The 54,796-nt window shown below is 59.4% G+C and carries 59 protein-coding genes and 1 pseudogene (2 of these 60 cut by a window edge); 35 read left to right on the forward strand and 25 right to left on the reverse strand.

Annotated features, from left to right (window positions below; translation table 11 throughout):
- Positions 1-347 carry the 3' portion of an ABC-type transport auxiliary lipoprotein family protein gene (locus AC1D1M_RS13215; protein ID WP_477775957.1) on the forward strand. It extends 277 nt beyond the left edge of the window, so only the last 347 of its 624 coding nucleotides appear in the window; its start codon lies beyond the left edge, outside the window; it ends in the stop codon at positions 345-347.
- A gap of 66 nt (positions 348-413) precedes the next feature.
- Here AC1D1M_RS13215 and AC1D1M_RS13220 read toward each other — a convergent pair whose 3' ends face one another.
- Together AC1D1M_RS13220 and AC1D1M_RS13225 are read right to left on the reverse strand one after the other, a co-directional pair.
- Positions 414-1,064: an HAD family hydrolase gene (locus AC1D1M_RS13220; RefSeq protein ID WP_477775958.1), complete on the reverse strand. Its 651-nt coding sequence runs from the start codon at positions 1,062-1,064 to the stop codon at positions 414-416.
- 25 nt (positions 1,065-1,089) lie between these two features.
- Complete coding sequence (locus tag AC1D1M_RS13225) at positions 1,090-1,635, reverse strand: gamma carbonic anhydrase family protein (protein ID WP_477775959.1); 546 nt, start codon at positions 1,633-1,635, stop codon at positions 1,090-1,092.
- 88 nt (positions 1,636-1,723) lie between these two features.
- Here AC1D1M_RS13225 and prlC point away from each other — a divergent pair, with 88 nt between their 5' ends.
- Together prlC and AC1D1M_RS13235 are read left to right on the forward strand one after the other, a co-directional pair.
- Positions 1,724-3,775, forward strand: a complete 2,052-nt coding sequence (gene prlC / locus AC1D1M_RS13230; protein ID WP_477775960.1) for an oligopeptidase A — start codon at positions 1,724-1,726, stop codon at positions 3,773-3,775.
- On the forward strand, positions 3,772-4,059 hold the full coding sequence (locus AC1D1M_RS13235; protein WP_477775961.1) for a YheV family putative zinc ribbon protein: 288 nt from the start codon (positions 3,772-3,774) through the stop codon (positions 4,057-4,059). The genes prlC and AC1D1M_RS13235 overlap by 4 nt, the downstream gene beginning before the upstream one ends.
- 41 nt (positions 4,060-4,100) lie before the next feature.
- Here AC1D1M_RS13235 and AC1D1M_RS13240 read toward each other — a convergent pair whose 3' ends face one another.
- The 3 genes from AC1D1M_RS13240 to AC1D1M_RS13250 all read right to left on the reverse strand — a co-directional run bounded on the left by AC1D1M_RS13240 (position 4,101) and on the right by AC1D1M_RS13250 (position 5,803).
- Positions 4,101-4,745, reverse strand: coding sequence for a dual specificity protein phosphatase family protein (locus tag AC1D1M_RS13240; RefSeq protein ID WP_477775962.1), 645 nt, complete (start codon positions 4,743-4,745; stop codon positions 4,101-4,103).
- Positions 4,746-4,855: 110 nt separating this feature from the next.
- The gene (locus AC1D1M_RS13245) at positions 4,856-5,404 is read right to left on the reverse strand and encodes a hypothetical protein (protein ID WP_477775963.1); all 549 of its coding nucleotides are present in this window, start codon (positions 5,402-5,404) and stop codon (positions 4,856-4,858) included.
- 96 nt (positions 5,405-5,500) lie between these two features.
- Positions 5,501-5,803 carry a hypothetical protein gene (locus AC1D1M_RS13250; RefSeq protein ID WP_477775964.1) on the reverse strand — a complete coding sequence of 101 codons (303 nt, stop codon included), beginning with the start codon at positions 5,801-5,803 and terminating at the stop codon, positions 5,501-5,503.
- A 218-nt stretch (positions 5,804-6,021) separates the two neighbouring features.
- On the opposite strand from AC1D1M_RS13250, the gene AC1D1M_RS13255 reads away from it, so the two are divergent.
- From AC1D1M_RS13255 to AC1D1M_RS13265, 3 genes are all read left to right on the forward strand, one after another.
- Positions 6,022-7,080, forward strand: coding sequence for a PA0069 family radical SAM protein (locus AC1D1M_RS13255; protein WP_477775965.1), 1,059 nt, complete (start codon positions 6,022-6,024; stop codon positions 7,078-7,080).
- A gap of 242 nt (positions 7,081-7,322) precedes the next feature.
- Positions 7,323-8,054, forward strand: a complete 732-nt coding sequence (locus AC1D1M_RS13260; RefSeq protein WP_108218755.1) for a carbonic anhydrase — start codon at positions 7,323-7,325, stop codon at positions 8,052-8,054.
- A gap of 90 nt (positions 8,055-8,144) precedes the next feature.
- Positions 8,145-9,671, forward strand: coding sequence for a SulP family inorganic anion transporter (locus AC1D1M_RS13265; RefSeq protein WP_477775966.1), 1,527 nt, complete (start codon positions 8,145-8,147; stop codon positions 9,669-9,671).
- Between the two features lie 26 nt (positions 9,672-9,697).
- Here AC1D1M_RS13265 and AC1D1M_RS13270 read toward each other — a convergent pair.
- Positions 9,698-10,288, reverse strand: a pseudogene (locus AC1D1M_RS13270) (hypothetical protein); the annotation flags it as partial.
- Positions 10,289-10,658: 370 nt separating this feature from the next.
- Between AC1D1M_RS13270 and coxB the strand changes: the two are divergent.
- The 4 genes from coxB (at position 10,659) to AC1D1M_RS13290 (ending at position 15,043) form a co-directional block, all read left to right on the forward strand.
- Positions 10,659-11,786, forward strand: a complete 1,128-nt coding sequence (coxB, locus tag AC1D1M_RS13275; RefSeq protein WP_477775967.1) for a cytochrome c oxidase subunit II — start codon at positions 10,659-10,661, stop codon at positions 11,784-11,786.
- Positions 11,787-11,868: 82 nt separating this feature from the next.
- On the forward strand, positions 11,869-13,461 hold the full coding sequence (gene ctaD / locus AC1D1M_RS13280; RefSeq protein ID WP_103397925.1) for a cytochrome c oxidase subunit I: 1,593 nt from the start codon (positions 11,869-11,871) through the stop codon (positions 13,459-13,461).
- A gap of 117 nt (positions 13,462-13,578) precedes the next feature.
- Positions 13,579-14,130 carry a cytochrome c oxidase assembly protein gene (locus tag AC1D1M_RS13285; protein WP_477775968.1) on the forward strand — a complete coding sequence of 184 codons (552 nt, stop codon included), beginning with the start codon at positions 13,579-13,581 and terminating at the stop codon, positions 14,128-14,130.
- 25 nt (positions 14,131-14,155) lie between these two features.
- Positions 14,156-15,043: a cytochrome c oxidase subunit 3 gene (locus AC1D1M_RS13290; RefSeq protein ID WP_477775969.1), complete on the forward strand. Its 888-nt coding sequence runs from the start codon at positions 14,156-14,158 to the stop codon at positions 15,041-15,043.
- A 19-nt stretch (positions 15,044-15,062) separates the two neighbouring features.
- Here AC1D1M_RS13290 and AC1D1M_RS13295 read toward each other — a convergent pair whose 3' ends face one another.
- Entirely contained in the window at positions 15,063-15,266 is a 204-nt protein-coding gene (locus AC1D1M_RS13295) for a twin transmembrane helix small protein (RefSeq protein ID WP_057712609.1), read from the reverse strand.
- A 71-nt stretch (positions 15,267-15,337) separates the two neighbouring features.
- Between AC1D1M_RS13295 and AC1D1M_RS13300 the strand changes: the two genes are divergently transcribed.
- From AC1D1M_RS13300 to AC1D1M_RS13320, 5 genes are read left to right on the forward strand one after another with little or no spacing between them, the layout of a single operon-like run.
- Positions 15,338-16,078 carry an SURF1 family protein gene (locus AC1D1M_RS13300; protein ID WP_477775970.1) on the forward strand — a complete coding sequence of 247 codons (741 nt, stop codon included), beginning with the start codon at positions 15,338-15,340 and terminating at the stop codon, positions 16,076-16,078.
- Positions 16,044-16,637 (forward strand): hypothetical protein, encoded by a 594-nt coding sequence (locus AC1D1M_RS13305; protein ID WP_477775971.1) that lies wholly within the window; start codon positions 16,044-16,046, stop codon positions 16,635-16,637. The genes AC1D1M_RS13300 and AC1D1M_RS13305 overlap by 35 nt, the downstream gene beginning before the upstream one ends.
- 10 nt (positions 16,638-16,647) lie before the next feature.
- Positions 16,648-17,721 (forward strand): COX15/CtaA family protein, encoded by a 1,074-nt coding sequence (locus AC1D1M_RS13310; RefSeq protein ID WP_477775972.1) that lies wholly within the window; start codon positions 16,648-16,650, stop codon positions 17,719-17,721.
- The gene (gene cyoE, locus AC1D1M_RS13315) at positions 17,709-18,608 is read left to right on the forward strand and encodes a heme o synthase (protein ID WP_477775973.1); all 900 of its coding nucleotides are present in this window, start codon (positions 17,709-17,711) and stop codon (positions 18,606-18,608) included. The genes AC1D1M_RS13310 and cyoE overlap by 13 nt, the downstream gene beginning before the upstream one ends.
- Entirely contained in the window at positions 18,605-19,240 is a 636-nt protein-coding gene (locus tag AC1D1M_RS13320) for an SCO family protein (RefSeq protein WP_477775974.1), read from the forward strand. Before cyoE ends, AC1D1M_RS13320 begins: the two co-directional genes overlap by 4 nt.
- Before the next feature lie 172 nt (positions 19,241-19,412).
- Here AC1D1M_RS13320 and AC1D1M_RS13325 read toward each other — a convergent pair whose 3' ends face one another.
- From AC1D1M_RS13325 to zur, 7 genes are all read right to left on the reverse strand, one after another.
- On the reverse strand, positions 19,413-20,183 hold the full coding sequence (locus AC1D1M_RS13325; RefSeq protein ID WP_477775975.1) for a MetQ/NlpA family ABC transporter substrate-binding protein: 771 nt from the start codon (positions 20,181-20,183) through the stop codon (positions 19,413-19,415).
- Positions 20,184-20,256: 73 nt separating this feature from the next.
- Positions 20,257-20,931 (reverse strand): methionine ABC transporter permease, encoded by a 675-nt coding sequence (locus tag AC1D1M_RS13330; RefSeq protein ID WP_477775976.1) that lies wholly within the window; start codon positions 20,929-20,931, stop codon positions 20,257-20,259.
- A complete protein-coding gene (locus AC1D1M_RS13335; protein ID WP_477775977.1) occupies positions 20,931-21,938 on the reverse strand; it encodes a methionine ABC transporter ATP-binding protein in 1,008 nt (335 codons plus the stop codon). Before AC1D1M_RS13335 ends, AC1D1M_RS13330 begins: the two co-directional genes overlap by 1 nt.
- Positions 21,939-22,221: 283 nt before the next feature.
- Positions 22,222-22,938, reverse strand: coding sequence for a PA5502 family lipoprotein (locus AC1D1M_RS13340; protein ID WP_477775978.1), 717 nt, complete (start codon positions 22,936-22,938; stop codon positions 22,222-22,224).
- A 37-nt stretch (positions 22,939-22,975) separates the two neighbouring features.
- Complete coding sequence (gene znuB / locus AC1D1M_RS13345) at positions 22,976-23,764, reverse strand: zinc ABC transporter permease subunit ZnuB (protein WP_223544875.1); 789 nt, start codon at positions 23,762-23,764, stop codon at positions 22,976-22,978.
- Positions 23,757-24,542, reverse strand: coding sequence for a zinc ABC transporter ATP-binding protein ZnuC (znuC, locus tag AC1D1M_RS13350; RefSeq protein WP_477775979.1), 786 nt, complete (start codon positions 24,540-24,542; stop codon positions 23,757-23,759). The genes znuB and znuC overlap by 8 nt, the downstream gene beginning before the upstream one ends.
- The gene (zur, locus tag AC1D1M_RS13355) at positions 24,542-25,024 is read right to left on the reverse strand and encodes a zinc uptake transcriptional repressor Zur (RefSeq protein ID WP_477775980.1); all 483 of its coding nucleotides are present in this window, start codon (positions 25,022-25,024) and stop codon (positions 24,542-24,544) included. The genes znuC and zur overlap by 1 nt, the downstream gene beginning before the upstream one ends.
- A 57-nt stretch (positions 25,025-25,081) precedes the next feature.
- Here zur and znuA point away from each other — a divergent pair, with 57 nt between their 5' ends.
- Complete coding sequence (znuA, locus tag AC1D1M_RS13360; RefSeq protein ID WP_477775981.1) at positions 25,082-26,011, forward strand: zinc ABC transporter substrate-binding protein ZnuA; 930 nt, start codon at positions 25,082-25,084, stop codon at positions 26,009-26,011.
- A gap of 115 nt (positions 26,012-26,126) precedes the next feature.
- On the opposite strand, the gene AC1D1M_RS13365 is transcribed toward znuA, so the two are convergent.
- The gene (locus tag AC1D1M_RS13365; protein WP_477775982.1) at positions 26,127-27,077 is read right to left on the reverse strand and encodes a homoserine kinase; all 951 of its coding nucleotides are present in this window, start codon (positions 27,075-27,077) and stop codon (positions 26,127-26,129) included.
- Positions 27,078-27,137: 60 nt separating this feature from the next.
- Complete coding sequence (locus AC1D1M_RS13370) at positions 27,138-27,425, reverse strand: DUF2782 domain-containing protein (protein WP_046042673.1); 288 nt, start codon at positions 27,423-27,425, stop codon at positions 27,138-27,140.
- Positions 27,426-27,499: 74 nt separating this feature from the next.
- On the opposite strand from AC1D1M_RS13370, the gene polA reads away from it, so the two are divergent.
- The gene (gene polA / locus AC1D1M_RS13375) at positions 27,500-30,304 is read left to right on the forward strand and encodes a DNA polymerase I (protein WP_477775983.1); all 2,805 of its coding nucleotides are present in this window, start codon (positions 27,500-27,502) and stop codon (positions 30,302-30,304) included.
- Between the two features lie 511 nt (positions 30,305-30,815).
- Here polA and yihA read toward each other — a convergent pair.
- Positions 30,816-31,460, reverse strand: coding sequence for a ribosome biogenesis GTP-binding protein YihA/YsxC (gene yihA, locus AC1D1M_RS13380; protein ID WP_477775984.1), 645 nt, complete (start codon positions 31,458-31,460; stop codon positions 30,816-30,818).
- Positions 31,461-31,651: 191 nt separating this feature from the next.
- On the opposite strand from yihA, the gene AC1D1M_RS13385 reads away from it, so the two are divergent.
- The 7 genes from AC1D1M_RS13385 to AC1D1M_RS13415 all read left to right on the forward strand — a co-directional run bounded on the left by AC1D1M_RS13385 (position 31,652) and on the right by AC1D1M_RS13415 (position 38,950).
- On the forward strand, positions 31,652-31,942 hold the full coding sequence (locus AC1D1M_RS13385; protein ID WP_477775985.1) for a c-type cytochrome: 291 nt from the start codon (positions 31,652-31,654) through the stop codon (positions 31,940-31,942).
- 45 nt (positions 31,943-31,987) lie between these two features.
- Positions 31,988-32,617 carry a c-type cytochrome gene (locus AC1D1M_RS13390; RefSeq protein ID WP_477775986.1) on the forward strand — a complete coding sequence of 210 codons (630 nt, stop codon included), beginning with the start codon at positions 31,988-31,990 and terminating at the stop codon, positions 32,615-32,617.
- A 204-nt stretch (positions 32,618-32,821) separates the two neighbouring features.
- Positions 32,822-33,463: a thiol:disulfide interchange protein DsbA/DsbL gene (locus AC1D1M_RS13395; protein ID WP_218431437.1), complete on the forward strand. Its 642-nt coding sequence runs from the start codon at positions 32,822-32,824 to the stop codon at positions 33,461-33,463.
- A gap of 14 nt (positions 33,464-33,477) precedes the next feature.
- A complete protein-coding gene (locus tag AC1D1M_RS13400) occupies positions 33,478-34,356 on the forward strand; it encodes an endonuclease/exonuclease/phosphatase family protein (protein ID WP_477775987.1) in 879 nt (292 codons plus the stop codon).
- A complete protein-coding gene (locus AC1D1M_RS13405; protein ID WP_477775988.1) occupies positions 34,353-36,371 on the forward strand; it encodes a GGDEF domain-containing protein in 2,019 nt (672 codons plus the stop codon). The genes AC1D1M_RS13400 and AC1D1M_RS13405 overlap by 4 nt, the downstream gene beginning before the upstream one ends.
- Positions 36,372-36,474: 103 nt before the next feature.
- Positions 36,475-37,254, forward strand: a complete 780-nt coding sequence (locus AC1D1M_RS13410; RefSeq protein WP_477775989.1) for an N-acetylmuramoyl-L-alanine amidase — start codon at positions 36,475-36,477, stop codon at positions 37,252-37,254.
- A 76-nt stretch (positions 37,255-37,330) separates the two neighbouring features.
- The gene (locus AC1D1M_RS13415; protein ID WP_477775990.1) at positions 37,331-38,950 is read left to right on the forward strand and encodes an EAL domain-containing protein; all 1,620 of its coding nucleotides are present in this window, start codon (positions 37,331-37,333) and stop codon (positions 38,948-38,950) included.
- 7 nt (positions 38,951-38,957) lie between these two features.
- On the opposite strand, the gene AC1D1M_RS13420 is transcribed toward AC1D1M_RS13415, so the two are convergent.
- Together AC1D1M_RS13420 and algB are read right to left on the reverse strand one after the other, a co-directional pair.
- A complete protein-coding gene (locus tag AC1D1M_RS13420; protein ID WP_477775991.1) occupies positions 38,958-40,748 on the reverse strand; it encodes a KinB sensor domain-containing domain in 1,791 nt (596 codons plus the stop codon).
- Positions 40,749-40,758: 10 nt separating this feature from the next.
- Positions 40,759-42,105, reverse strand: coding sequence for a sigma-54-dependent response regulator transcription factor AlgB (algB, locus tag AC1D1M_RS13425; protein ID WP_477775992.1), 1,347 nt, complete (start codon positions 42,103-42,105; stop codon positions 40,759-40,761).
- Positions 42,106-42,543: 438 nt separating this feature from the next.
- Here algB and AC1D1M_RS13430 point away from each other — a divergent pair, with 438 nt between their 5' ends.
- The 5 genes from AC1D1M_RS13430 (at position 42,544) to AC1D1M_RS13450 (ending at position 46,584) form a co-directional block, all read left to right on the forward strand.
- A complete protein-coding gene (locus AC1D1M_RS13430; protein WP_477775993.1) occupies positions 42,544-42,804 on the forward strand; it encodes a hypothetical protein in 261 nt (86 codons plus the stop codon).
- Between the two features lie 70 nt (positions 42,805-42,874).
- Complete coding sequence (locus AC1D1M_RS13435) at positions 42,875-43,039, forward strand: DUF1328 domain-containing protein (protein WP_223459238.1); 165 nt, start codon at positions 42,875-42,877, stop codon at positions 43,037-43,039.
- 234 nt (positions 43,040-43,273) lie between these two features.
- Positions 43,274-43,498 carry a hypothetical protein gene (locus tag AC1D1M_RS13440; protein WP_477775994.1) on the forward strand — a complete coding sequence of 75 codons (225 nt, stop codon included), beginning with the start codon at positions 43,274-43,276 and terminating at the stop codon, positions 43,496-43,498.
- A 335-nt stretch (positions 43,499-43,833) separates the two neighbouring features.
- Positions 43,834-45,165 carry a glutamate/aspartate:proton symporter GltP gene (gene gltP / locus AC1D1M_RS13445; protein WP_477775995.1) on the forward strand — a complete coding sequence of 444 codons (1,332 nt, stop codon included), beginning with the start codon at positions 43,834-43,836 and terminating at the stop codon, positions 45,163-45,165.
- A gap of 189 nt (positions 45,166-45,354) precedes the next feature.
- The gene (locus AC1D1M_RS13450; RefSeq protein WP_223443495.1) at positions 45,355-46,584 is read left to right on the forward strand and encodes a nucleoside recognition domain-containing protein; all 1,230 of its coding nucleotides are present in this window, start codon (positions 45,355-45,357) and stop codon (positions 46,582-46,584) included.
- Here AC1D1M_RS13450 and AC1D1M_RS13455 read toward each other — a convergent pair.
- On the reverse strand, positions 46,566-47,663 hold the full coding sequence (locus AC1D1M_RS13455; protein WP_477775996.1) for an aminopeptidase: 1,098 nt from the start codon (positions 47,661-47,663) through the stop codon (positions 46,566-46,568). The two genes, AC1D1M_RS13450 and AC1D1M_RS13455, sit on opposite strands and share 19 nt — an antisense overlap.
- A gap of 58 nt (positions 47,664-47,721) precedes the next feature.
- Between AC1D1M_RS13455 and AC1D1M_RS13460 the strand changes: the two genes are divergently transcribed.
- Together AC1D1M_RS13460 and AC1D1M_RS13465 are read left to right on the forward strand one after the other, a co-directional pair.
- Positions 47,722-48,144: a PA0061/PA0062 family lipoprotein gene (locus AC1D1M_RS13460; protein WP_477775997.1), complete on the forward strand. Its 423-nt coding sequence runs from the start codon at positions 47,722-47,724 to the stop codon at positions 48,142-48,144.
- A 41-nt stretch (positions 48,145-48,185) separates the two neighbouring features.
- Positions 48,186-48,608, forward strand: a complete 423-nt coding sequence (locus tag AC1D1M_RS13465; protein ID WP_477775998.1) for a PA0061/PA0062 family lipoprotein — start codon at positions 48,186-48,188, stop codon at positions 48,606-48,608.
- 4 nt (positions 48,609-48,612) lie between these two features.
- Here AC1D1M_RS13465 and AC1D1M_RS13470 read toward each other — a convergent pair whose 3' ends face one another.
- Positions 48,613-48,846, reverse strand: a complete 234-nt coding sequence (locus AC1D1M_RS13470) for a DUF1161 domain-containing protein (RefSeq protein WP_477775999.1) — start codon at positions 48,844-48,846, stop codon at positions 48,613-48,615.
- 389 nt (positions 48,847-49,235) lie between these two features.
- Between AC1D1M_RS13470 and AC1D1M_RS13475 the strand changes: the two genes are divergently transcribed.
- Positions 49,236-50,237, forward strand: a complete 1,002-nt coding sequence (locus AC1D1M_RS13475; RefSeq protein ID WP_007989465.1) for an LLM class flavin-dependent oxidoreductase — start codon at positions 49,236-49,238, stop codon at positions 50,235-50,237.
- A 68-nt stretch (positions 50,238-50,305) separates the two neighbouring features.
- Here the strand turns inward: AC1D1M_RS13475 and AC1D1M_RS13480 are convergent, their stop codons facing one another.
- Positions 50,306-50,527 (reverse strand): DUF1161 domain-containing protein, encoded by a 222-nt coding sequence (locus AC1D1M_RS13480; protein ID WP_056726693.1) that lies wholly within the window; start codon positions 50,525-50,527, stop codon positions 50,306-50,308.
- Between the two features lie 121 nt (positions 50,528-50,648).
- Positions 50,649-50,864 (reverse strand): dodecin, encoded by a 216-nt coding sequence (locus tag AC1D1M_RS13485; protein WP_008045871.1) that lies wholly within the window; start codon positions 50,862-50,864, stop codon positions 50,649-50,651.
- Between the two features lie 157 nt (positions 50,865-51,021).
- Here AC1D1M_RS13485 and AC1D1M_RS13490 point away from each other — a divergent pair, with 157 nt between their 5' ends.
- Positions 51,022-51,345, forward strand: a complete 324-nt coding sequence (locus AC1D1M_RS13490; RefSeq protein ID WP_477776000.1) for an ElaB/YgaM/YqjD family protein — start codon at positions 51,022-51,024, stop codon at positions 51,343-51,345.
- Here the strand turns inward: AC1D1M_RS13490 and AC1D1M_RS13495 are convergent.
- Entirely contained in the window at positions 51,342-52,235 is an 894-nt protein-coding gene (locus AC1D1M_RS13495; RefSeq protein ID WP_477776001.1) for a LysR family transcriptional regulator, read from the reverse strand. The genes AC1D1M_RS13490 and AC1D1M_RS13495 overlap by 4 nt on opposite strands.
- A 124-nt stretch (positions 52,236-52,359) precedes the next feature.
- Between AC1D1M_RS13495 and trpB the strand changes: the two genes are divergently transcribed.
- Both trpB and trpA read left to right on the forward strand, forming a co-directional pair.
- A complete protein-coding gene (gene trpB, locus AC1D1M_RS13500) occupies positions 52,360-53,595 on the forward strand; it encodes a tryptophan synthase subunit beta (protein ID WP_103397960.1) in 1,236 nt (411 codons plus the stop codon).
- On the forward strand, positions 53,595-54,407 hold the full coding sequence (trpA, locus tag AC1D1M_RS13505; RefSeq protein WP_015092933.1) for a tryptophan synthase subunit alpha: 813 nt from the start codon (positions 53,595-53,597) through the stop codon (positions 54,405-54,407). The genes trpB and trpA overlap by 1 nt, the downstream gene beginning before the upstream one ends.
- A 208-nt stretch (positions 54,408-54,615) precedes the next feature.
- Here trpA and AC1D1M_RS13510 read toward each other — a convergent pair whose 3' ends face one another.
- Positions 54,616-54,796, reverse strand: partial view of a DUF7844 domain-containing protein gene (locus AC1D1M_RS13510; protein ID WP_477776002.1) — the end only. 1,781 nt of this gene lie beyond the right edge of the window; the window shows 181 of its 1,962 coding nt (coding positions 1,782-1,962); its start codon lies off the right edge, out of view; the stop codon is at positions 54,616-54,618.

The raw sequence follows: 54,796 nt of genomic DNA on the forward strand, positions 1-54,796 counted from the left end.
ATCGCCTGCTGGAAGGTTTCCAGCATGACGGGCGGGTGCCGTTGTTGAGCACCGATGACAGCATTTTCCAGACCGATCTTGAATTGGGCGGCAGTCTGCTGGCGTTCCAGACCGAGTACCAGGGCACGACGGCCAGCGTGATGGTGCGTCTGGATGCATTGCTGGTGCGCAGTTACGACCAGCGCATCCTCGCCAGCCGCCGTTTTGAAGTGCGCCAGCCACTCAGTGATGCGCAGGTCCCGGCGGTGGTGGTCGGGTTTGGTCAGGCGAACGATCAATTGACCGCGCAGGTGGTGAACTGGGCAGTCGAGCAAGGGCAGAGGCTGGCCCCGCCGCCAATGCCTTGAAAACCTGCGTAGCTCCCCTGTGGGAGCGAGCAAGCTCGCTCCCACAGTTGATTTGTGTCGGTCTTATCAGCGCTGCAAAAATGCCTGATGCAGCTCTTCCAGCGTTTCAAAGTGATACACCGGCGCTTCGGCGCTCAGTTCTTCGTGGCTGCCGAACCCGTAACCCACCGCCGCCGCGTCCAGGCCATTGCTGCGCGCGCCGATCAGGTCGTGCTTGCGGTCGCCGATCATCAAGGTGTTGGTCGGGTCCAGGTTTTCTTCGGCCATCAGGTGAGCGATCAGTTCGATCTTGTTGGTCCGGGTGCCGTCCAGTTCGCTGCCGTAAATCACCTTGAAGTGTTTGGCAAAGTCGAAATGCCGGGCGATTTCCCGGGCGAACACCCACGGCTTCGAAGTGGCGATGTACAGTTGCCGGCCTTGTCCGCTCAGGGTTTCCAGCAGCGGCGTGACGCCATCGAACATGCGGTTTTCGTAGAGGCCGGTGACCTTGAAGCGTTCGCGGTAGAAATTCACTGCTTCCCAGGCCCTGGCTTCATCGAAGTCGTAGAACTGCATGAATGCCTGCAACAGCGGCGGGCCGATGAAGTGTTCGAGTTTCGCCAGGTCCGGCTCATCGATACCCAGTTTGCCCAGGGCGAACTGGATCGAGCGGGTGATGCCCTCGCGCGGGTCGGTCAGGGTGCCATCAAGGTCGAACAAAACGGTTTGGTAATGCATGTCGAATCCTGAAAAAGGGGGCGGGTCAAAGCTGGTCGTAGCCTTCGGCCAGATGCAGGTCCTTGAGCTTCACGTAGTTCGCCGCGCTGTAGGTGAAAAAGGCGCGTTCCTTGTCAGTCAGCGGGCGGATCTGCTTTACCGGGCTGCCGACATACAGGAAGCCGCTTTGCAGATGCTTGCCCGGCGGCACCAGGCTGCCGGCACCGATGATCACATCATCGTCGACCACCGCGCCGTCCATGACGATGCTGCCCATACCGATCAACACCCGGCTGCCCACCGAACAGCCATGCAGCATGACCTTGTGGGCGATGGTCACGTCATCGCCGATCAGCAACGGGAAGCCATCCGGGTTGAACGGCCCGGCGTGGGTGATGTGCAACACACAGCCATCCTGCACGCTGGTGCGCGCGCCGATACGGATGCGGTGCACGTCTCCACGGATCACCGTCAGCGGCCAGACTGAGCTGTCTTCGCCGATTTCAACATCGCCGATCACCACCGCCGAGCCGTCGACAAAAGCGCCTTTGCCGAGCAGCGGCGTGTGGTTCTGATACTTGCGAAGGTTCACGATAGGGTTTCTCTCTGTTGCTGATAGCTGCGGTGAACGTCGATTGTAATTAAGATGGCTGCATGTTTCTCCAGCCAAGGTATCAACCGTGAGCGTGAACAACCCTCTTTTGCAGTCCTATGACCTGCCGCCGTTCTCCGCCATCCGCGCCGAACATGTACAACCGGCCATTGAACAGATCCTGGCTGACAACCGCGCTGCCATCGTCGAAATCCTCAAGTCTCAGGCCAAACAGCCAACTTGGGCCGGCCTGGTGCTGGCGATGGACGAACTCAATGACCGCCTGGGCGCCGCCTGGAGCCCGGTCAGCCACCTCAATGCCGTGTGCAACAGCGCCGAACTGCGTGAAGCCTACGAGTCGTGCCTGCCGGCCTTGAGCGCTTATTCCACTGAGTTGGGTCAGAACCGCGAACTGTTCCAGGCCTTCGAAGCCCTGGCCAACAGCCCGGAGTCTGCCGGTTTCGACGTGGCGCAGAAAACTATCCTGGAACACTCCCTGCGTGATTTCCGTCTGTCGGGTATCGACCTGCCGGAAGCCGAACAGAAGCGTTACGCCGAAGTGCAGAGCAAGCTGTCCGAGCTGGGCAGCCGTTTCTCCAACCAGTTGCTCGACGCCACTCAGGCCTGGACCAAACACATCACCGATGAAGCAGCCCTCGCCGGCCTGACCGATTCGGCCAGGGCGCAAATGGCCGCCGCGGCTCAGGCCAAGGACCTGGATGGCTGGCTGATCACCCTGGAATTCCCGAGCTATTACGCGGTGATGACCTACGCCCAGGACCGCGCATTGCGTGAAGAAGTCTACGCCGCGTACTGCACCCGTGCGTCGGATCAGGGGCCGAATGCCGGTCAGAACGACAACAGCCCGGTCATGGAAGAAATCCTCGACCTGCGTCAGGAGCTGGCAAAACTCTTGGGGTTCAGCAGTTTCTCCGAGCTGAGCCTGGCGACCAAAATGGCCGAGTCCAGCGATCAGGTGCTGAGTTTCCTGCGCGATCTGGCCAAGCGCAGCAAGCCGTTCGCCGCCCTAGATCTGGAACAGCTCAAGGCCTATGCGGCCGAGCAAGGTTGCCCGGATCTGCAAAGCTGGGACAGCGGTTTCTACGGCGAAAAACTCCGTGAACAGCGTTACAGCGTCGCCCAGGAAGCCCTGCGCGCCTACTTCCCGATCGACAAGGTGCTCAGCGGCCTGTTCGCCATCGTCCAGCGTCTGTACGGCATCGAGATTGCCGAGCTCAAAGGCTTCGACACCTGGCACCCGGATGTCCGCCTGTTCGAGATCAAGGAAAACGGCCAGCACGTCGGCCGCTTTTTCTTCGACCTCTACGCCCGCGCCAACAAGCGCGGCGGTGCCTGGATGGACGGCGCCCGCGACCGTCGCCGCACGGCTGGCGGCGTGCTGCAAAGCCCGGTGGCGAATCTGGTGTGCAACTTCACCCCGGCCGACAGCGGCAAGCCTGCGTTGCTGACCCACGACGAAGTCACCACCCTGTTCCACGAATTCGGTCACGGCCTGCATCACTTGCTGACCCGCGTCGAGCATGCTGGCGTGTCTGGCATCAACGGCGTGGCCTGGGATGCCGTCGAACTGCCAAGTCAGTTCATGGAAAACTGGTGCTGGGAGCCGGAAGGTCTGGCGCTGATTTCCGGTCACTATGAATCCGGCGAACCGCTGCCTCAGGACCTGCTCGGGAAAATGCTCGCGGCGAAAAACTTCCAGTCCGGCCTGATGATGGTCCGCCAACTGGAGTTCTCGCTGTTCGACTTCGAACTGCACGCCACCCACGGCGACGGCCGCAGCGTGCTGCAAGTGCTCGAAGGCGTGCGTGACGAGGTTTCGGTCATGCGTCCACCAGCCTACAACCGCTTCCCCAACAGTTTTGCGCACATCTTTGCCGGCGGTTATGCCGCGGGCTACTACAGCTACAAATGGGCTGAAGTGCTGTCGGCTGATGCGTTCTCGAAGTTCGAAGAGGAAGGCGTGCTCAATGCCGACACCGGTCGCGCCTTCCGCGAAGCGATCCTGGCACGCGGCGGTTCCCAGGAGCCGATGGTGTTGTTCGTCGACTTCCGTGGCCGTGAGCCTTCGATTGACGCACTCTTGCGCCACAGCGGCCTGAGTGAGGACGCGGCAGCATGAGTGAGGGACCTGTGATTACGAAAAAACGCTTTATCGCCGGGGCGGTCTGCCCGGCATGCAGCGAGCCGGACAAGTTGATGATGTGGAACGAAGATCAGGTCCCGCACCGAGAGTGCGTGGCTTGCGGTTACTCCGACACTCTCAATGAACAAGGGCTGTCGGTGCCCAAGGAGTTGGGTACGCGGGTTAATACCAGCGCACTCAAACCAGCCGACACCAAGGTTCAGACGGTTCAGTTCTTTCCGAATCCGAAGCTGAAGAAAAAGCCGGACGAACAACACTGAGTGAAAAAAGCCCTCTTTGCGCAATGCAGCGGGGGCTCTTCCTATTCGATATGAGCGGACTTGAACCAACTCTTCATCGAGCACGCGGCGAATGGGCTGGTGCTGCAATCGCCATTGGCCAGCGCCGTGCGCAGTTTGTCCACGTCGGCCTGCATCATGTAGCGGATGCCGTCCTTGAAGTGGGTGCTGTCGCCAAAGCCGCCCTGGGTCATTTCGTTCAGGGCCTCTTCCTTGGTCCAGCCCTGGATGACAACCCGGTACATGGCCGCCATCAGGCCGGTGCGGTCGGAACCATGCTTGCAGTGCATCAGCACCGGGCCTTTGGCTTCGGCGGTTTGAATGGCTCGCAAAGCCTTGAGTACATCGGCGTCATCGACATGATTGGTGCGATAGGGCAATTGCACCTGGGCGATATCGGGTGTGGTCAACCAGTGTGAATCCGATTCGGGCAGAAAATTGATGACCGTCCCGACCTTGAGTTTTTCCAGCAACGGCACTGCCCCTTGGTCGGGCAGCGCGCTGCGGTAAAGCGTCGGAGACATCTGAAAGAGGTTGTATTGCACCTCTACCGATTGCGCCCACTCTGCCGGGCGAGGCGAAGTGCTGTCGTCAGCAAAAGCAGGCGCAAGGTTAAAAAGTGTGAACAGCGACAGGCACATCGCTGGGATAAAGCGCAGTAAGGGCATGCTCGGGTGACCGTTCAGGAAGGGATGGGGAAGATACCGGCGAGCATCCTCCTTGAGCGGTTAAAGGCCTGTGAGCTGACCGTCAAAGAATCGTGAAGCCGCGGCTCAGGTCACAGTTTCAGTTTGATGAATGCTTTGAGCAACTCGTTCAGTGCGGCCCCATAGTCAAACACCTGTCCAGTGAGAGGGTTTCGCTCACTACCTTCAAAATACAAGCCGGCATCCGCTGACTTGGTCTTGAACACAACGCGGCTATACAGTTGATGATCATCTTCATCAATGTCAAATACCTCAACATCTACTCGAAAGTCGGGTGGTTCAGCGGGAAGACGATAAAGGTACGCAATGCCCTCAGGAGCAATTATTTGTTGTTGATAAAAGGCGAGTGCTACGTTCGTGAGAAGTGCATTGTCCTTTTCGTCGATGCAATTGTCTGGAGTGACATTAATATCGCACCAAGGATCTAAGTCGAGCTTTAAAATTTTGCCACCGTCTTTTATATGAAGCGTAACGGTGGGAGCACTCGCGAGGACATCAGCGAATTGCTCCATAGTTTTATCCGGGTGTTTGTCTGCTCTTATTAGTTTGACAATTACCTGCACATCTTGCGGTGTTTCTATTTGTTGTAGATAAGCACCGGTTTTTATGGGAGCGGACATTTTTGTCCTCGCGGCTGTCTTGAATGCATTGGGTAGCTCACATGCAATCAGCTATGAGCTTTGATATTCATATTCCGAAGACTCGAAAGTCAGGGCTCAGGGATTGGTGATACTGGCGTAGGCTTTAGCCAAGGCAAGAAGCTTTGCTTTGTCATCCGCATCAATATCGCCGTCCCCGTCAACATCCTTGCCAACGGTCCGGATACTGAAAGACTCACCACGGTCGGTGGAGACAGCTGTAAAAAAAACCGAATCCACCAAAGCTTCGATTTCTTGTTCATTCTCTGCATCCCAACTTGACTCCTTGCGAGCAAGTTGCAACGAAACAAGTGTATTAGGCTCCGAAGCGTTCGGCCGCATAAGTTGAAGAAAAATACCGCGCTGATTAATGTTAGACATAAATAAATCCTTTTATTTTTTCTGTGTCGGGGATTAATTGAAGGTGTGAATATACGAGCTGATATTAAATTCAGCCACGGTCTATATGTTTCGTTTATTTGCTAGTTACCTGATAAAGCTGTCCTGAAAGATCTGCCGTCGAACCACAGGCTGAACGGTACTGGCCGACATGCGTTGTCTCGGATACTGTATGAATATACAGACACAGGAGCCCGTCGATGGTTACCCCTCAACCTCCCCGCGGCCGCGGCACTGCCACCAACCCGCACAACCGCTTTGCCCCGAATCACTCGGTGGCCGAGGACGACGGCTGGTATCAGGAAGCGCCAACGACTCAAGGCACCGAAGTGCGCATCGAGACGGCGAAAACCATCATCACCCGCAACAGCTCGCCGGACTTGCCCTTCGATCGCTCGATCAATCCCTATCGCGGCTGCGAGCACGGTTGCATTTATTGCTATGCGCGCCCCAGTCACGCCTATTGGGACATGTCGCCGGGGCTGGATTTCGAGACAAAACTGATCGCCAAGACCAATGCCGTGGATGTGCTGGAGCAACAGTTGTGCAAACGCGGCTATCAATGTGCACCGATCAACCTTGGTTCCAACACCGACCCGTATCAACCGATCGAGCGCGAATACAAGATCACCCGGCAAACCCTCGAAGTACTCCTGCGTTATCGCCACCCGGTCACCATTGTCACCAAAGGGTCGCTGATTCTTCGAGATCTCGACCTGTTGGCCGAGCTCGCCCGGCAAAGGCTGGTCGCGGTGATGATCAGCCTCACGACTTTGGACGACGAACTCAAGCGCATCCTCGAACCCCGTGCAGCGGCGCCCAAGGCTCGATTGCGGGCGATCAGGGTGATGCGTGATGCGGGCATCCCGGTCGGTGTTCTGTGTTCGCCGATGATTCCTATGATCAATGACAGCGAACTCGAAAGCCTGCTCACCGAGGCCCATGCGGCCGGGGCGCAGAGCGCCGCCTACATGATGCTGCGCTTGCCGCTGGAAGTGGCGCCTCTGTTCGAGGAATGGCTGGCGGCCCACTACCCTCAACGGGCGGCGCATGTCCTGAGCCTGATTCGCCAGAGCCGTGGCGGCGAGCTTTATGACAGCCGCTTTGGTGCGCGGATGCGCGGTGAAGGCCCGTTTGCGGACTTGCTGGCGCAGCGCTTTGCCAAAGCGATCAAACGGCTGGGACTCAATCACCGGGAGGGGTTCAATCTGGACAGCGAAGCCTTTTGTCCGCCGGGTCGCCAAATGTCGTTGATTTGAGGACAATTGGCCTATGGTTGAGTACTGAAGAGCGCGCTCACGCATTAGGCTGGTCACATTTTTTGTGACCTGGAACACATGTCCTAGAGCGGTTCATTCAGTTTGAATTAAGATTCGGCCGCTACCGTGTTCATCGAGTGACTGATAGGTCGAGATATTTGATCTGGATGTTTTTAACCAGCCACTGGCTTCACACCGGACCACACGGGATGACTCCCTGAGCCCGTCAATGAGGATGAATCATGAGTGACAAGGATAAACAGCCGTTGGCTGCGTCGGCTTCGCCCGAACCCGAGGCGGAAACCGCCGATGCAGCGTTGCAGCATATCGTTGACGGCTTTTTGCATTTTCATCATGAGGTCTTTCCCCAGCAGGAAGAACTCTTCAAAAAACTCGCCACGGCCCAGCGGCCACGAGCGATGTTCATTGCTTGCGCTGATTCGCGCATCGTGCCCGAGTTGATTACCCAGAGTTCCCCCGGTGATCTGTTTGTGACCCGCAATGTCGGTAACGTTGTACCGCCTTACGGGCAAATGAACGGCGGCGTTTCCACGGCGATCGAGTACGCCGTGCTGGCCCTCGGCGTGCATCACATCATCATTTGCGGGCATTCCGACTGCGGCGCCATGCGTGCGGTGCTCAACCCGGACAGTCTGGAAAAAATGCCCACGGTCAAAGCCTGGCTGCGTCATGCCGAAGTGGCCAAAACCATGGTGCAGGAGAACTGCAACTGCTCTAGCGAAAGCGAAAGCATGCACATCCTCACCGAAGAGAATGTGATCGCCCAATTGCAGCATCTGCGTACCCATCCGTCGGTGGCCTCGCGCATGGCCAACGGTCAGCTGTTTATCCACGGCTGGGTCTACAACATCGAAACCAGCGAAATCAAAGCGTACGACGCCGATCAAGGCTGTTTCCTGCCGCTCAATGGCAGCCTGCCGATTCCTGTGGCGACGCCCAAAGCGCGCTTCTAAATCCTCCTAAATCGTTGTGTGGTTTAGTCGAGGCTGCCGTTCAGGCAGCCTGGCTTTGCCATGCCTGAAGAAAACTTCGGGAGACTCACCATGCGTGCTGCTCGACTCAAAGCTGTTCTGCCACGGGAGCTGTTGGCTTCGGTGGTCGTGTTTCTGGTCGCCCTGCCCCTGTGCATGGGCATTGCGATTGCCTCTGGCCTGCCGCCGGCGAAAGGTCTGATCACCGGCATCATCGGTGGTCTGGTGGTCGGTTGGTTAGCCGGCTCGCCACTGCAAGTCAGCGGCCCGGCGGCGGGCCTGGCCGTTCTGGTATTCGAACTGGTACGCCAGCACGGTATTGCCATGCTCGGGCCGATTCTGTTGCTGGCGGGGTTTCTGCAACTGCTGGCGGGTCGCTTGAAGCTGGGATGCTGGTTTCGGGTGACGGCACCTGCGGTGGTGTACGGCATGCTGGCGGGGATTGGCGTGCTGATCGTCCTGTCTCAGGTGCATGTGATGCTGGATGCTGCGCCCAAACCCTCGGGGCTGGATAACCTGGCGGCCTTTCCGGCCGCGCTGGCTCAAGCGTTGCCCACGTTTGGCTGGCAAGCCGGTTTGCTCGGTTTGTCGACGATTGCCGTCATGTGGCTGTGGGAGAAATTCCGTCCGCAATCCCTGCGCTTCATTCCCGGCGCGCTACTCGGCGTCGGTTTGGCCACGCTTGCCAGCCTGGTGCTGGCGTTGCAGGTCAAACGGGTTGAGGTACCAGCAAACCTGGCGGAGGCCATCGACTGGCTAAAGCCGGCGGACCTGCTCAACCTGGCTGATCCGACCTTGCTGATCGCTGCGTTTGCCGTGGCCTTCATCGCCAGTGCCGAAACCTTGCTCTCAGCCGCGGCAGTTGATCGCATGCACAGTGGCCAGCGCTCGGATTTCGACCGGGAACTGTCGGCGCAAGGTATCGGCAATATGCTGTGTGGCGTGCTCGGGGTATTGCCGATGACCGGCGTTATCGTGCGCAGTTCGGCGAATGTTCAGGCCGGAGCAACCACGCGGTTTTCGACCATTTTCCACGGCCTGTGGTTATTGGCGTTCGTGCTGTTGCTGTCCAGCGTGCTGCAAAGCATTCCGGTAGCGAGCCTGGCGGGCGTGCTGGTGTACACCGGCTTCAAACTGGTGGACCTCAAGGTCTTCCGTGGTTTGGGCCGCTATGGTCGGGCACCGATGTTCACCTATGCGGCAACCGCGCTCGCTATCGTTTTCACGGACCTGCTGACCGGCGTGTTGATTGGCTTCGGCTTGACGCTGGTGAAACTGGCGCTGAAAGCTTCGCGGTTGAAAATCAGCCTGGTCGACCTGCCTCAGGAAGGGCAAATGGAATTACGCCTGGCAGGCGCGGCGACCTTCCTCAAAGTGCCGGCGCTGACCCAGGTGCTGGGTAGTATTGCGCCGGGTACCACAGTGCATGTGCCACTCAACAACTTGAGCTACATCGATCACTCGTGTCTGGAACTGCTGGAGGAATGGGGTCGGGCGAATGCGGCCAAGGGTTCGAAGCTGTTGATTGAATCGCGGGGACTGAAACGCAGGCTTGAGGGACGGGTGCGGACCAATACCGGCATCGGTGCGGCTGGCTGAGGTTCCTGTGTGGGAGCGAGCAAGCAGCGTTTCCACGCGGCGCCGGTGTCCGGGCTGTTGAGCTTCTCACGGTAGGCTTCCACCGACTCCAGCGCGAAGCTTTCGTCGTTGAGCATCTCGTCGATGGCGTGATGCACCACTTCGTCCAGTTGGTTGGCGAACGACTCACCGATCAATTGGTGAGCAATCAGGTTGGCGACAGTCATGTCCAAGGGGATCAGTGGCTGGCCGAAATGCTTGATGTACAGGTCGTTGACCTCTTCGACAAACCGGTGCGCCAGGTAGGCTTCATCCAGCAGGCTGTCGAGCCCGATATGGCCGGCCATGATGGCTGGCGGCTGGAGGAAGTACTGCTCGGCGATATTCAGCACCGGTTTGATCTGTGACTCAATGCCCGCTTCCTTGGCGACTTCATTGGCTGCATCCAGCAGATCGGGTACTTCTTCGATGTAGGCGGCGACAAATCGCGTCAGTACACCGTTGGTATCGGTCTCCGGCAATTGGATCGCCGGATGTAGATGAGGCAGTTTGCTTTCCAGCTGACGCGTCAGCAGGCCGGTCTCGGCTTCATGTTGTTGGGCTTTTTGGATCTGCTCGCGCAATGCGGCGGTGTTCATGAAAACTCCAGGAAACAAGGCAATGAAATAGGGAAGACATAACTTAGCTGGCTTACGAAAAATGCTAAGACGCATTTGTCATAATTATTTCATCCTTGAGACAGCCCCGTTATATCGATTAGCCACCACTCGTCTGCATCCTTCTCCATTCGTGCCCTGCAAAGCAAGTTAATGCTGTCTCAGATGATTTACGCCTTCGCATTGCGAGGTCAGAGGTGCTGTCTATACTCGGGTTGGAATGGAGTTAGCTGATGACGCCCGACTGCATGTGTAGCAAGGCCCGGCGATTCAAGTTCGTAGTCTGATGCAGCCGCTCCCTTGCCGCAGGTGAAAGCCGGCGGGATAACAAGAACGATAAGGGGAACCCGCAATGATGCGACATCCACATGTCTGGATGGGCCTCCTGTTGTGGTCGATTTTCAGTCAGGCGCAAGCGGCCTGGACTGTGAATATGGCGCCTGGAGCGACTGAAATCAGTCACGCAGTATTCGATCTGCACATGACCATTTTCTGGATCTGTGTGGTGATCGGCATCATCGTTTTTGGTGCCATGTTCTGGTCGATGATTCTCCACCGCCGCTCGACCGGGCAGGTAGCCGCCAAATTTCATGAAAGCACCACTGTCGAAATCCTCTGGACCATCGTGCCCTTCCTGATCCTGGTGGCCATGGCGGTTCCCGCTACCGCGACCCTGATCAAGATGTACGACGCCAGCGAGCCGGAGATCGATATCCAGATCACCGGTTACCAATGGAAGTGGCACTACAAATACCTGGGCCAGGACGTCGAGTTCTTCAGCAACCTGACCACCCCCCAGGATCAAATCCACAACAAGGAAGCCAAGGGCGAGCACTACTTGCTCGAAGTCGACAAGCCATTGGTGCTTCCGGTCGGCACCAAAGTGCGCTTCCTGGTGACCTCCGCCGACGTGATCCACTCCTGGTGGGTGCCGGCCTTTGCGGTCAAGCGCGATGCGATTCCCGGGTTCGTCAATGAAGCCTGGACCCGCATCGACAAACCCGGCATCTACCGTGGCCAGTGCGCTGAGTTGTGCGGCAAGGATCACGGCTTCATGCCGACGGTGGTCGAGGTCAAGGAAAAGGCCGATTACGAAAAATGGCTGGCCGATCGCAAGGTCGAGGCCGCGCAACTCAAAGAGTTGACCAGCAAGGAATGGACGCTCGATGAGCTCAAGGATCGTGGCGACAAGGTCTATCACACCACCTGCGTGGCCTGTCACCAGGCCGAAGGCCAGGGCCTGCCGCCGATGTTCCCGGCGCTCAAGGGCTCGAAAATCGCCACCGGGCCGAAAGAGGCTCACCTGAGCCTGGTCTTCCATGGCAAGCCTGGCACTGCAATGGCGGCGTTCGGCAAGCAACTCTCGGAAGTCGATATCGCGGCGGTCGTGACCTATGAACGTAATGCCTGGGGTAACAACAAAGGCGACATGGTCACGCCTAAAGAAGTGCTGGAGCTGAAACAGGCGGAAAGCAAATGACCCGGTCTATTGCGCACGTACGGAACCGGTCGGGGCTATGCATCCCGGCCTGCCCAGCCCATCTGTTTGCAGGAGACAGGACATGACTGCTGTAATCGATGAACATGTTCATACCGCCACCGATCACGCCCACGGCCCCGCCAAAGGCTTGATGCGTTGGGTGCTGACCACCAACCACAAGGACATTGGCACGCTGTACTTGTGGTTTGCATTCTCCATGTTCCTGCTCGGCGGCTCGTTCGCGATGGTGATTCGCGCCGAGTTGTTCCAGCCGGGGCTGCAAATCGTCCAGCCGGAATTCTTCAACCAGATGACCACCATGCACGGCCTGGTGATGGTCTTCGGCGCGGTGATGCCGGCCTTCGTCGGCCTCGCCAACTGGATGATCCCGTTGATGATCGGCGCGCCGGACATGGCCCTGCCGCGGATGAACAACTTCAGCTTCTGGCTGTTGCCGGCAGCGTTCCTGCTGCTGGTATCGACCCTGTTCACCGCCGGCGGCGGGCCGAACTTCGGCTGGACCTTCTATGCACCGCTGTCGACGACCTACGCGCCGGAAAGCGTGACCTTCTTTATCTTCGCCATTCACTTGATGGGGATCAGTTCGATCATGGGCGCGATCAACGTGATCGCCACCATCCTCAACCTGCGCGCCCCCGGCATGACGCTGATGAAAATGCCGTTGTTCGTCTGGACCTGGCTGATCACCGCGTTCCTGTTGATCGCGGTGATGCCGGTACTGGCGGGTTGCGTGACGATGATGCTGATGGACATCCACTTCGGCACCAGCTTCTTCAGCGCCGCCGGTGGCGGAGACCCGGTGCTTTTCCAGCATGTGTTCTGGTTCTTCGGTCACCCCGAGGTGTACATCATGATCCTGCCGGCCTTCGGTGCCGTCAGCTCGATCATTCCGGCCTTTTCGCGCAAACCATTGTTCGGCTACACCTCAATGGTCTACGCCACGGCGAGTATCGCGTTCCTGTCGTTCATCGTCTGGGCGCACCACATGTTCGTGGTCGGCATTCCACTGGTGGGCGAGCTGTTCTTCATGTACGCCACACTGCTGATTGCGGTGCCAACGGGCGTGAAGGTGTTCAACTGGGCCAGCACTATGTGGCAAGGCTCGCTGACCTTCGAGACACCGATGCTGTTCGCCGTGGCGTTCGTGATCCTGTTCTCTATTGGCGGGTTCTCCGGGTTGATGCTGGCCATCGCCCCGGCGGATTTCCAGTATCAGGACACCTACTTCGTGGTCGCGCACTTCCACTATGTACTGGTGCCGGGGGCGATTTTCGGGATCTTTGCCTCGGCCTACTACTGGCTGCCGAAATGGACCGGCCACATGTACGACGAAACCCTCGGCAAGCTGCATTTCTGGCTGTCGTTCATCGGTATGAACATGGCGTTCTTCCCGATGCACTTCGTGGGACTGGCGGGCATGCCGCGGCGGATTCCGGACTACAACCTGCAGTTCGCCGACTTCAACATGGTGTCGTCGATCGGTGCATTCATGTTCGGCGCCACGCAGATCTTCTTCCTGTTCATCGTGATCAAGACCATTCGCGGCGGCCCGCCAGCACCGGCCAAGCCGTGGGACGGGGCTGAAGGCCTGGAGTGGAGCATTCCGTCGCCGGCGCCGTATCACACCTTCACCACGCCGCCGGAAGTGAAATGAAACGCCTCGGTCCTGTGGGAGCTGGCTTGCCTGCGATGCATGCGACGCGGTGTGTCAGGCAGACCGCTATCGCGGGCAAGCCCGCTCCCACAGGGTTCTGCGTGGAGGGCTTGGCCCATGGCTGACTCAATCTCGTTGAAGAAACTGGTCACGCGCCTGCTGACTGTGGTGATTGCGATGTTTGTGTTCGGGTTTGCACTGGTGCCGATCTACGACGTGATGTGCAAGGCGTTCGGCATCAACGGCAAGACCGGCGGGCAGTACGAGGGTGAGCAATCAGTCGATACCTCACGGCAGGTGCGCGTGCAGTTTCTGTCGACCAACACTGCCGACATGCCTTGGGACTTCTATCCCAAGGGCGAGGAACTGGTGGCCCATCCGGGGGCGGTGAACGAGATGATCTTCATCGCTCACAACCCCACCGATAAGCCGATGAGCGCCCAGGCCGTGCCGAGCATTGCGCCCAGCACTGCCGCCGCGTACTTCCACAAGACCGAATGTTTCTGCTTTACCCAGCAAGTGCTGCAGCCCGGTCAACGGATCGAGATGCCGGTGCGTTTCATCGTTGACCGTGACATGCCCAAGGATGTGAAGCACCTGACGCTGTCTTATACGCTGTTCGATATCACCGCCCGACATCCACCGGTAGCTGTAAACACTGGCGGCTGAGCGTGCCCGATAAGGAGAACAATAAATGGCAACTCATGAACATTATTACGTTCCCGCCCAGAGCAAATGGCCGATCATCGCCACGCTCGGCATGGTCACCACCGTGTACGGCCTGGCCACCTGGTTCAACGATCTGAAAGCGGCGCGCCCGGAATCCCACGGGCCACTGATCTTTTTCGTCGGCGGGTTGTTGCTGGCCTACATGCTGTTCGGCTGGTTCGGCACGGTCATCAAGGAAAGTCGCGGCGGCTTGTACAGCGCGCAGATGGATCGCTCGTTCCGCTGGGGCATGAGCTGGTTCATTTTCTCGGAGGTGATGTTCTTCATCGCCTTTTTCGGCGCGCTGTTTTATGTGCGTCACGTCTCTGGTCCGGCGCTCGGCGGTGAGGGCACCAAAGGCATCGCGCACATGCTGTGGCCGAACTTCGAGTTCGTCTGGCCGTTGCTGAACAACCCCGACTCGAAATTGTTTCCGCCGCCCAAGGAAGTCATCAGCCCCTGGGGCCTTCCGCTGCTCAACACCGTGTTGCTGGTGAGCTCCAGCGTGACCGTGACCATCGCCCACCATGCTTTGAAAAAGGGCCATCGCGGCGCACTGAAGCTATGGTTGGCGTTCACCGTGTTGCTGGGCTGCGGGTTCCTCACGTTCCAGGCCGAAGAGTACATGCACGCCTACCGCGAGCTGGGTCTGACCCTGGGCTCGGGCATCTACGGTGCGACATTCTTCATGCTCACCGGGTTCCACGGCGCCCACGTGACCATCGGCACCATCATCCTGTTCGTGATGCTGATGCGGATCATGCGCGGGCACTTCGACAGCGATCACCAGTTCGGCTTCGAAGCGGCGAGCTGGTACTGGCACTTCGTGGATGTGGTGTGGATCGGGCTGTTCGTTTTCGTCTATGTGCTTTAAAGCATCTTGTAGGAGCGAGCTACCAGGGGGCATTGGAAACCAGTTGGCCGCTGAAAAACCCCCAGGCGATCAGGCCGAGGGTAAGGGCGGCCAGCGTCACTCGCACACTCAAGGCAATGACGAGGCGGTTTGAGCGGCTGTCGTCCTTGACCAGAAAAAACAGGCCGCTGAACAGGCTGACAACCGTGGCAATCAGCATCAGGACGATGGCTGCTTTGAGCATGGTGAGACTCCGGGGGGACAAGCGATGCATTTGAGTATAGCTATCGCGATGACCAACTTTCTGGCGATGCCATGAAGCGCTTTCGGCCGGGTATCGTGCCAACGCTGGTGGTGGCGCTGTTGCTGCCGCTGCTGGTGTCCCTGGGGTTCTGGCAATTGAACCGGGGCGCGGAGAAAAGCACGCTGCTGCAAAACTACGCCGAACGCCGCGCCGCCGAGCCGATGGCCAGCACCGAGCTGCAACACACCACCGATCCGGCCTTCCGCCGGGTTCGCCTGCACGGCCAGTTCGATGCCGAACACAGCCTGCTGTTGGACAACAGTCAACGCAACGGCAGGGTTGGCGTCGAGCTGTTGCAACCGTTTCACGATCAGGCCACCGGGCTTTGGCTGCTGGTCAATCGCGGCTGGTTGCCGTGGCCGGAGCGCCGCACACCACCGCAATTCAATACACCTGCCGAAGCAGTCAGCCTCGACGCGTGGGTCTACGTCTCCCCCGGTGCGACGTTCCAATTGCACGCAGATCCCACAACGTTGACATGGCCGAAGCTGATTACGGCTGTTGAGCCAACCAAGCTTTGGACTGCACTGAACCGCGAAGGCTTTGCCTACGAACTACGCGCCGAAACCGGCCCCGCCACCTATCAGGCCGATTGGCCGGTGGTCGTCATGGGCCCGGAAAAACACATCGCTTATGCCGTGCAGTGGTTCGCCATGGCGATTGCCCTGTTCGGTCTTTATTTCTATCTCGGCTGGCACAACGCAAAGGAGAAACACCATGGGAGCGGCCATGAATCCACCCAGAATGTCTGAGGCGAAACCGTCGGTTAACCGGCGCAAGGGCCGCTTGCAATTGCTGCTGATCCTGCTCGGGGTGATCGGTCCGATGATCCTCGCCACCGGCATGTACAAGCTGAATTTCTGGGTGCCCGAGGGCCGCAGTTATCACGGCGAACTGATCGGCAACGGCCAGACCCGTGCCGACATTGGCGTGCAGGCCCAGGAAGATCGTTGGCAGATGCTGGTGACGGCGCCCAAGGATTGCGCGGTGGACTGCCAGCAACTGGTGTATCTGGCGCGACAGATCCAGATCGGCCTTGGCCGCGATGCGTCCCGCGCCAGCCATGCGTTGGCCGCCGCGCAGACGCTGAACAGCGATTACGAGACTAAACTTCAACGCGAGTACCCGCAGTTGCAACGCTATTCACTGGACTTGCCGACCTACACTAAAGGCGCACAGAGCAATGACGCGCCGCACCTGTGGATCATCGACCCCCACGGCAATCTGGTGCTGCGCTACGACCCGTCGGTGAAGGGCAAGGACCTGCTCAACGACCTGCGTCACCTGCTGAAACTGTCGAATATCGGATAAGGGCATCGTCATGGCCAAACCTGGATTTCGCCTCGCGTTGTTTGCCACCTTGCTGGCACTGATTGTGGTGTTGCTCGGCGCCTACACCCGCCTGACCCATGCCGGCCTCGGCTGCCCGGACTGGCCTGGCTGCTACGGCTTTATCAGCGTGCCGAAAAGCGAAGCCCAGCTGGCCCATGCCGAATTGCATTTCCCGGACACTCCAGTCGAGGCCCACAAGGGCTGGAACGAGATGATCCACCGCTACTTCGCCGGCACGCTGGGGATATTGATCACGGTGTTGGCTGGTCGCGCGTGGTTGCATCGCCGCCATCCGGGGCAACCGGTGAAGTTGCCGTTGTTTCTGTTGGCGGTGGTTTTTGGCCAGGCCGCGTTCGGCATGTGGACGGTAACGCTCAAGCTCTGGCCGCAGGTGGTTGCCGGGCATTTGCTTGGCGGCTTCGCGACCTTGAGCCTGTTGTTTCTGCTGACCTTGCGCCTGTCGGGCGTATTGCCGGCGCTGACCGTGCCGCGACGCCTGCAGCACTGGGCGACGGCCGGACTGCTGCTGGTGATCGGGCAAATCGCCCTCGGTGGCTGGGTCAGTTCCAACTACGCCGCCGTGGCCTGCATCGACTTTCCGACCTGCCACGGCCAATGGCTGCCGCCTGCCGACTTCGCCAACGGTTTCCACCTGACCCAACACATCGGCCCGAATTACCTGGGCGGGCAACTGGACAGCGATGCCCGTACGGCCATCCACCTGACCCATCGCATCGGTGCGTTGCTGGTCACCCTGGTATTGCTCGGTCTGGCCTGGCAATTGAAAGTGGTCGGCATGACGCGTCTGGCAGGCCTGGTGCTGATCACCCTTGGCGTACAAATCACCCTGGGCATCAGCAACGTGCTATTCCATCTGCCGCTGCCGGTGGCCGTCGCGCATAACGCGGGCGGCGCGGCGCTGTTGCTAACCATGGTGCTGGTCAATTACCACGCCCGAACCAGTCTGGTCCGGGTCACGCAGCCAACGCGCTGGCGCTTCAGCCTGCGTAAACACTCAGCCGGGCCCATAACAATAAAAGGAGAGATGCCATGGCGGTTTTGATCGGCGAACGTCCCAGTCAGGCGATCTGGCGCGACTACCTGGAACTGACCAAACCCAAAGTCGTGGTGCTGATGCTCATCACTTCACTGGTGGGAATGTTCCTCGCGACCCGTGCCGGGGTGCCGTGGACGGTGCTGATTTTCGGCAACCTGGGCATCGCTTTGTGTGCCGGTGGCGCGGCGGCGGTCAATCATGTGGTGGACCGGCGCATCGACGCGATCATGGCACGCACCCACAAACGGCCTCTGGCCGAAGGCCGGGTTTCGCCGACCGCCGCACTGACGTTTGCACTGGTGCTGGCGGCGCTCGGGCAAGCCATGCTGCTGGCGTTTACCAACCCGCTGACCGCGTGGTTGACCCTCGCCTCGTTGCTCGGCTACGCGGTGGTCTACACCGGATTTCTCAAGCGCGCGACCCCGCAGAACATTGTCATCGGTGGTCTGGCCGGTGCTGCGCCGCCGTTGCTCGGCTGGACCGCCGCCACCGGACACGTCAGCGCCGAACCGCTGCTGCTAGTGTTGATCATCTTCGCCTGGACCCCGCCGCACTTCTGGGCGCTGGCGATTCATCGCAAGGAGGAATACGCCAAGGCCGACATCCCGATGCTGCCGGTCACCCATGGCGAGCACTACACCAAGATTCACATCCTGCTTTATACCTTCGCATTGCTTGCCGTCAGCCTGATGCCTTATGTGATCCACATGAGCGGCACGCTCTACCTGGTGTGCGCGCTCGGGCTGGGCGCGCGGTTTCTGCATTGGGCCGTGGTGCTGTACCGTGGCACTCGGCCGCACGCGGCGATCAACACGTTCAAGTACTCTATTTACTACTTGTTCCTGCTGTTTATCGCCCTGCTCGTAGACCACTACTTACTGTTGAACCTATGACTCGAACCCAGAAAACCGTCTTCATACTCGTCGCCCTGATCGCGCTGATCCTGGGCCTGACCGTCAACAAGGTGCTGTCCGGGAAAAACCAGGGCGATCCGACGGCGCTGATCGACGCCGGTATCATTCTGCTGCCGCAGAGCCGTAATCTACCGGACGTGACGATGACCAATCAGGACGGCCAGCCGGTCGCGATCAATGAATTGAAAGGCAAGTGGAGCCTGCTGTTCTTCGGCTACACCTTCTGCCCGGACATCTGCCCGACCACCCTCGCCCAGCTGCGACAGATCAAGAGCGAGTTGCCGCCCGAAGCGGTGGATAAACTGCAAATCGTGCTGGTCAGTGTCGATCCGAACCGCGATACACCCAAGCAGCTCAAGCAGTACCTGGGCTACTTCGACCCGCAGTTCATCGGCCTGACCCCGGCGTCGACCGATGAGCTGCAAACGATCGCCAACGCGGTGAGCATTCCGTTCATTCCGGCGGACACCAGCAAGCCCAACTACACCGTTGACCACAGCGGCAACCTCGCGGTGATCGGGCCGGACGGTACCCAGCGCGGGTTTATTCGGGCGCCGTTGAACAATGCGAAGCTGGTGGCGCAGTTGCCGGTGATGCTTAAACGCAACTGAGTGACACAACCCCCTGTGGGAGCGAGCTTGCTCGCGATGAGGCCGTAACATTCAACATCCAAGTTGACTGATACACCGCCATCGCGAGCAAGCTCGCTCCCACAGGGGTCGTATTTCAAGACACAAAAAAGGGGACGCACTTGGCGTCCCCTTTTTCATTGCTTTCAGTCGATCAGAACGCCGGCACCACCGCGCCTTTGTACTTCTCGAGAATGAATGCCTTCACTTCCGGGCTGTGCAGGGCAGCGACCAGTTTCTTCATCGCTTCGCTGTCCTTGTCGTCCGGGCGAGCCACCAGAATGTTCACGTAAGGCGAGTCGCTGCCTTCGATGAACAGTGCATCCTTGGCCGGATCGAGCTTGGCTTCCAGCGCGTAGTTGGTGTTGATCAGCGCCAGGTCGACCTGGGTCAGCACGCGCGGGATGGTCGCGGCTTCCAGTTCACGGATTTTCAGGTCCTTGGTGTTTTCGGTGATGTCTTTCACAGTCGACAGGATGTTGTTCGAATCCTTCAACTTGATCAGGCCGGCCTTGGCCATCAGCAACAGGGCACGGCCGCCATTGGTGGCATCGTTCGGGATGACCACGTTGGCACCACCAGGCAGTTCAGCAATGGTTTTGTACTTGCTGGAGTAAGCGCCCAAGGGCTCCAGGTGCACGCCGGCCACGGAAACCAGGTGGGTGCCCTTGGCCTTGTTGAACTCATCCAGGTACGGCTGGTGCTGGAAGAAGTTGGCGTCCAGGCGTTTTTCCGCGACCTGCACGTTTGGCTGGATGTAGTCGGTGAATACCTTGACCTTCAGGTCCACGCCTTCTTTGGCCAGGGCCGGCTTCACGAATTCGAGGATCTCGGCGTGCGGAACCGGAGTGGCTGCGACGGTCAGGGTTTCAGCGTGGGCAGAGAATGCCGCAACGGCCGCGAAGGCCACGAGTAGTTTTTTCATTCAGCTAACTCCATGTGAGGTGCCCGCTTGCGGCACCCGTTTGGCGCCTGCCAGCGAATGGCCGGCTCATGTCTTATTTACGGGAGAAATGCACAACCAGTTTGTCGCCGACGGTTTGCAGCACCTGGACCAATACCAGCAGCAGTACCACCGTCACGACCATCACATCGGTCTGGAAACGCTGGTAACCGAAACGGATCGCCAGGTCACCCAGACCACCAGCACCCACGACACCGGCCATCGCCGTGTAGGACACCAGTGTAATGGCTGTCACCGTAATCGCCGCGAAGATGCCCGGACGAGCCTCCGGCAGCAAGGCATTGGTGATGATCTGTCGTGTGGTCGCGCCCATGGCCTGGGTCGCTTCGATGATGCCGCGATCCACTTCACGCAGGGCGGTTTCCACCAGGCGCGCGAAGAACGGCGTGGCACCCACCACCAGCGGCGGGATCGCACCGGCGACACCCAGGGACGTGCCGGTGATCAACACGGTGAACGGGATCATCACGATCAACAGGATGATGAACGGCAGCGAACGCAGAATGTTTACCAGCAGCGACAACATCGCGTAGACGCCTTTGGCTTCCAGCAACTGGCGCGGGCTGCACAGGAACAGCAGCACCCCCAGGGGCAAGCCGAGCAGCACGGTGAACAACAGCGAACCGCCGAGCATCAGCAGGGTGTCGCCGGTGGCCAGCCAGATTTCGAACCAGTCGATATTGGCGAAGAAACTTGTCAGGGCTTCCATTAGCGCAGCACCTCCATGTGGACGTCGGCTGCGGTGAAGCGGGCAAAGGCCGCTTCCATGTCACCGCCGGTCACGGCCAGGGTCAGTTGCCCGTAAGGGATGTCTTTGATGCGGTCGATACGACCGGCCAGGATGCTGTAGTCCACACCGGTTTCCCGGGCGACAGTGCCCAGCAGAGGCGCGTAGGTCGCTTCGCCCTGGAAGGTCAGACGCAGGATGCGTCCCGGTACGTGAGCGAAGTCGTCACGCTGTTCGCTTTCGTCGATCTGCTCGTCTTCCTGCACGAAGCGCTTGGTGGTCGGGTGCTTCGGATGCAGGAACACCTCGGCCACCGAGCCTTGCTCGACGATCACACCGGCGTCCATCACGGCTACTTGGTCGCAGACCCGGCGGATCACGTCCATCTCGTGGGTGATCAAGACGATGGTCAGTTTCAGCTCGCGATTGATCTCGGCGAGCAATTGCAACACCGATGCGGTGGTTTGCGGGTCGAGGGCGCTGGTGGCTTCATCGCACAGCAGGATTTTTGGCTTGGTCGCCAGCGCACGGGCAATGCCGACACGCTGCTTCTGCCCGCCGGACAATTGCGCCGGGTACTTTTTTGCGTGGTCGGACAAACCGACCCGCGCCAGCAACTCGGCTACGCGGGAGTCGATTTCGACACGCGACAGCTCGCCGGCCAGGGTCAGTGGCAGCGCGACGTTGTCGGCGACAGTCTTGGAGGCCAGCAGGTTGAAGTGCTGGAAAATCATCCCGACCTGCTGACGGAAGCGGCGCAGGCCGTTGGCGTCGAGAGCGGTGACTTCTTCACCGTCGACGGTGATCTTGCCGCCACTGGCGTTTTCCAGGCGATTGATCAGACGCAGCAGAGTACTTTTTCCCGCGCCGGAATGACCGATCAAGCCGAAAACCTGCCCGTTCTCAATCGTCAGACTGGTCGGATGCAGGGCGGGGATTTCCCTACCGGCGACGCGGTAGGTTTTATGGACGTTTTGAAACTCGATCACGTAGCGAACCTTGTGGGGCGCGTTAGAAAAGGATCAGCGGTTAGCCGGGCGCGCATTTTAGCCTGTCCGTATAGAGGTTCTTAGCATTTATTTCGCATTTGTCCTTTCATTTGGAAATAACACGATCAAAGGTCAGAAAAAGGAACGGCTGAAGAGGCTCACTCCAGCGATTGGTCGGTATCGGGTTTGGGAGGGGGAGGCAAAGGCCAAGGCCAATGCGATTTCGGCCTGAGCATTTTTATTGCCAGAAAGGACGCCTTCGCGGGCTTGCCCGCGAAGCTTTTCAGGGATTCCGAGGGCTAAGAACCATCTGCGCCGGAACGCTGCGCAAAATCTGCCGCTCCAGCTTCAGATCAAACTCAGGATCGAGTTTCTTCACCCGTTTGGTCAGCAAATTAGCCAGCCAAGGGTAATCGTTGGTGCGTGGAGCCTGAATGCTCACGTCGCACTGAAAATTCACCACATCGGCGGCAATGGCATCCAGTTGGCGACGCAGTTTGCCTATATCGTTGATATTCAGCACGACTGTGGTGCCTTCAGCCGTCAGGTCGATAACCTTGGCTTTTGGCTTGGCTTCGGCAGCCTTGAGGGCGGCTTCGGCTTTTTCCAGCTCGGCCTTGCGCGCCTGGGCAATCGAGCCATTGACTCCGCCGGTCAGTGCCGGAGCCTTGGGCATCAACGAGCGGGCACGGCTCAGGGCGGTCGCGGCGGCATCCACATCACCCTTTTGCAGCACGATCTGGCTGCGGCGCAGATAGGCTTCGGCCAGTTGCCGCTGGTATTGCTCAAGGGAAGCATCGTTGGGCGATTCGGCCTGCAAGGCTGCCAATTGGTCTTCGGCGATGGTCAGTTCATCGCTGGCGATGTTTTGTTCCAGCTGCACGATGGCCGTGGCCCGCGCATCGGCGGCCTCGGTGGCCGCCGGTGGCGTGCTTTGGCAGGCGCCCAGCAGCAAAGAAAATGCGACAAGGAGCAGATAACGGGAGGCGAACGACTTCATTCCTGCGACTCTCTATTTGCGCAAAAAACGAGCAAGTCTACACCCCTCGACGGGGCAGAACAAAACTCAGCAGAAATAGCGCGGCGGCCGTCACCACAATCGACGGGCCGGCAGGGGTGTCCTTGAACCAGGACAGCGCCAGCCCGCCACACACGGCGAGTATGCCCAGCAGGCTCGCGCCCAGTGCCATCTGTTCCGGCGAGCGGGCGTGACGTTGTGCCGCAGCCGCTGGGATGATCAGCAACGAAGTGATCAGCAATACGCCGACGATTTTCATCGCCACGGCAATCACTACGGCGATCAACAGCATCAGGGCCAGGCGCAATCCCGCCACGGGCAAACCTTCGACCCTGGCCAGTTCTTCATGCACCGTGATCGCCAGCAATGGGCGCCACAACGTAACCAGCAAGACCAGTACCGCAGCGCTACCGCCAAGAATCCAGGCCAGGTCGGTCGGACTGATCGCCAACAAGTCKCCGAACAGATAGGCCATCAGGTCGATCCGCACTTCGTGCATGAAGCTTAGTACCACCAGGCCCAGAGAGAGCGTGCTGGGCGCGAGAATTCCCAAAAGTGTGTCGGATGCCAGCGGTTGGCGTTGTTGCAATGTCACCAGCAACACTGCCAACAGCAAGCAGCCAACGGTGACGGCAACGGTCGGGCTGACATCCAGCAGGAAGCCCAGGGCTACGCCGAGCAATGCCGCGTGGGACAGGGTGTCGCCGAAATAGGCCATGCGCCGCCAGACCACGAAAGACCCCAACGGGCCTGCGACGACGGCCAGGGCCAGGCCTGCAAGCAGGGCGTAGAGCAGAAAATCAGCCATGCTTGCAGCTATCTCCGTGAACATGGGGTTGGCCCGACGCAGGCGCCTTGACCACCGAGCCATGCAGGTCGTGGGCGTGGTCGTGATGGTGGTGATAAATCGCCAGGCTTTGTGCGTTCTTTCCGAACAGCTCGACGAAAGCCGGATCGCCGCTGACCTGCTCGGGATGGCCGGAACAGCAGACGTGACGATTGAGGCAAACCACCTGATCCGTGGTGCTCATCACCAGATGCAAATCGTGGGAGACCATCAGCACGCCGCAACCGTGACGATCGCGCAGACGGGTGATCAGGCTGTACAGCTCAGCCTGGCCGGCCACGTCGACACCCTGTACCGGTTCGTCTAGCACCAGCAGTTCCGGTTCGCGCAACAAGGCCCGGGCCAGCAACACGCGTTGCATTTCGCCACCGGAAACGCTTTGCACCGGGCTGTCGATCACCTGTTCGGCGCCGACCTCCTTGAGTGCCGCCAAGGCCATCGCACGGTCCACGCCCGGTACCAGGCGCAAGAAACGCAGGACCGACAGCGGGAGGGTCGGATCGACATGAAGTTTTTGCGGCATGTAACCGACCCGCAGTTTTGGCTTGCGCCAGACGCTGCCGCTGTCCGGTTTCAACAAGCCGAGCACGGCACGCACCAGCGTGGTTTTGCCGGCGCCGTTGGGGCCGATCAGGGTAACGATCTGCCCTGGCTCGACGCTCAGCTCAATGTTGTCCAGCACCGGTTGCCCGGCGAACGTGACGGCGACCTGCTCAAGACGGATCAGCGTGTTGCTCATCAAGCCCCCTGGCAACCCGAGCAGAGACCGACCACTTCAACGGTCTGGCCTTCGACGACAAACCCGACATCCCTGGCGCTGGCGATGATCGCGTCGCTGATGGATGTTTGTTCGAGCTCGATGGCGGCGTGGCACTCACGGCAGATCAGGAACTGACCCTGGTGAGCATGTTCCGGGTGATTGCAGCCGATGAAGGCGTTGAGCGAGGAAATCCGATGGWCCAGGCCGTTTTCCAGCAGGAAATCCAGCGCACGGTACACCGTCGGCGGCGCTGCGCGGCGACCGTCCTGCTCGCTGAGGACCGCGAGAATGTCGTAGGCACCCAGCGGCTTGTGGCTTTGCCACACCAGTTCCAGCACTCGCCGGCGCAACGCGGTCAGGCGCAGGCCTTGACGTGCGCACAGGGCATCGGCCTCGGACAAAGCGCTGTGAACGCAATGTGAGTGGTCGTGGGGACGGCTGGCAATCGGTGTTTTTAGCATGAGCGGCGACGAGTTTTGTGAGAGACGTTATTATGTTACCCGTTCTCGCCTCTTCGAGTGGTCATCGTGTCCCGACTTTTTTCTATCTTTGTCGCATTTGTCGCAAGTTTTCTGCTGATCGGTTCGGCGCAGGCCGAGGTCAAGGTCCTTACCAGCATCAAGCCTCTGCAGTTGATCGCCGCGGCGGTGCAGGACGGCGTGGCGATTCCTGAGGTTTTGCTGCCGCCGGGTGCCTCACCGCATAACTATGCGTTGCGCCCTTCCGACGTGCGCAAGGTGCAATCGGTGGACCTGCTGTACTGGATCGGCCCGGACATGGAAGGTTTCCTGCCACGCGTGCTCAGTGGTCGTACGTTGCCCAACGTCGCCGTGCAGGATTTGCCAGGCATGAAACTGCGCCGCTTTGCCGAAGATAGCCACTCCCACGCTGAAGAAGCCGACGAACATGACCACGATCACCGTCCGGGCAGCCTGGATGCGCACCTGTGGCTATCGCCGGTCAACGCCCGGGTCATCGCCACGAAAATGGCGGCTGACCTGAGTGCCACCGATCCTGCCAATGCCGCGCGCTATCAGAGCAATCTGAAAGCCTTCGACGAACGTCTCGATGCGTTGGATGCGCGCCTGAAGAAACGCCTGGCCGATGTTCAGGGCAAACCCTACTTCGTGTTCCACGAAGCTTTTGACTACTTCGAAGACGCCTACGGCCTCAAGCACGTGGGTGTGTTCAGCGTCGCGGCCGAAGTGCAACCCGGTGCCCAGCATGTCGCGGCAATGCGCGCGCGTTTGCAGGAAGTCGGCAAGACCTGCGTGTTCAGTGAACCACCGCTGCGGCCGCGTCTGGCGGAAACTCTGGTGGCGGGATTGCCGGTGAAACTGGCTGAACTGGATGCGCTGGGCGGGTACACGCCGGCGACTGCTCAGGGGTATGAGCAGGTGCTGGAGAAGTTGGGGAATGATTTGGCGGGGTGCCTGGAGTCGTTGTAACCGACACCAGACCCTGTGGGAGCGAGCTTGCTCGCGAAGGCGGCATTACATTCAACATCAATGTTGACTGACCCACCGCTATCGCGAGCAAGCTCGCTCCCACAGGTCAAAGCCTTTAAAGAGCGAAAGGCAACGGCGTATTGACCGTCTGGCGCTGCGCCAGGCGCAACTGGAACTCCATCGGATCGTGAATCAACACGTCCTGCCCGGCGAACGACTCCGCCGCGATCAAGCGTGACAACCAGAACCGTACGCAAGCCACCCGCAGCATGGTCGGCCACAACTCGGCTTCGGCAGCGGTGAACGGTCGCAGGGTTGCGTAAGCGCCCAGCAAGGCCCGCGCTCGCGGTCCATCGATCACGCCATCGTCGTCCGAGCACCAATCGTTCAAGGCAATCGCCACGTCGTAGAGCATCGGCCCGGAGCAGGCGTTGTAGAAATCGATCAGCCCGGTCAGGTGCGTGCCTTCGAACATCGCGTTGTCGCGGAACAGGTCGGCGTGAATGTTCGCCCGTGGCAGTGCCAGGATTTTTCCTTTCTGCCGGGTGATTTCTTCCAGCGCCCGCTGCAGCAGGTCTTTCTGTTCGGCACCGAGGTGCGACAAAAACTGCGTGCCCTCTTCCAGCATCCAGTCCAGGCCACGATCGGTTTTGCGCTTGATCATGTTGGCCTGGGTCGCCAGGTGCAGATGGCCGAGCAACTCACCGACCTGCGCACAATGTTGCGCGTTGGCTTGCTTGATGTGCTTGCCGGCCAGACGCGGTTGCAGCAGCGCAGGTTTACCCGCCAGTTCGCGCAGGGCCACGCCGTCGGTGGTGCGCAAGGCGTAAGGCACCGGCAAGTTCGCGCCGTGCAGCACGTCGAGCAGTTCGATGAAGAACGGCATTTCCTGAACCGGGCCGCGCTCGATCAGGGTCAGGACAAATTCGCCCTGCTCCAGGCTGATAAAGAAATTGGTGTTTTCGCTACCGGCGGCAATCCCCTGGAAATCAAGCAGGCGGCCGAGGCCATAAGGGGCGAGAAAAGCTTCCAGCTCGGGCCGAGCCAGGGGGGTGAACACAGACATGTTTAAACTGCCAGTACGGGCGCCGCTGTTGAGCCAGCGCCGATTAAAGTTAAGGACGACTTACCACTTAAAAATTTCCCACGCCGGAATCAGCATATCCGGGTAATCCGAGCGAATGAAGTTACCGTCCGACCCATCGGCGCGCACGAGAAAATACGGCTTGCCGCCTTTGGGCGTGACTTTGATCGCATACAGGAAGCCGTTTTGGCGGTATTCCTGAATGAGCTTGTCCCCTTCCGTGCGGATCGTGACATCCGGGTCTGCCGAAGGGGCGTCATCCGCCGCCATGACGGCCAAAGGTGTGATAGCAAACAAGCCAGCCAGCAACAGGCGATTTAGTGTGCGCATGATAACCTTGTCCCTTTGTCGTCAACGGTCCCGCTATTCTAGCGCCGGACCCGCCGAAAAGGTTGATCCTGCTCATGAGCCAAGCCCCCCTCGTCCTGGTGGACGGTTCTTCTTACCTGTACCGCGCCTTTCACGCGCTGCCACCGCTGACCACGTCCAAAGGCCTGCCGACCGGTGCGGTCAAGGGCGTCTTGAACATGCTCAGGAGCCTGCGCAAGCAATATCCGGACAGTCCGTTCGCTGTGGTGTTCGACGCCAAAGGTGGGACTTTTCGCGATGACATGTACGCCGAATACAAGGCCAACCGTCCGAGCATGCCCGACGACATGCGCGTGCAGATCGAGCCGCTGCACCAGAGCGTGATCGCCCTGGGCTTCCCGCTGCTGTGTGTAGAGGGCGTCGAGGCCGATGACGTGATCGGCACCCTGGCCCGCAGCAGCGCGGCGGCGGATCGTCCGGTGATTATTTCCACCGGTGACAAGGACATGGCGCAACTGGTCGACGGTCACATTACCTTGGTCAACACCATGACCGGTAGCAGCATGGATGTGGAGGGCGTGAAGGAGAAATTCGGCGTCGCTCCCGAGCAGATCATCGATTATCTGGCGCTCATGGGCGATTCTTCCGACAACATTCCGGGCGTTCCGGGCATCGGTCCGAAGACGGCTTCGGGCCTGCTGGTCGGCGTGAACGGCGGCCTGACCGAACTCTATGCGCAGCTCGACATCGTGCCGACCCTGCCGATTCGCGGCGCCAAGACCCTGCCGGCCAAGCTCGAAGAGCACAAGGAGATGGCCTTCCTCTCCTATCAACTGGCGACCATCAAGGTCGACGTGCCGCTGGACGTTGGGCTCGACGACTTGCAAATGGGTCCTGAAGATCCGGCCAAACTCTACGAGCTGTACACCCTGCTGGAATTCAAGAGCTGGCTGAACGACCTTGATCGCGACGCCAAACGCCTGGAACTGAGTGCTGCCGCCGAGCCTGCACCGGCCGCGGATCTGTTCAGCGAACCAGAGGCCGAAGCACCGGTCGCCGCTGCTGAAGCCGCCTATGAAACCATCCTCGATCAGGCGCGGTTCGATGCCTGGCTGGAAAAACTGAACAACGCCAAGCTGTTTGCCTTCGACACCGAAACCACCGGCATCGATGCGCAGCAGGCGCAACTGGTGGGCCTATCGTTCGCCGTTCAGGCTAACGAAGCGGCCTACATCCCGTTGACCCATTCCTACATCGGCGTGCCGCAGCAGCTGGACCGCGACACAGTCCTGCGCGCACTCAAGCCGATTCTGGAAGACCCGAACAAGCTCAAAGTCGGCCAGCACGCCAAGTTCGACATGAACATCCTGGCCAACTGCGCCATCGGTGGCGATCAGGACAACGGCATCACCGTGCGCGGCATCGCCTTTGACACCATGCTCGAGTCCTACGTGCTCAACTCCACGGCCACGCGCCATGACATGGACAGCCTGGCGCAGAAGTATCTGGACCACACCACGGTGAGTTTCCAGGACATCGCCGGCAAAGGCGTGAAACAGCTGACGTTCGACCAGATCGCCCTGGAGCAGGCCGGGCCTTACGCCGCTGAAGATGCGGATATCACCTTGCGCCTGCACCAGACCCTGTTCGAAAAGCTTTCGGCCATTCCGAGCCTGGCCAGTGTGCTGACTGACATTGAAATTCCGTTGGTGCCGGTACTGGCGCGCATCGAGCGCCAGGGCGCATTCGTCGACGCCGCCCTGCTGGGTGTGCAAAGCATCGAACTGGGCGACAAGATGGTCGCACTGGAGCGCGAAGCTTTCGAGATTGCCGGCGAGGAATTCAACCTCGGCTCGCCCAAGCAGCTCGGCGTGATCCTTTACGAGAAGCTCGGCTTGCCGGTATTGAAGAAAACCGCCAAAGGCCAGCCGTCCACTGCCGAAGAGGTGCTGGCCAAACTGGCAGACGACGACTATCGATTGCCGAAAGTGCTTATGGAATATCGCTCCATGAGCAAGCTGAAAAGCACCTACACCGATCGTTTGCCGGAACAGATCAACCCGCGCACCGGGCGGATCCATACTTCGTACCACCAGGCTGTCGCCTCCACCGGGCGACTGTCCTCCAGTGATCCGAACCTGCAGAACATCCCGGTACGCACCGCCGAAGGGCGGCGCATTCGCCAGGCGTTCGTAGCCCCGACCGGTTACAAGCTGCTGGCGGCGGACTATTCGCAGATCGAACTGCGGATCATGGCGCACCTGTCACGGGATGAAGGGCTGATGAACGCCTTCCGCCACAATCTGGACGTGCACACCGCGACCGCCGCCGAAGTGTTCAAGGTCGAACTGGCCGACGTGACCTCCAACCAGCGTCGCAGCGCCAAGGCGATCAACTTCGGCCTGATCTACGGCATGGGCGCGCAGAAGCTCGGCAAGGACATTGGCGTCGACACCAAGACCGCCAAGGCCTACATCGATACCTACTTCGCCCGATACCCCGGCGTTCGCCAATACATGGACCGCACGCGTGCCCAGGCCGCCGAGCAAGGTTATGTCGAGACGTTCTTCGGTCGTCGCCTGTACCTGCCGGATATCAACTCCAACAAGCCGCAAGAGCGCGCCGCCGCCGAACGCACGGCGATCAACGCACCGATGCAAGGCACTGCGGCGGACATCATCAAGAAAGCCATGGTCGCGGTGGATAATTGGCTGACCACGTCTGGCCTCGACGCCAAAGTCATCTTGCAGGTGCACGATGAACTGGTGCTTGAGGTGCGTGAAGACCTGGTCGAACAGGTTCGCGATGAAATTCGCGTGCACATGAGCGAGGCCGCGAAACTGGATGTGCCGTTGCTGGTCGAAGTGGGTATTGGAAATAACTGGGATGAGGCTCACTGAGCCTTCTTGTAGGAGCGAGCTTGCTCGCGATGGAGTGTCAGACACATCGATTTCGGCTGAAATTCCATCGCGAGCAAGCTCGCTCCTACAGAAAATTGTCGTTTTCTGCTGCGGCATAGTGCCGCGGCAGACGGGCGCAAGTCGCTTAGACCGGAAGATAATTAGAGTTATTCCAAAGCTATTTGAAAAAAAATCTGAACTAATCTTGCGACCACCACTCAGAGTTACTGAATGGCTGGTGAAGCCCTTCGATGCTCCTATGTTGTGTTAAGTGTTGGCAGATATCTGGACCCCGCCCTAGCGGTCTAGAGCTTGAACCCCGGAACTTCTCCCTCCCCATATGAAGTCCGGGGTTTTTTTTGCCCCGAGAAAAACTGTCCGTGATGCGCTCATGCTGCGTTAAAAGCGCGGCTCGAAATGCTCATTTAGGCCCCTAAAGTCGAGCGCGACCCCGGCCGTTTCGAGCCGCGCTTTTGCCTTGCCTGAGCGCACCACAAACAGTTTTTGATATTTATTGAATCTCTGCTTCGGCACCCTTGTCCGCCAGTTCCATCCAGCCCGCCAGTACGGTGTAGGCATCTTCCAGGCCCATGCGTTTTGGGGCCGAAAACAGCTGGATTGTCACCAGATCGCCCCAGCCCTTGCGGATTTCCACCTGAACCTTGAGCAGCGTGTTCTTGGCCGCGCCATAGGTCAGCTTGTCCGCTTTGGTCAGCAGAATGTGCATCGGCATGCCGGCAGCCACGGCCCAGTCGAGCATCAGCAGGTCGAAATCGGTCATCGGATGGCGGATGTCCATCATCAGGATCAGACCTTTCAAACTCTCGCGTCCGCCCAGGTACGCCTCCAGGTGACGCTGCCAGTGTTGCTTGAGCGGGATAGGTACTTTTGCATAACCGTAGCCCGGCAGGTCGACCAGACGGCGTTCATCGTCTAGCTTGAAGAAATTCAACAGTTGCGTGCGCCCCGGGGTTTTCGAGGTGCGCGCCAGGCTGGCATGGGTCAGGGTGTTCAAGGCACTCGACTTGCCGGCGTTGGAACGCCCGGCGAAGGCGACTTCGAAGCCCTCGTCATCCGGACATTGGTCGACTTTGGCGGCGCTGAGCATGAAGGTGGACTGTTGGCACAGACCGAGGATGGGATTCTTGAGTTGCATGGGATTTCCGATGTGGGCGGCGCCAGGAATGGGCGCGGCAAGCAGTGTCGCTTCCGTTTCAGTGACGCCAGTATATAATGCCGCAGATTTTGTGTGCGCTTTGTCCCAGCGTAGGATGAAGTTCACGAGAGCGACAGACCTTGATTGCGCACTAGAACGCAGCTCGCTCTCAACCCTGAAAAGGTCGTTTTATGACGAAATGGCTGCTAGCTGCCGGTGTCTTGATGCCGCTTTACAGCGCTCAGGCTACACAGGATCCGGAAGCTGTGTACAACCGTGTTTGTGGTGCCTGTCATTCCGGCCAACTCCCCATGGCGCCGACAAAAGGCGATCAGGAAGCTTGGACGCCGAGGTTGGCGAAAGGTATGGAGACGCTGGTGCAACACGTGACCCAGGGTTTCAAGGCGATGCCGCCGCGTGGTTTGTGCATGGACTGCAGTGCCGAGGATTACCAAGCCATCATCCTTTGGATGAGCGAGTAAGCCCGGTCCATAACTCTTAACCCTTAGCCGTAGTTGGATTAGCTGATGAAGAAATTGATCGTGAGTCTGCTGTTGACCGTGGGCATCTCCGGCATGGCCCATGCTGCAGGTGAGGCAGTACAACCGGGTGATGCAAAAGCTGGCCAGGCCAAAGCCGCCGTATGTGGCGCCTGCCACGGCCCGGATGGCAACAGCATGGCGCCAAACTTTCCAAAACTGGCGGGTCAGGGTGAACGCTACCTGACCAAGCAATTGCACGACATCAAGTCGGGCAAGCGCACCGTTCTGGAAATGACCGGTCTGCTGACCAATCTGAGCGATCAGGATCTGGCGGACATCGCCGCCTACTTCGCCAGCCAGAAAGGCAGCGTCGGTGCCGCCGATCCGAAGATCGTCGCTCGCGGTGAAGCCCTGTTCCGTGGTGGTGACCTGGCCAAGGGCCTGCCAGCCTGCACCGGTTGCCACTCGCCAAATGGCGCAGGTAACGCGGCTGCCGGTTTCCCGCACTTGGGTGGCCAGCACGCTCAATACGTCGGCAAGCAACTGACCGATTTCCGCAAGGAAGAAGGCGGCCGCAACAACGACGGCGACACCAAACCTATGCAGACCATTGCCAAGAAGCTGAGCGACGAAGACATCACCGCGGTGTCCAGCTACATTCAAGGCCTGCACTAAGGCCGGCGGATCGGGCGTTGAGCGGGCGGGGTGCTTATCGCCTGCAACGTTAACGCTCGATTAATCCGTCCCGGCAAGTATAAAAAGGGTGGCCTTGGCCGCCCTTTTTTGTGGCCGCTGCCGCTACACTACAGAACTCAAGCCCGCCAGGATCTGTCTGATAACAAGTCGCGCGAGGCGAAAAAATTTGTCCAGGAGTAAAGCATGCGTAATCTGATCATCAGCGCCGTTTTTGCCGCTGCCAGCCTGTTCGGCATGACTGCCCAGGCCGCTGAAGCCCCCGCCGCACCTTATGTCGAACTGAGCAATCCGGTTCCGGTCGCCGTGCCTGGCAAGATCGAAGTGGTGGAGCTGTTCTGGTACGGCTGCCCGCATTGCTACGCCTTCGAGCCAGTGATCAATCCCTGGGCCGAGAAGCTGCCTTCGGACGTGAACTTCGTACGTATTCCAGCCATGTTCGGTGGCCCGTGGGATGCTCACGGTCAGATGTTCCTGACCCTTGAAGCCATGGGTGTAGAGCACAACGTTCACGCCGCGGTGTTCAATGCGATTCAGAAAGAACACAAGAAACTGACCGACAAGGATGACATGGCCGACTTTCTCGCCACCCAAGGCGTGGACAAGGACAAGTTCCTCGCGACTTTCGACTCTTTTGCTATCAAAGGTCAGATCGTCAAGGCGCGTGAACTGGCCAAAAAGTACGAAATCACCGGCGTTCCAACCATGATCGTCAACGGCAAGTACCGCTTTGACGTAGGCTCTGCCGGCGGTGCCGAACAGGCCCTGCAACTGGCCGACAAACTGATCGACAAAGAGCGAGCGGCTAACAAGGCTGCCGCCAACTAAGGGCAGTCACTGCCATGCGCCGATGGGGTACTGAACGCATCGTTGGCCTGCATAGTCCGCGGATCAACGAGCATCATCTGGAGTCCACGGGCCTGCCCGCAGACAGTCGTCTGCGCTTGCTCAGTTTCAATATCCAGGTCGGCATCAGTACCGAGCGCTATCGGCATTACCTGACCCGGGGCTGGCAGCATTTGCTGCCGCACACCGGGCGTGCCGACAATCTGCAGAAAATCGGCAACCTGCTGGGCGACTTCGATCTGGTCGCCTTGCAGGAAGCCGATGGCGGCAGCCTGCGATCAGGCTACGTCAATCAGGTCGAACACCTGGCCCAGCTCGGCGCCTTTCCCTACTGGTATCAACAACTCAATCGCAATCTCGGTCGCCTGGCCCAGCACAGCAATGGCGTGCTCAGCCGATTGCGCCCGTGGGCAATTGAGGACCATCCGTTGCCAGGACCAAAGGGGCGCGGAGCCATTCTGGTACGTTTCGGCGAAGGCCCGGAAGCGCTGGTGGTGGTCATGATGCACCTGGCCCTTGGCGCTCGGGCGCGCAGCCTGCAACTGGCCTACATCCGCGATCTGATTGGCGATTACAAACACCAGGTACTGATGGGTGACATGAACACCCATGCCAATGACCTGCTGCAAAACTCCGCGTTGCGCGATCTCGGCCTGCTTGCGCCGCAACTGGAAGCGACATTTCCCAGCTGGCGCCCGCAGCGCTGCCTGGACCATATCCTGCTGAGCCCGAGCCTGACCCTGGAAAAGGTCGAGGTGCTGGCACAGCCCATTTCCGATCACCTGCCGGTCGCGGTAGAGATTCGTCTGCCGGGTTCGCTCATGGCCGATGCATTGCCCGCGTTGAGTCCTGCCCTTCGCGGATCCCATGAATGAGCGACGAAGCACAGCGCTGGAAAGAGAAATACCTCAAAAGCATCGAACAACAGGAAAAGCTCGAACGTCGCTGGGACGCGCGGCTCGACTTGCTGCGTCGTGGGCTGGTGCGCAGCACCCTGGCGGCGGAAGGTACTGACCGCGCCGTTGACCAATGCATGAAGGAAATGCGCGAGGTCGTGCGTACCGACGACATGGACGCCGGCCTGGCCGCACTGATTCCACGCCTGGAAAAAGCCGTGCTCGACTCCGAACAGCGGCGGGAAACCCGGGTCAACCAGACCAGTGCCGCCCTGACTGCACTGGTCACTCAACTGCAAACATTGCCGCTGCCACGGGATGTGAGCCGGCCACTCAAGAGTTTCGCCAAGCAACTGGATGCGCGGGTCAGTCAGGCACGTGAGATACCGTTGTTGCTCAGCGAGCTGAGTGGCTTGCAAGGAAAGGCCCTGAGCCAGCTGGAGACTCCGGCGGAGCCCGGTCGGCCGGGCTTGCTGCAGCGATTGTTCGGCGGTCGTGAAGCGGAGGAGGCGGTGGCATCAATGGCTACTTCTCCTGCCCGGGTCTCAGCCTTGCAGCCGTTAACAGCGCCGGCTACCCCTGTAGCTGAGTACCCTGCGGCGATTATCGAGTCGGCCCCGGTCGTGATTGAGCCGGCAATCTCCGAGGTACCCGTTGCCGAGCCAGCCGTGGCTGCGCCTGCTCCGGCAGTCGTGGCTTTTGCTCCCCCGGCTGCGGAGCCTCAACCGGCCAGTGCAGCCGCGACAGAAATCGAATCGGCCGAGCAACCAGCCCCGGAAACCATCGCGACGCCTCCTGAGTCGGAAACAAACCCCGACGAGCTGACCGCGCAAGCACCGCCGGATAGCTCGCCCTTACCTCCGATTCCGACGGAGGACGTGGCCGTCGTTGATCAGGCGCCATCCGAACACGACATCCTCTACGCACTCCCGGACTCTCCCGAGCCCTCCTACAGCTCGGTGGCCAGTCATATCGAAGACACGCTGCTGGGGCTGCTCGAAGACCTGACATTGCCCGAGCGTCATCGCCCGCAAGCCGAATCCATGCGCAACCGTTTGAAAAACGGTCTGAACTGGTACGAGTTGCTGCCGATTCTCGACGACTTCGCCACGTTGATGCTGGCTATTACTGATAGTGGCCAGCATGAGTTCGAAGCCTATCTGCAACGACTGAACGAGCGCCTCGAATCGTTCCAGAGCAACTTGCAGGCCGCCACCGCAGGACACGCCGACAACCGTTCGGCTGCGCGGCAGATGGACACGCAGATCCGCGAACAGGTCGATGGCTTGCAGAGCAGCATGCAGGAAGCTGCGGACCTGGAAGATCTCAAGCACGTCCTGGAAAACCATCTCGAAGGCTTGCTGGGCACCATGGACCAGCACCAGAAACAGCGCGATGAGCGCGAGCAAGAGGTCGCTGCGCGCCTGCATAGCCTGGCCGAGCGGGTCGCCCATATGGAGCAGGAGGCCCAGGGTTACCGCGAGCACCTTGAAGAGCAACGGCAGAAGGCATTGGTCGACCCGTTGACCGGTCTGCCCAACCGCGCGGCCTGGAGCGAGCGCCTGGATCATGAAGTCACACAATGGCAGCAACATGGCAACTCGCTGCTGCTGGCCATGCTCGACCTCGATCATTTCAAGCGCATCAACGATAGCTACGGGCACCTGGCCGGTGACAAAGTGCTGAAAATCATTGCCAGCGTGTTGCGCAAGCGTCTGCGCGGAACGGATTTCATTGCCCGGTTTGGCGGCGAAGAGTTTGTGCTGTTAATGCCATCCACGGTGCCGACGGCGGGGCTGAAGCTGCTGGAAAGCTTGCGCGCCTCCATTGAGGCCTGCCCGTTCCACTTCAAGGGAGAGCCGGTGACCATCACCGTGTCTATCGGAATGTCGGCGTTCAGGCCGGGTGAGCACGGCGATCAAGTGCTTAAAAGAGCCGATCAGGCGTTGTATCGCGCAAAAAATGCCGGCCGCAACCGGGTGGAACCGGGCTGAGCATTATTTGTTCCATTTTGTTTAATTCGATGCGATTGCCGTCAGCTCGCAAGGCATTACGTTACACTGTTGCATTATTGTCTTGTGTGTACTGCCTTTCGCCATGAAATATTTTGCTCTGATCGTGTCACTGATTCTGCTGGCCGGCTGTACCAGCGGCCCCCGTTTTGACACCAGCCACCCATCGGCCAATCACGACAGCCGCGTGCAATTTGTGGTGGTGCATTACACCAATGCCTCGCTGGAGCGTTCGTTGCAGTTGCTGACCCACGGTGAAGTCAGCAGCCATTACCTGATCGGCGACGACAAGGGCGCCACCATCTACAAGCTGATGGATGAAAATGTGCGGGCCTGGCACGCCGGGGAAAGCGAGTGGAATGGCCGGACCTGGCTGAATTCCAGTTCCATCGGTATCGAAATCGTCAACCCGGGCTTCAAGGACACCCCGACCGGACGCGTGTGGTACCCCTACACCGAAGATCAGGTCCAGTCGTTGATCGTGTTGCTCAAGGACATCAGCAAACGTCAGGGCATAAGGCCTCGCGACATCATCGGCCATAGCGATATTGCACCGTTGCGCAAGCTGGACCCGGGGCCGCTGTTCCCCTGGAAGCGACTGGCCGCCGAAGGCCTGGGCATCTGGCCGAACGAACAGTCGGTGGCGCGCCAGCAAATGCAGTTCGCCGAACAATTGCCGAGCATCAGCTGGTTTCAGGTGCAATTGGCCCGCCTGGGTTATGCCTCGCCACAAACCGGCGAGCTCGATGTCGCGACACGACATGTGATAGCGGCATTCCAGATGCATTTCCGCCCGGCGCGCTTCGATGGCACTCCGGATGCGCAAACTGCAGCTCTGCTTTTAGTGTTGAATCAGACAAAATAATGACGCCCGCCCGACGGTCCGGGCTTTTTTCCAATCAGCAGCTATAACTCATTGGTAATTCTTCGGATATTTCACAATGCCTGCTGCTCGAGAGACCTTCCGTAATTGGCTCCATCGCCCCTGGTTTTTGGGGCTGCTGTCTGCTGTCTTGAGCGCAACGTTATTGATGGCCGGCAGCCTGTTCGTCGCCATACACCAGGTCGAGCAAAACGAAAGCGAAGAAATGAATGCTCAGGGTGAACGCTTCCTCGCCCGTCTGGAACAGCTCTTCGGGCAACTACGTGAAAGCCTTGACGACCTTGAAGCGCAACCGTTGCGCGGCTGCGATGCTGAAATGATCGCGACCTTGCAACAGGTTACGTTCAATTATCGCTTCGTCTACGAAGCCGCCTACATGGACTCCTCGCGAATCTGCTCCAATCGCCCTCGCCAAGAAGGGCTGTCGCTGAGTCGATCGCCAGATATCAAGGGCCCGACTTACAGCTATTGGCTCAACACCACCACCGAACCCGATGAAAACCGTGCCGCGCTGATGCTCGGGCGCGGGAATTTCCGGGTCGCGACTTCTCGCGGGCATTTGACCGATATGGTCGACCTGTCGCCGGGCAGCAGCCTGCTGGTAGTCCTGGACCATGGCGCGCGCGCGATTCCGGTGCTGGGCGCTTCTCAGGTCTGGCCGCCGGCCGAGGCCTGGCCACCGAAAAACCGTGATGCGCTGCAGATCACCCAGGCACGCTTGATATACCGCATGCCCACCGACAACCCGGAATATCAATTGGTGTTGATCAGCCCGCGCACCGGCATGCATATCCCGGCGGTCTGGTGGTGGTTGCTGCCGGCCAGCCTCGCGCTGGGCTTGTGTGTTGGGTTCCTGGTGTTTCTGCTGGTGCGCCAGCGGCAGTCGCTGGACGCCGAACTGACCGGCGCGATTCGCCGTGGCGAGTTGCAGGTGCTGTACCAACCGATCTTCGACCTCGATAGCCGCAACTGTGTCGGGGCTGAAGCACTGCTGCGCTGGCGCAGGCCGGACGGCACCCTGACCAGTCCCGACCTGTTCATTCCGATGGCGGAGAACACCGGGCAGATTCGCCAGATGACGGACTTCGTCCTGCAACGCCTGCTCGAGCAACTCGGCCAGTTGCTACGTGCCAACCCGCAACTGTACATCTCGGTCAATCTCGCGGCGTGTGATGTGATGGTTCCGCGGATTGGCCAGGTGATGGCGCGGCTGCTGACCCTGCACCGTGTCGCTGCGCGGCAAATTGCCTTTGAGGTCACCGAGCGCGGGCTGGTCGATGTGGTGGTGGCCCGGGAAAACCTGCAAGCGCTGCGGGATGTCGGGCACCAGGTGTTGATCGATGACTTTGGCACCGGCTATTGCAGCCTCGCCTATTTGCAAACCCTGCCGGTGGATTGCCTGAAAATCGACAAGGCGTTCATTGATGCGTTGGGCCATGACGCCGCCAGCAGCGGTGTGGCCCCGCACATCATTCACATGGCCCAGTCGCTGCACCTGAAGGTGATTGCCGAGGGCATCGAACATGAGGCCCAGGCCGAGTTCCTGAGCAGTGAAGGCGTGAAGTTCGGTCAGGGCTGGCTGTTCGCCCGCGCGCTGAGCGCAGTGCAGTTCATTGAATTGATTACCCGGGGGCGACGCCTGGCCGGCGCCGGCCGTCGCCTGGATGACGAGGCGTGAAGGTGAGCTAAACGGTCAGTGCCATGTAGAACTGAGTACCTTGCCCCGGCCGTGAATAGACGCCCATCCGCCCGCCGTGCAATTGCACGATTTCCTTGCACAATGCCAGGCCGAGCCCGGCCCCGCCCTTCTTGCGTCCGACCTGTACGAACGGCTCGAAGATCCGCCCTTGCTGACCGTAGGCAATGCCTTCACCGTTGTCCTCGACACTGATGATGACCCGATCGCCGTGGCGCCGGGCCTGCAGGCATATCCGCCCGCCGTTGCCGGTATGACGCAAGGCGTTGTCGAGCAAGTTGTCGAGTACCCGGTCCAGTTGTGGCTGGTCGGCCTGTAACCGCGGCAAAGGCCCCTGCACTTCCACCAGCAGATTGATTTCCTTCTCTTCGGCCGATGTGGCAAAGCGTGACTGAGCCTGTTCCAGCAATGTTTCGATGGAACACGGCGCCAGGGTGAGTTTCTGCAAACCGTTCTGGTAACGGGAGAAATTCAGCAGGTCATTGATCAACTGCATCAGCCGCTGCATCTCTTCATTCACGGTATCGAGCAGGTCGGCTTCCCGGGAATCCGGGGCAAAGTGTGTGCGCTCGCGGAACAATCCGAAGGCCATGTGCATGCCGGTGACCGGTGTGCGCAATTCATGGGAAGCGCGCAATACAAATTCGCTGCGTACCCGCTCGAAGGCACGCTGTTCCGTGACGTCATGCAGCACCATCACGGCACCGAGAATATGGCCCTGGGTATGGCTTACCGGGGTCAGGCTATAGGTCAGTAGTCGCGACTCGCCGTCGACTTCGAGACTCAGGTCCTCCGGCGCCTGCTCCAGCGTGCCGCCGCGCAGCACCAGTTGCAGCTGCTCGTCGAGTTCGGGGCGCTCCAGCGCGGTGCCCAACCCTTGACCCAGACGATCTGACTCCCAGCCCAACTGACGCTGGGCCACAGGGTTAAGGTGTTCCAGATGGCCCTGACGGTCGATCATCAGCAGTCCGTCGTCGATGCTGTCGAGCACGGCCTGTAAACGCTGCTGACCGGCCAGCAGTTCATCGACGTTGGTGGCCTGATGTTCACGCAGCGCTTGGGCCATGATCCCGAAACGCCGGGTCAGCTGGTTCAGCTCCACCGCCGAAGAGATCGGCAGGGTGACTTCGAAATTGCCCTGGCCGATATTGTCCGCCGCCTTGGCCAAAGCCTCGATGGGCTCCCCGAAGCGCCGGGCGATGGCCTGCGCGGTCACGAAGCCGATGATCAGCACCGCCAGCCCCACCAGGCCAAGCAACCCGGCAATCAGCAGCGCCTGCTCCCGGGCCTGACGCTCGGTATCGTTGATGTTATCCAGTGCGCGCTTGTGCTCGGCGATCAGGCCATTGCGTAGCGCGTTGAATTTTTCCGTCAGGTTGTCGTGGCTGCTGAGCACATTCGACGGGTCCGGGGACTCTTCATAAGCCTGGATAAAGCGCTCGTAGTCGGCCTTGGCTTTTCTGAAGCCATACTCGTTTCCAGGCTGCGCTGGCTCCTGGGCGATGCCTTCCTCCAGCAGTTCGAAGTAATGCTGCTTCGAGGCGGCGAAAGCGGCGGAGTCAGGTTTCTCGCTGAGCATGATGATCAGTTGATCACCCAGGGTCTGACGCAGCTTGAGCCCCAGGTCCAGAGTGACGAAGTTGTTACGGATGAGCACTTCCTGGCTGCCGGCCATCTGCATCACGCTGACCAGTCCGAGCAAGAGCCCGAGCAGCGCGACGGTCATCAGTGCGGAGATGCTCAGGAACAACCGGGTCCGCAATTTCAGCGCCAGTTTCATCGGCTGTTGCTCACAAGTTGTATTGCTTGCGTTTGCGGTACAGCGTCGAGGCGTCGATGCCCAGGGTTTTAGCCGCTTGATCCAGCGTGTCGGCGGTGGCAAGGACCGCGCCGATGTGGGCCTTTTCCAGCTCCTCCAGGCTCAGTGCCGCGCCGATGCGCGGTGCATTGTTGACCGGGGTTTCGGCCATGCCCAGGTGACTGATCTCAACCCGCTCCTGTGGACAGATGATGCTCGCCCGCTCGATCACGTTGCGTAGCTCACGGATGTTACCCGGCCAGCGATAGCTCAGCAGCGCTTCCCGGGCCTCGTCGCTGAAGGCGCGTGCGGGACGGGCGTATTCCTTGACGAAACGCGCGAGGAAACGATCGGCGAGGTTGAGAATATCTTCGCGGCGTTCGCGTAGCGGTGGCAGGTGCAAGGTAATGACATTCAGGCGATAGAGCAGGTCTTCACGGAAACGACCGTCGCGGGCCATGTCCTCAAGGTTGAGGTTGGTGGCCGCAAGGATGCGTACATCGGCGCGACGGGTTACCGGATCACCGACGCGCTCGTATTCCTTGTCCTGAATAAAACGCAGCAACTTCGGCTGCAATGTCAGGGGAAAGTCGCCGATCTCGTCGAGAAACAGCGTCCCGCCGTCCGCCTGGTTGACTCGGCCCAAGGTGCTTTCGCTGGCGCCGGTGAAGGCGCCACGGCTGTGGCCGAAAAGTTCGCTTTCCATGAGTTCAGCATTCAGCGACGGGCAGTTGATCGTGACGCAGGATTTCTTCGCGCGTTTGCTCCAGCCGTGAATGGCTTGGGACAGTTCACCCTTGCCGGTGCCGGATTCACCAAGAATCAGGATATTGGCATCGGTCGTGGCAACCTGGCGGGCGGTTTCGAGTACCACTTTCATAGCCGGGCTGTGGGAGTCCAGACCATCCTTGGGCTTGCGCACTTCACCTTCCAGGGCTTCCAGTCGCGCCGACAGTTGCCGCACTTCCAGTTGCTTGGCGGTGGCCAGCCGCAATTGATCGGGGCTGCACGGTTTGACCAGATAGTCGGCGGCACCGGCCTGAATCGCGTCCACCGCCGTGTCGACGGCTGAGTGCGCAGTGACGATCACCACCCGCATCCAGGGCGCCTGGATACGCATTTGGGCCAGCACATCGAGGCCATTGTCTTCACCCAGACGCAAATCGAGGAAGCACAGGTCGAAGACCTGCCGCTGCAACAGGGCTTCTGCCTGCGCGGCGCTGGTAGCTGTGGCCACGCTGTAGCCTTCGTCTTCGAGGCAATAACGGAAAGTACGCAGGATGGCGGACTCATCATCCACCAGTAGAATGCGGCCTTGATGCTCAGTGGCTGATTCCATTTTCCTACGCTCCTTAATGAGTGATCTTGGTTTAGTCCTGGAGAGATCGGGCAAGTTGCATGATTGATTCTGAGCCCTTCCCGTCATGGCAGGGTAGCTTTCATCCTATGTATCGGTTAGCCGGCTGATTCTGCAGGTCTTTCAATAAATGCCCGGTTTCTTACAACAGCCTGCGTGTATTTCTGACATCCGCGCCCTCCTTTCAATTCAAAAATTTTGCGACTTCCTTCAAATGGATCGTGCAATACGCACGACTGCACAAGTGGCATCGTGCAGGATGCGTGCGAAGTGATTTCTTTTGCGTTCATAACATATTGAAATTAAAGAAGATTAATTAGAGTCAAGGCTGGCATGCGGGCTGCAATTGTCTGGTTAACCAGGGCGTTCAAAAACAAACGCCCGCTATCGAATACCGACCCGAGTGGCAGGAGCTCCAGGATGAACCGTCAACGTTCCGCCCACCTGCACTTCTCGCCTGTGCAAATCGTGCAAGGACTGTTTGCAGTTCTGGCGCTGTTGATCACCCTGATCGGCGGCCAGCAGCCGGAAGCGCCACGCCTGTCGATTCAGCATCCGAGCCAAACCCATTTCAGCGCTGTCAGCAGCGGTCAGGCCGATAGCACCCCGATGCGCATGATGGATGTCGACCAGGCCGGGCCTTTGGGTGAGCTACGTCATCAGGAGCGTTGGGTGTTCTAGGCAAAACTTCCGCGCATCCGATGCGCCGGGAAACGCAGCAACTCTAAACAGAAGCGTAAGGAGAATTACCATGTTGAGCTGGGCAATCACATTCCTGATCATCGCCATCGTCGCTGCCGTACTGGGCTTCGGTGGTATCGCGGGCACCGCCACGGGTATCGCCAAGATTCTGTTTGTCGTGTTCCTGGTGATGTTCGTTGCTTCCTTCTTCTTTGGCCGTCGCGGTCGAAGCTGACATGAGAGGGTTGTTCAAGACACTGGCAGCCGTCCTGTTGATGGAGCAACTGAAGAAAGATCCGAACGGCTACTGAGTTCGCACATGAAGGAGGCCAGTTCGCCTCTTTCCACCTGCGCCACCTGAGGAAGGCCGGCGCATGACCAAGGGGTCGGGACGTTCTGCCTGTTTCAGGGGCGGAGTGACCTACGGGTACAGGGAGTCCCTGCGCAAGGGCCTGGTCAGGAAAAGCTGTTGCGCAAGTTCGCCGGACCGCCATGGCTCGACGGACTTGCGAAGGGCTTGATCACGCAACACATTGAAATAGAGCGCTCGTCTCGGTTTCCTCACCGTTATCGCTTCCTTGTCTTGCTTACGCCGGAAAATACTTTTCCCGGTGTTTCACCAGCGACCGTATATCGAGAAAAATCACCTTTCTTTGGCCGCGATTTTTCGCTTCGCCTTGCGGGATTTTGCTGAAAAATCAACGCTCGGCCACTGCTCAAAAAACATTCAATCTGCTCTGTGATGGCCGGTTCACGGCACTTATGCCTGCCGAAATGTCGTATTCGAACCGCTTGGGACGCGCGTTTCACTAAAAAAACCTCATGCCGATTCGGCATAGGGTAGGCGTTTACGGCATTAGACGGCGCTCCCTTGCATCGGAATAGTTGCGCCTTTTTTCGCCTGCCAGAGAGCCGTAAACACGCGCTCCGGGGCACCTTATACGGGGGGCAGATGCACTGGACTTTTTCGCCACAAGCGTTCCAGTTCGCGCATCTCCCTGAGTCAAACAACAAAGTAAGGGTAAAGATATGAAGAAGGCAAAGCTTAGCCTCGCCTGGCAGATCCTCATCGGTCTGGTATTGGGGATTGCAATCGGTGCGCTGCTCAACCATTTCAGTGCCGAAAAAGCCTGGTGGATCAGCAACGTCCTGCAACCGGCAGGCGATATCTTTATCCGTCTGATCAAGATGATCGTGATTCCGATCGTCATCTCCTCCCTGATTGTCGGCATTGCCGGCGTCGGTGATGCCAAGAAGCTGGGGCGTATCGGCTTCAAGACCATCATTTACTTCGAGATCGTCACCACCATCGCCATCGTGGTCGGTCTGCTGCTGGCCAACCTGTTCCATCCGGGTGCCGGCATCGACATGAGCACCCTGGGCACTGTGGACATTTCCAAGTACCAGGCCACGGCGGCCGAGGTTCAGCATGAACACGCGTTCATCCAAACCATCCTCAACCTGATCCCGTCGAACATCTTCGCGGCCATGGTTCGCGGCGAAATGCTGCCGATCATCTTCTTCTCCGTATTGTTCGGTCTCGGTTTGTCGAGCCTGCAGGCGGACCTGCGCGAGCCGCTGGTGAAGATGTTCCAGGGTGTATCGGAAAGCATGTTCAAGGTCACTCACATGATCATGAACTACGCCCCGATCGGCGTGTTCGCACTGATCGCGGTAACCGTGGCCAACTTCGGATTCGCCTCGCTGATACCGCTGGCCAAACTGGTGATCCTGGTTTACGTCGCCATCGCCTTCTTCGCTTTCGTGATCCTGGGCCTGATCGCTCGCCTGTTCGGCTTCTCGGTGATCAAGCTGATGCGCATCTTCAAGGATGAGCTGGTACTGGCCTACTCCACCGCCAGCTCCGAAACCGTGCTGCCGCGCGTGATCGAGAAGATGGAAGCCTACGGCGCGCCGAAAGCCATTTGCAGCTTCGTGGTGCCGACCGGTTACTCGTTCAACCTCGACGGTTCGACCCTGTACCAAAGCATCGCGGCAATCTTCATTGCCCAGCTGTATGGCATCGACCTGTCGATCAGCCAGCAACTGTTGCTGGTACTGACCTTGATGGTCACCTCCAAAGGCATCGCCGGCGTACCGGGCGTGTCCTTCGTGGTACTGCTGGCTACCCTGGGCAGCGTCGGTATTCCACTGGAAGGCCTGGCGTTCATCGCCGGTGTCGACCGCGTCATGGACATGGCCCGTACCGCGCTGAACGTGATCGGCAACGCACTGGCGGTTCTGGTTATCGCTCGTTGGGAAGGCATGTACGACGACGCCAAGGGCCAGCGCTACTGGAACTCCCTGCCGCACTGGCGCAGCAAGGAAAAGCTGCCGGTGGGTGAAATTTCCCGCAACTGACACAAAACTCTGTAGGAGCGAGCTTGCTCGCGATGGTGGCAGGAGCACCGCGCATATCCAGAATGCCCGCGTCATCATTGACGTCCATCGCGAGCAAGCTCGCTCCTACAACAAACCCCGGAGAAATCCGGGGTTTGTCGTTTCTGGCCACCCCGCTATCATTCGCGCATCTTTTGGGGGATTTGACTGATGCTCAATGGCCTGTGGCTTGGCTTCTTCATCGTGGCAGCCGTATCGGCGCTGGCACAGTGGCTGATTGGCGGTAACGCCGGGATATTCGCGGCGATGGTGGAAAGCATTTTTGCCATGGCCAAGCTATCGGTCGAAGTCATGGTGCTGCTGTTCGGCACCCTCACCCTCTGGCTCGGTTTTCTGCGCATTGCCGAGAAAGCCGGGATCGTCGAATGGTTGGCCAAGGCCCTGGGGCCACTGTTTTTGCGCCTGATGCCTGAAGTCCCGCCGGGTCATCCGGCCATCGGCCTGATCACCCTGAACTTCGCCGCCAACGGCCTGGGCCTGGACAACGCCGCCACACCGATCGGCCTCAAGGCCATGAAAGCGCTGCAAGAGCTCAATCCCAGCGCGACCGTCGCCAGCAACGCACAGATTCTGTTCCTGGTGCTCAACGCCTCCTCGCTGACCCTGCTGCCGGTGACCATCTTCATGTATCGCGCCCAGCAAGGCGCGCCTGACCCGACGCTGGTATTCCTGCCGATCCTGCTGGCGACCAGTTGCTCGACCATTGTCGGCTTCCTGTCGGTGGCGTTCATGCAGCGCCTGCGCATCTGGGACCCCGTGGTGCTGGCCTACCTGATCCCCGGCGCCCTCGCCCTCGGAGGTTTCATGGCGTTGCTGGCGACCCTTTCGGCGACCGCGCTGGCCGGCCTTTCATCGATCCTCGGTAACGTGACGCTGTTTGGCCTGATCATGCTGTTTTTACTGATCGGCGCGCTGCGCAAAGTGAAGGTCTACGAGGCCTTCGTTGAAGGAGCCAAAGAGGGTTTCGACGTTGCCAAGAACCTGCTGCCCTACCTGGTGGCGATGCTCTGCGCGGTGGGCGTACTGCGCGCGTCCGGGGCGCTGGACTTCGGTCTGGATGGCATTCGCCATCTGGTGGAATGGGCCGGTTGGGACACGCGCTTCGTCGACGCGCTGCCGACGGCAATGGTCAAACCCTTCTCGGGTAGCGCCGCCCGGGCGATGCTGATCGAAACCATGAAGACCTCGGGCGTCGACAGCTTCCCGGCGCTGGTGGCGGCAACGGTCCAGGGCAGCACCGAAACGACGTTCTATGTCCTGGCAGTGTACTTCGGTGCCGTGGGCATCCAGCGCGCACGCCATGCAGTCGGTTGTGCATTGCTGGCCGAGCTTGCCGGGGTGTTGGGTGCGATCGGGGTTTGCTATTGGTTCTTTGGTTGATCGGCCCCGCCAGCCAAATCTTTCAGCGCCGCCTTGCGTTCGCCCGCCGGCAAGGCGCCGAGCTTCTCCACGGCGGCATAGAACTTGAGCCAATCGCCACCCACCTGATGGAACAGCGCGGCAAATGCCGGAACCCATTGGTCGTATAAGCCAAACGGCAATAGCCGGGCATTGTTCATCGGGGCATGGATCCAGGCGTCGTAGCGTTTGTCTGCGTCCCACTGACTGTCGCGCAATTGCCGGTATTCGCTGCGCAAGCGCTCGAACTCGGCAGCCTTGCGCTGGCGCATTTGTTCGGTTGGCAACGGCAAGGTGTAGAGTTTTTCCAGTCGGGTGCGGGTTTTGAGCACCAACTCAGTGAACTGGTCGCGCTGACGCGCCTGCGCATAGTTATCCGGTGGCAGGTGGCGGTAGGCGCGCCATTGGCGAGTACCTTCCTGCTCGACGAAGTTGGCAAAGGATTCGTTGAACTCCGTGTCGTCCTTCACATAGAAACGCTGATGGGCCAGCTCGTGAAAGATCAGCGTGGCCAGTCGCTCATCCCCCCAACCCATCATCGAGCTGATGATCGGGTCGTTGAACCAGCCGAGTGTCGAATAGGCCTCGACGCCGCCAATCGACACGTCCATACCCTGCAAGCGTTGCAAAGCTGCTTCGCCGCGGGCTGCACTCTGGCTGTAGTAACCGCGATAGGCCACGCAGCCGGCGATGGGGAAGCAGTGGTTTACGGGCTTGAGAGAAAATTCCGGCGTGGCGAAGACATTCCAGACGACGAAGGGACGCCCAATGTCCGCGTACAAGCGGTAGCTCTGGTTATCCGGCAGGTGCAATTGCTGGCTGGCAAACGTTCGGGCTTTTTGCGATTGCTCCAGGTGTGTGCGCAGTTTTTGATCGCGCGCCGGATCGGTAATCACGCTGGAAACCGGCTCCCTCGCCCGCAGCAACTGCAGTTGGCCACTGGCCAGTTGACTGTAGTAGCTGGTGCTGGCGCAACCGTTGAGCAACAAAAACAATACACCCGGAAACAAAACGCGAAAAACGCGATCAAGTAACCCAAGGCTAGGAAGCGGCCTGATCACAATAATTCTTCCTTGGAGAGTCTTTTCGCAAGACTATCCCGCCTGACTGGAGCTCGCTATGCGCATGTTGATACTGACAGGAGGCCTGCTGATGCTGGCCGGCTGTGCTTACTTCGGACTACCCCGCCCTGATCCTGCGCAAGCCTGGATCGACCTGGAGTCGAAGCAAGAAGATACGGCGCTGCAGGCGCTGGAGGTCGATGACAAGGCCACCGACGATAAACGCTATTTCCAGGTGCAGCCCGGTAGCCATGAGCTGACGGTCCGCTACCAATTCTCAGTCCAGCCAACCAACATCGGCCCTGACGCCGAGCCGTTGTGGCGCGATTGCCAGCTGAACGTGAAATTCAACGACTTCAACGCGGGCGAGCGTTATCAGCTGCAGGCGGGGAACATCGGCTTTCGGCCTTGGGCGAAACTCTACGATCAACAGCGAAAAGTGGTTGGCCAAGGCACGCCAGCGGGCTGTCAACACACCTGATCGGCGTTATGCTGAATGCATAACCCCTTGGGACATTCATCATGTACAGGTTGATGCTGTTGCTGGCTGCCAGCGTTGTCGCAGGCTGTCAGAGCCCGATGCCGGCGGCTAATCCAAAGATGGCCTGGGTCGAATTTTCCACGCCCTTCCCTAACGATAAATTGCTGATGGCCGAGCGTCTGGATAAACAACGCTTGGCCGACGGGCGTTTTTTTGAGGTTATGCCCGGCAGCCATGAACTGATCGTCCGCTTCGACTTCGAAGTACCTGGTGGCGGGGGCTTGAACATGATGGGCGGCCCTTCTGAACGCATATGTTACTTGACCATCAACTTCGATCATTTCGAAGCCGGCCAACGTTATGTGCTTGAAGGCCGCTCGATTGCCTTCATCCCTGAAGCCAGGCTATACAACGCCAAGCGGGAGATCGTTGCAGAAGATCGGGAGTCTTACTGCTTGATGTGACGTGTCAGCGGTCGTTCTTCTGGTAGATGATTTTCCTGGTGCCGTTTTCGCACGAGCCAACGACCATGTTCTGGTCATGGACCTCGTCGTTGGTGACGATTTCAAGCGTGTAGGCGGTGACGCCACTGGCCTGGATCTTGGCTTCGATCTCGGCCTTGAGTTCTTCGCAGGGTTTCGGCGCTGCGAGGGCCGAAGTGGCCAGTGCGCAACAGATAACCGCCAGGGCAAAACGTTTCATGGTTGAAGCTCCTTTGAGGCAGCATGCATATTCATGGCTTTTCGCTGCTGTCATTTATTCGACCACAGTTTTAGCGGGCAAATCTGTCACGACGCAAAAAAGATCGCAGCTTTGAGCACCTTCTACCGAAGATCCCGGCAGGTTGCGCAAGGCTGCGGTCTTTTTTTTCAACGAAAATCTAGCCGACCAATGTTGCCTCCAGGCTGATCTTCGCATTCAGCACCTTGGACACCGGGCAGCCCTGTCCGGTCAATCTGCTTTTTTCGCAGGATTTTTTACCGGGCTATTGAAACTCGGGTATATGCCCACATTGCATGAACACGCTTTTGGATTCGGCAGGTTTGCGTTCGCAAGAACAAACCTGCGCCCTCAATTGGAGAAGCAGGTTTATGAAACGACTGTCCGATATCAAGTTCTCGACCCTCGATCTGGTGCCGGTGCGCGAGAACGGCAGCGCGGCCCAGTCGCTGCGCAACTCGCTGGACCTGGCGCAGCACGTCGAGAAGTTCGGTTACAACCGCTTCTGGGTGGCTGAGCACCACAACATGGATGGCATCGCCAGTTCCGCGACTTCGGTGCTGCTCGGTTATCTGGCCGGTGGTACGTCGACCATTCGAGTCGGTTCGGGTGGAGTGATGTTGCCCAACCACGCGCCGTTGGTGATTGCCGAACAGTTCGGCACCCTGGAAAGCCTTTATCCGGGCCGGATTGACCTGGGCCTGGGCCGCGCGCCCGGTTCCGACCAAATGACTGCACGCGCGTTGCGCCGCGAACGCTCCGGCAGCGCCGACGACTTCCCGGAAGATGTGGCGGAACTGGTGCGCTACCTCGGGCCACGTACACCTGACCAACGCATCATCGCCATGCCGGGAACCGGGACCAATGTGCCGGTCTGGTTGTTGGGATCGAGTCTGTTCAGTGCGCAACTGGCCGGTGAGCGCGGTTTGCCCTATGCCTTCGCATCGCATTTCGCACCGCGCTACATGCATGAAGCGATTCGGGTCTACCGCAATCACTTCAAACCGTCAGCCGTTTTGGACAAACCCTACGTGATGCTCGGTGTGCCATTGGTGGCAGCCGATACCGACGAGCAGGCCGATTACCTGGCGACTTCGGTGTTCCAGCGGATTCTCGCCCTGATGCGTGGCCAAAGCCTGGTACAGCGTCCGCCGGTGAAGACCATGGACGGCCTGTGGCTGCCCCATGAGAAAGAGGCTGTGCACGATTTCCTTGGCTTGGCCATGATCGGCAGCCCGCAGAAAATCCGCGCCAAACTCGAGGTCCTGATCGAACAGACTCAGGCTGACGAGCTGATTTTCACCTGTGACCTGTACGAACATGCGGATCGCGTGCATTCCTACGAGTTGCTGGCGCAGGTCATGCGAGGCTGATACTCAAAATGCAGGCATGAAAAAGCCGACGCCCTGACGTCGGCTTTTTCATTCAAGTGGGACCCGGCCTACTTTTTATAGACGATCACTTTGGCGCCCTCTTCGCATTTGCCAACAACTTTCCCGCCGGCAGCGGCACCTTTGTCGACAATCTCCAGCGAATAACCGGAAACGCCCTTGGCATCAAGTTTCGCTGCGATTTCGGCTTTCAGCTCTTCGCATGGTTTGCCACCCGCCAATGCGCTCCCCGCAAGGCTCAACAAACCCACTGCCAACATAAACTTCTTCATCGGTTGCATTCCCTGGTCGGATCATAGGGGTAACCAGCCGTCAGCCGGACGCACTCATGGAGTGCTTTGCCATTCCCTATGGCATTCGACCGGCGTGCAAGTTCAGAAGACTAGCCCAAAGTCAGCTACTGGCAATCCGGAATCCGACTTTCAAGGTCACCTGAAAGTGCGCAGCCTTGCCGTCCCTGATGTGTCCACGGGTCTCGGTCACTTCAAACCATTCCATGTACTTGATGCTTTTGCTGGCTTCGGCCAGCGCATTGTTGATCGCATCTTCGATACTGCTGGTGGACGAGCCGATCAGCTCGACTTTCTTGTAGGTGTGATGGTCAGACATGGCGTTCTCCTCGGCGTGTGAATTACAGACTAGCAGTGATTTTTCCTATTTCTTCTGTTGGCCGTTCTGACGGTGAAGTTCAGATTTTCTGCACTTTCTCGAACCCGTGAAGTCCCAACCAACACACGCCACTCATCACCAATGCAGGAGAGCCACCATGGCCAACAGCTCGTTACGCAAAGCCTCATTGCAAAGCATGGAAGCCGAGATCGAGAGTCTGCTCAAGTCTTTGGAAAGCCTGAAGGACGACGCCTCGGACGAGTCGCGTAAAACCCTCAAGACCCTGAAAAGCAACGCCGAGAATGCCTTGAGGCACTCGCGCCATCTGCTTGCCGATGCCTATGAAGAGGTCAAGGTCAAAACCCGCGAAACCGGGATTGCCACCCGGGACTACGCCCAGGAGCACCCTTGGACAACAGCCGGTGTTGCCGTGGGCGCATTGGGCCTGCTGGCCGCTTATCTGTTGTGCAAGCGTGATTAATCCGCTCGACGCAGCTCGTTCTTGAGCCACTGCGCCAGTTGCCGGGCGCGCCCGTCCGCGGCGCGCTTGGGTAGCCACAACGCCAGTTGTGCCGGGGTTTCACTGAAGCCCCATGGCGCAACCAGGCGGCCGGCTTTCAAGTCCTCCGCCACCAAGGGTTCGGGAGCGATCGCTACGCCCAGACCCGCGACGGCGGCTTCCAGCAAGTAATACAAATGTTCAAATCCCTGACCGTACTTCAATGCCCTGGCGTCGAGGCCGCGTGGTTGCGCCCAGCTTGGCCAGGCTTGCGGGCGTGAGGTGGTGTGCAGCAAGGGTTCGCTCAGCAGTGCAGTGTCCGGCGCGTCCTTGAGCCGTTCATAGCCGGTGAACCGCGGGCTCATGACCGGACCGATGCGTTCGCTGGCCAGCTCAAAAACCTGCATGTCCGCTGGCCAGGGGGGCTCGGCAAAGACCAGCAAGGCATCCAGCCCCGGTCTTCGCGGATCGAGATCGCCTTCTCCGGCCGACAGGTGCAGGCGCAAGTCCGGCAGGTCGGCATTGAGTCGCCCCAGGCGCGGGATAAACCAGCGTGCCAGCAGGCTTCCCGAGCAACCGAGCACGAAGGGAGCATCGGCCGTGCTTTGTGTGAGTTCGGTGCAAACACTGCGCAGGCGCTCGAAGGCCTCGCTGCTGGCATCACGCAGGCGTAACCCGGCTTCTGTGAGTTTCAGGCCGCGTCCGTCCTTGATGAACAGGCTTACGCCGAGGTGCTCTTCAAGCACCTTGAGTTGCCGGCTGACGGCCCCATGGGTGACGTGCAACTGCTCGGCCGCCTGACTGACGCTGTTCAAGCGGGCAGTGGCTTCGAAGGCGCGAAGCGCGTTCAGCGGAGGAAGGTCATGGCTCATTGGATCTGTGAGTTTTCCTGACAGGTTGTGGCGATCTTATCGGTTTTCAGGTCGGGTCGTCAGGGGTAGAGTGAAGCCCACTATCTCTTTATGCATCATTTCACGCATTCAACTGGAGCGCCCCATGACCCAGACTAATCTGCGCAACGGCCCTGATGCCAACGGCCTGTTTGGCGCGTTCGGCGGCCGCTACGTTGCCGAAACCCTGATGCCGTTGATCCTCGACCTGGCCCGTGAATATGAGTTGGCCAAGGAAGATCCTGCATTCAAGGAAGAACTGGCCTACTTCCAGCGCGACTACGTCGGACGTCCAAGCCCACTGTATTTCGCCGAGCGTCTGACCGAGTTCTGCGGCGGCGCGAAGATCTACCTCAAGCGTGAAGAGCTGAACCACACCGGCGCGCACAAGATCAACAACTGCATCGGCCAGATCCTGCTGGCGCGGCGCATGGGCAAGAAGCGCATCATCGCCGAGACCGGCGCCGGCATGCACGGTGTGGCCACGGCCACCGTCGCCGCGCGTTTCGGTCTGGATTGCGTGATCTACATGGGCACCACTGACATCGAACGTCAGCAGGCCAACGTGTTCCGCATGAAGCTGCTAGGTGCCGAAGTGATCCCGGTGGTGGCCGGTACCGGCACGCTGAAGGATGCGATGAACGAAGCCCTGCGTGACTGGGTGACCAACGTCGACAGCACCTTTTACCTGATCGGCACCGTGGCCGGTCCGCACCCTTACCCGGCGATGGTCCGCGACTTCCAGGCCGTGATCGGCAAGGAAACCCGCGAGCAACTGCAAGCCCAGGAAGGCCGCCTGCCGGACAGCCTGGTGGCGTGCATTGGCGGTGGTTCCAACGCCATGGGCCTGTTCCACCCGTTCCTCGACGACAAGAGCGTCGAGATCATCGGTGTTGAAGCTGCCGGTTACGGCATCGAGACCGGCAAGCATGCGGCCAGCCTGAACGGTGGCGTACCGGGTGTGTTGCACGGCAACCGCACCTTCCTGCTGCAGGACGACGACGGTCAGATCATCGACGCCCATTCGATCTCTGCCGGCCTGGACTACCCGGGCATCGGTCCGGAACACGCCTGGTTGCACGACATCGGCCGGGTTCAGTACACCTCGGTGACCGACGACGAAGCCCTCGCCGCGTTTCACCAGTGCTGCCGCCTGGAAGGGATCATCCCTGCCCTGGAAAGCGCCCATGCCCTGGCTGAAGTGTTCAAGCGCGCACCGAGCCTGCCGAAGGATCACCTGATGGTGGTCAACCTGTCCGGCCGTGGCGACAAGGACATGCAAACCGTGATGCACCACATGGAACACTCTCAACAAGAGCAATCGAAGCAGGAGAAACACTGATGAGCCGCCTGCAAACGCGTTTTGCCGAACTCAAGGAACAGAACCGCGCCGCTCTGGTGACCTTCGTGACCGCTGGCGACCCGGGCTATGACACGTCTCTGGCAATCCTCAAGGGCTTGCCGGCAGCCGGCGCCGACGTGATCGAACTGGGCATGCCCTTCACCGACCCGATGGCGGACGGCCCGGCCATCCAGCTCGCCAACATCCGTGCGTTGGGTGCCAAACAGAATCTGGCGAAAACCCTGCAAATGGTTCGCGAGTTCCGCCAGGACAACAACGAAACGCCGCTGGTGCTGATGGGGTACTTCAACCCGATCCACATGTACGGCGTACCGCGCTTCATTGCCGAAGCCAAAGAGGCCGGGGTTGATGGCCTGATCGTGGTCGACCTGCCGCCAGAGCATAACGGCGAGTTGTGCGACCCGGCGCAGGCCGCGGGCCTGGATTTCATTCGCCTGACCACGCCGACCACCGACGATGTGCGCCTGCCGACTGTTCTCAACGGCAGCTCCGGTTTCGTCTATTACGTCTCGGTGGCCGGTGTGACCGGCGCCGGTGCTGCCACGCTGGAACACGTCGAAGAAGCGGTCGCGCGTCTGCGCCGCCATACCGACCTGCCGATCAGCATCGGTTTCGGTATCCGGACTCCGGAACAGGCAGCGTCCATTGCACGTCTGGCTGATGGCGTGGTGGTGGGCTCGGCGTTGATCGATCACATCGCCAATGCCACCTCCCCGGAACAAGCCGTGGATGGCGTGCTGAGCCTGTGTTCGGCGTTGGCCGAAGGCGTGCGTAAGGCCCGCGTCAGCTGAAGGCAACGTTCCTGATTCAGAGACTGAACAGCAAAAAGGGCTTCAGGACTGCGTTCTGAAGCCCTTTTTGCTGTGTGTGGCTAAACGCTGTAACCCTTGTGGGAGCGAGCTTGCTCCGGGCGGCGATCCGACGATAGCGGCCTGTCAGCCAACATCAATGCTGGATGTGCAGCCCATCGCGAGCAAGCTCGCTCCTACAGGTTACGGATCAAGGCAACTCTATCCCGCCTGATGCCTTGTGCAGTTTGCGCAGGTGCTCACCAATCTGCTTCACGTTGGCCTCGTTGGCGGCCATTTCGGCGGCGCGGCTCGGTTCAAGCAGCGCCCTCACCTCCTTGTCCAGATCCCCGGACAGCGCCAGGAGTTGTTTCTGGCGCTGGCTGCTTTCC

It is taken from the genome of Pseudomonas sp. P1_F7 (assembly GCF_056405655.1).

Bases quoted from the DNA above. Each gene is read 5' to 3' on its own strand.
- coxB (WP_477775967.1), top strand. From the start codon at position 10,659: ATGATGCGACATCCACATGTCTGGATGGGCCTCCTGTTGTGGTCGATT.
- AC1D1M_RS13430 (WP_477775993.1), top strand. From the start codon at position 42,544: ATGAACCGTCAACGTTCCGCCCACCTGCACTTCTCGCCTGTGCAAATC.
- AC1D1M_RS13435 (WP_223459238.1), top strand. From the start codon at position 42,875: ATGTTGAGCTGGGCAATCACATTCCTGATCATCGCCATCGTCGCTGCC.
- AC1D1M_RS13325 (WP_477775975.1), bottom strand. From the start codon at position 20,183: ATGAAAAAACTACTCGTGGCCTTCGCGGCCGTTGCGGCATTCTCTGCC.
- znuC (WP_477775979.1), bottom strand. From the start codon at position 24,542: ATGAGCAACACGCTGATCCGTCTTGAGCAGGTCGCCGTCACGTTCGCC.
- AC1D1M_RS13300 (WP_477775970.1), top strand. From the start codon at position 15,338: ATGAAGCGCTTTCGGCCGGGTATCGTGCCAACGCTGGTGGTGGCGCTG.
- AC1D1M_RS13395 (WP_218431437.1), top strand. From the start codon at position 32,822: ATGCGTAATCTGATCATCAGCGCCGTTTTTGCCGCTGCCAGCCTGTTC.
- AC1D1M_RS13320 (WP_477775974.1), top strand. From the start codon at position 18,605: ATGACTCGAACCCAGAAAACCGTCTTCATACTCGTCGCCCTGATCGCG.
- gltP (WP_477775995.1), top strand. From the start codon at position 43,834: ATGAAGAAGGCAAAGCTTAGCCTCGCCTGGCAGATCCTCATCGGTCTG.
- AC1D1M_RS13235 (WP_477775961.1), top strand. From the start codon at position 3,772: ATGAGTGAGGGACCTGTGATTACGAAAAAACGCTTTATCGCCGGGGCG.
- AC1D1M_RS13330 (WP_477775976.1), bottom strand. From the start codon at position 20,931: ATGGAAGCCCTGACAAGTTTCTTCGCCAATATCGACTGGTTCGAAATC.
- AC1D1M_RS13495 (WP_477776001.1), bottom strand. From the start codon at position 52,235: ATGAGCCATGACCTTCCTCCGCTGAACGCGCTTCGCGCCTTCGAAGCC.
- yihA (WP_477775984.1), bottom strand. From the start codon at position 31,460: ATGCAACTCAAGAATCCCATCCTCGGTCTGTGCCAACAGTCCACCTTC.
- AC1D1M_RS13255 (WP_477775965.1), top strand. From the start codon at position 6,022: ATGGTTACCCCTCAACCTCCCCGCGGCCGCGGCACTGCCACCAACCCG.
- AC1D1M_RS13265 (WP_477775966.1), top strand. From the start codon at position 8,145: ATGCGTGCTGCTCGACTCAAAGCTGTTCTGCCACGGGAGCTGTTGGCT.
- ctaD (WP_103397925.1), top strand. From the start codon at position 11,869: ATGACTGCTGTAATCGATGAACATGTTCATACCGCCACCGATCACGCC.
- trpA (WP_015092933.1), top strand. From the start codon at position 53,595: ATGAGCCGCCTGCAAACGCGTTTTGCCGAACTCAAGGAACAGAACCGC.
- polA (WP_477775983.1), top strand. From the start codon at position 27,500: ATGAGCCAAGCCCCCCTCGTCCTGGTGGACGGTTCTTCTTACCTGTAC.
- AC1D1M_RS13245 (WP_477775963.1), bottom strand. From the start codon at position 5,404: ATGTCCGCTCCCATAAAAACCGGTGCTTATCTACAACAAATAGAAACA.
- AC1D1M_RS13310 (WP_477775972.1), top strand. From the start codon at position 16,648: ATGGCCAAACCTGGATTTCGCCTCGCGTTGTTTGCCACCTTGCTGGCA.
- cyoE (WP_477775973.1), top strand. From the start codon at position 17,709: ATGGCGGTTTTGATCGGCGAACGTCCCAGTCAGGCGATCTGGCGCGAC.
- AC1D1M_RS13420 (WP_477775991.1), bottom strand. From the start codon at position 40,748: ATGAAACTGGCGCTGAAATTGCGGACCCGGTTGTTCCTGAGCATCTCC.
- AC1D1M_RS13240 (WP_477775962.1), bottom strand. From the start codon at position 4,745: ATGCCCTTACTGCGCTTTATCCCAGCGATGTGCCTGTCGCTGTTCACA.
- AC1D1M_RS13490 (WP_477776000.1), top strand. From the start codon at position 51,022: ATGGCCAACAGCTCGTTACGCAAAGCCTCATTGCAAAGCATGGAAGCC.
- AC1D1M_RS13470 (WP_477775999.1), bottom strand. From the start codon at position 48,846: ATGAAACGTTTTGCCCTGGCGGTTATCTGTTGCGCACTGGCCACTTCG.
- AC1D1M_RS13410 (WP_477775989.1), top strand. From the start codon at position 36,475: ATGAAATATTTTGCTCTGATCGTGTCACTGATTCTGCTGGCCGGCTGT.
- algB (WP_477775992.1), bottom strand. From the start codon at position 42,105: ATGGAATCAGCCACTGAGCATCAAGGCCGCATTCTACTGGTGGATGAT.
- AC1D1M_RS13290 (WP_477775969.1), top strand. From the start codon at position 14,156: ATGGCAACTCATGAACATTATTACGTTCCCGCCCAGAGCAAATGGCCG.
- AC1D1M_RS13480 (WP_056726693.1), bottom strand. From the start codon at position 50,527: ATGAAGAAGTTTATGTTGGCAGTGGGTTTGTTGAGCCTTGCGGGGAGC.
- AC1D1M_RS13465 (WP_477775998.1), top strand. From the start codon at position 48,186: ATGTACAGGTTGATGCTGTTGCTGGCTGCCAGCGTTGTCGCAGGCTGT.
- AC1D1M_RS13460 (WP_477775997.1), top strand. From the start codon at position 47,722: ATGCGCATGTTGATACTGACAGGAGGCCTGCTGATGCTGGCCGGCTGT.
- AC1D1M_RS13400 (WP_477775987.1), top strand. From the start codon at position 33,478: ATGCGCCGATGGGGTACTGAACGCATCGTTGGCCTGCATAGTCCGCGG.
- AC1D1M_RS13450 (WP_223443495.1), top strand. From the start codon at position 45,355: ATGCTCAATGGCCTGTGGCTTGGCTTCTTCATCGTGGCAGCCGTATCG.
- AC1D1M_RS13405 (WP_477775988.1), top strand. From the start codon at position 34,353: ATGAGCGACGAAGCACAGCGCTGGAAAGAGAAATACCTCAAAAGCATC.
- AC1D1M_RS13285 (WP_477775968.1), top strand. From the start codon at position 13,579: ATGGCTGACTCAATCTCGTTGAAGAAACTGGTCACGCGCCTGCTGACT.
- trpB (WP_103397960.1), top strand. From the start codon at position 52,360: ATGACCCAGACTAATCTGCGCAACGGCCCTGATGCCAACGGCCTGTTT.
- AC1D1M_RS13365 (WP_477775982.1), bottom strand. From the start codon at position 27,077: ATGTCTGTGTTCACCCCCCTGGCTCGGCCCGAGCTGGAAGCTTTTCTC.
- AC1D1M_RS13340 (WP_477775978.1), bottom strand. From the start codon at position 22,938: ATGAAGTCGTTCGCCTCCCGTTATCTGCTCCTTGTCGCATTTTCTTTG.
- AC1D1M_RS13475 (WP_007989465.1), top strand. From the start codon at position 49,236: ATGAAACGACTGTCCGATATCAAGTTCTCGACCCTCGATCTGGTGCCG.
- AC1D1M_RS13260 (WP_108218755.1), top strand. From the start codon at position 7,323: ATGAGTGACAAGGATAAACAGCCGTTGGCTGCGTCGGCTTCGCCCGAA.
- AC1D1M_RS13305 (WP_477775971.1), top strand. From the start codon at position 16,044: ATGGGAGCGGCCATGAATCCACCCAGAATGTCTGAGGCGAAACCGTCG.
- AC1D1M_RS13250 (WP_477775964.1), bottom strand. From the start codon at position 5,803: ATGTCTAACATTAATCAGCGCGGTATTTTTCTTCAACTTATGCGGCCG.
- AC1D1M_RS13390 (WP_477775986.1), top strand. From the start codon at position 31,988: ATGAAGAAATTGATCGTGAGTCTGCTGTTGACCGTGGGCATCTCCGGC.
- AC1D1M_RS13370 (WP_046042673.1), bottom strand. From the start codon at position 27,425: ATGCGCACACTAAATCGCCTGTTGCTGGCTGGCTTGTTTGCTATCACA.
- AC1D1M_RS13385 (WP_477775985.1), top strand. From the start codon at position 31,652: ATGACGAAATGGCTGCTAGCTGCCGGTGTCTTGATGCCGCTTTACAGC.
- AC1D1M_RS13485 (WP_008045871.1), bottom strand. From the start codon at position 50,864: ATGTCTGACCATCACACCTACAAGAAAGTCGAGCTGATCGGCTCGTCC.
- AC1D1M_RS13415 (WP_477775990.1), top strand. From the start codon at position 37,331: ATGCCTGCTGCTCGAGAGACCTTCCGTAATTGGCTCCATCGCCCCTGG.
- AC1D1M_RS13295 (WP_057712609.1), bottom strand. From the start codon at position 15,266: ATGCTCAAAGCAGCCATCGTCCTGATGCTGATTGCCACGGTTGTCAGC.
- AC1D1M_RS13220 (WP_477775958.1), bottom strand. From the start codon at position 1,064: ATGCATTACCAAACCGTTTTGTTCGACCTTGATGGCACCCTGACCGAC.